Annotated in this window: 34 protein-coding genes and 3 pseudogenes (1 of these 37 only partly in view); 22 read left to right on the plus strand and 15 right to left on the minus strand. The window is 46.6% G+C overall.

Annotation, left to right across the window (positions count from 1 at the left end):
* The 5 genes from truA to fabB form a co-directional block, all read right to left on the minus strand.
* A protein-coding gene (gene truA, locus SOHN41_RS12175) for a tRNA pseudouridine(38-40) synthase TruA (protein WP_007649368.1) crosses the window boundary here: on the minus strand, positions 1-668 show its 5' portion. Its footprint begins 118 nt before the window's first position; only the first 668 of its 786 coding nucleotides appear in the window; the start codon lies at positions 666-668; its stop codon lies beyond the left edge, outside the window.
* 100 nt (positions 669-768) lie between these two features.
* Positions 769-3,915 carry a FimV/HubP family polar landmark protein gene (locus SOHN41_RS12180; RefSeq protein ID WP_037458988.1) on the minus strand — a complete coding sequence of 1,049 codons (3,147 nt, stop codon included), beginning with the start codon at positions 3,913-3,915 and terminating at the stop codon, positions 769-771.
* Positions 3,916-4,093: 178 nt separating this feature from the next.
* Positions 4,094-5,110 (minus strand): aspartate-semialdehyde dehydrogenase, encoded by a 1,017-nt coding sequence (locus SOHN41_RS12185; RefSeq protein WP_007649373.1) that lies wholly within the window; start codon positions 5,108-5,110, stop codon positions 4,094-4,096.
* A gap of 2 nt (positions 5,111-5,112) precedes the next feature.
* The gene (locus SOHN41_RS12190; RefSeq protein ID WP_007649375.1) at positions 5,113-6,243 is read right to left on the minus strand and encodes a 4-phosphoerythronate dehydrogenase; all 1,131 of its coding nucleotides are present in this window, start codon (positions 6,241-6,243) and stop codon (positions 5,113-5,115) included.
* Between the two features lie 162 nt (positions 6,244-6,405).
* Positions 6,406-7,617 (minus strand): beta-ketoacyl-ACP synthase I, encoded by a 1,212-nt coding sequence (gene fabB / locus SOHN41_RS12195; RefSeq protein ID WP_037458991.1) that lies wholly within the window; start codon positions 7,615-7,617, stop codon positions 6,406-6,408.
* Positions 7,618-7,754: 137 nt separating this feature from the next.
* On the opposite strand from fabB, the gene mnmC reads away from it, so the two are divergent.
* Positions 7,755-9,800 carry an FAD-dependent 5-carboxymethylaminomethyl-2-thiouridine(34) oxidoreductase MnmC gene (gene mnmC, locus SOHN41_RS12200; RefSeq protein ID WP_037458993.1) on the plus strand — a complete coding sequence of 682 codons (2,046 nt, stop codon included), beginning with the start codon at positions 7,755-7,757 and terminating at the stop codon, positions 9,798-9,800.
* On the opposite strand, the gene SOHN41_RS12205 is transcribed toward mnmC, so the two are convergent.
* The 6 genes from SOHN41_RS12205 to prmB form a co-directional block, all read right to left on the minus strand.
* Positions 9,781-10,380 carry an RNA methyltransferase gene (locus tag SOHN41_RS12205; protein WP_037458994.1) on the minus strand — a complete coding sequence of 200 codons (600 nt, stop codon included), beginning with the start codon at positions 10,378-10,380 and terminating at the stop codon, positions 9,781-9,783. The two genes, mnmC and SOHN41_RS12205, sit on opposite strands and share 20 nt — an antisense overlap.
* A gap of 5 nt (positions 10,381-10,385) precedes the next feature.
* Complete coding sequence (locus tag SOHN41_RS12210; RefSeq protein ID WP_007649383.1) at positions 10,386-10,670, minus strand: YfcL family protein; 285 nt, start codon at positions 10,668-10,670, stop codon at positions 10,386-10,388.
* A gap of 107 nt (positions 10,671-10,777) precedes the next feature.
* Positions 10,778-11,911: an ATP-NAD kinase family protein gene (locus SOHN41_RS12215; RefSeq protein ID WP_007649385.1), complete on the minus strand. Its 1,134-nt coding sequence runs from the start codon at positions 11,909-11,911 to the stop codon at positions 10,778-10,780.
* 96 nt (positions 11,912-12,007) lie between these two features.
* Entirely contained in the window at positions 12,008-13,183 is a 1,176-nt protein-coding gene (locus SOHN41_RS12220; RefSeq protein ID WP_007649387.1) for an MFS transporter, read from the minus strand.
* A 39-nt stretch (positions 13,184-13,222) separates the two neighbouring features.
* Positions 13,223-14,317: a chorismate synthase gene (gene aroC / locus SOHN41_RS12225; RefSeq protein ID WP_007649389.1), complete on the minus strand. Its 1,095-nt coding sequence runs from the start codon at positions 14,315-14,317 to the stop codon at positions 13,223-13,225.
* 124 nt (positions 14,318-14,441) lie between these two features.
* Positions 14,442-15,386, minus strand: a complete 945-nt coding sequence (gene prmB, locus SOHN41_RS12230; protein ID WP_007649390.1) for a 50S ribosomal protein L3 N(5)-glutamine methyltransferase — start codon at positions 15,384-15,386, stop codon at positions 14,442-14,444.
* A gap of 82 nt (positions 15,387-15,468) precedes the next feature.
* Here prmB and smrB point away from each other — a divergent pair, with 82 nt between their 5' ends.
* A complete protein-coding gene (gene smrB, locus SOHN41_RS12235; RefSeq protein WP_007649392.1) occupies positions 15,469-15,999 on the plus strand; it encodes an endonuclease SmrB in 531 nt (176 codons plus the stop codon).
* 68 nt (positions 16,000-16,067) lie between these two features.
* Here smrB and sixA read toward each other — a convergent pair whose 3' ends face one another.
* Complete coding sequence (gene sixA / locus SOHN41_RS12240) at positions 16,068-16,538, minus strand: phosphohistidine phosphatase SixA (protein WP_007649393.1); 471 nt, start codon at positions 16,536-16,538, stop codon at positions 16,068-16,070.
* 169 nt (positions 16,539-16,707) lie between these two features.
* On the opposite strand from sixA, the pseudogene SOHN41_RS12245 reads away from it, so the two are divergent.
* The 3 genes and pseudogenes from SOHN41_RS12245 to SOHN41_RS12255 all read left to right on the plus strand — a co-directional run bounded on the left by SOHN41_RS12245 (position 16,708) and on the right by SOHN41_RS12255 (position 24,445).
* A pseudogene (locus SOHN41_RS12245) lies at positions 16,708-19,496 on the plus strand (insulinase family protein).
* Between the two features lie 282 nt (positions 19,497-19,778).
* Positions 19,779-24,010: pseudogene (locus SOHN41_RS12250) on the plus strand (EAL domain-containing protein).
* Between the two features lie 108 nt (positions 24,011-24,118).
* Positions 24,119-24,445 (plus strand): hypothetical protein, encoded by a 327-nt coding sequence (locus tag SOHN41_RS12255; RefSeq protein ID WP_050801839.1) that lies wholly within the window; start codon positions 24,119-24,121, stop codon positions 24,443-24,445.
* 287 nt (positions 24,446-24,732) lie between these two features.
* Here SOHN41_RS12255 and SOHN41_RS20410 read toward each other — a convergent pair whose 3' ends face one another.
* From SOHN41_RS20410 to fadI, 3 genes are all read right to left on the minus strand, one after another.
* Positions 24,733-24,933 carry a hypothetical protein gene (locus tag SOHN41_RS20410; RefSeq protein ID WP_037458996.1) on the minus strand — a complete coding sequence of 67 codons (201 nt, stop codon included), beginning with the start codon at positions 24,931-24,933 and terminating at the stop codon, positions 24,733-24,735.
* A 322-nt stretch (positions 24,934-25,255) separates the two neighbouring features.
* Complete coding sequence (gene fadJ / locus SOHN41_RS12265) at positions 25,256-27,382, minus strand: fatty acid oxidation complex subunit alpha FadJ (RefSeq protein WP_007649402.1); 2,127 nt, start codon at positions 27,380-27,382, stop codon at positions 25,256-25,258.
* Between the two features lie 5 nt (positions 27,383-27,387).
* Entirely contained in the window at positions 27,388-28,698 is a 1,311-nt protein-coding gene (gene fadI, locus SOHN41_RS12270) for an acetyl-CoA C-acyltransferase FadI (RefSeq protein ID WP_007649403.1), read from the minus strand.
* Positions 28,699-28,963: 265 nt separating this feature from the next.
* Between fadI and SOHN41_RS12275 the strand changes: the two genes are divergently transcribed.
* From SOHN41_RS12275 to SOHN41_RS12360, 17 genes and pseudogenes are all read left to right on the plus strand, one after another.
* Positions 28,964-29,920, plus strand: coding sequence for an AAA family ATPase (locus SOHN41_RS12275; protein ID WP_007649404.1), 957 nt, complete (start codon positions 28,964-28,966; stop codon positions 29,918-29,920).
* A gap of 23 nt (positions 29,921-29,943) precedes the next feature.
* Positions 29,944-30,885, plus strand: a complete 942-nt coding sequence (locus SOHN41_RS12280; RefSeq protein ID WP_007649405.1) for a DUF58 domain-containing protein — start codon at positions 29,944-29,946, stop codon at positions 30,883-30,885.
* 2 nt (positions 30,886-30,887) lie between these two features.
* Positions 30,888-31,484, plus strand: coding sequence for a DUF4381 domain-containing protein (locus SOHN41_RS12285; RefSeq protein ID WP_007649406.1), 597 nt, complete (start codon positions 30,888-30,890; stop codon positions 31,482-31,484).
* Complete coding sequence (locus SOHN41_RS12290; protein WP_007649407.1) at positions 31,478-32,491, plus strand: vWA domain-containing protein; 1,014 nt, start codon at positions 31,478-31,480, stop codon at positions 32,489-32,491. The genes SOHN41_RS12285 and SOHN41_RS12290 overlap by 7 nt, the downstream gene beginning before the upstream one ends.
* Positions 32,491-34,550, plus strand: a pseudogene (locus SOHN41_RS12295) (VWA domain-containing protein). The gene SOHN41_RS12290 and the pseudogene SOHN41_RS12295 overlap by 1 nt, the downstream one beginning before the upstream one ends.
* Positions 34,544-36,211, plus strand: coding sequence for a BatD family protein (locus SOHN41_RS12300; RefSeq protein WP_007649411.1), 1,668 nt, complete (start codon positions 34,544-34,546; stop codon positions 36,209-36,211). Before SOHN41_RS12295 ends, SOHN41_RS12300 begins: the two are co-directional and overlap by 7 nt.
* A 72-nt stretch (positions 36,212-36,283) precedes the next feature.
* Positions 36,284-36,847, plus strand: a complete 564-nt coding sequence (locus SOHN41_RS12305) for a sigma-70 family RNA polymerase sigma factor (RefSeq protein ID WP_007649412.1) — start codon at positions 36,284-36,286, stop codon at positions 36,845-36,847.
* Positions 36,840-37,544, plus strand: a complete 705-nt coding sequence (locus tag SOHN41_RS12310; protein WP_007649413.1) for a DUF3379 domain-containing protein — start codon at positions 36,840-36,842, stop codon at positions 37,542-37,544. The genes SOHN41_RS12305 and SOHN41_RS12310 overlap by 8 nt, the downstream gene beginning before the upstream one ends.
* 157 nt (positions 37,545-37,701) lie before the next feature.
* The gene (gene putP / locus SOHN41_RS12315; protein ID WP_037459010.1) at positions 37,702-39,153 is read left to right on the plus strand and encodes a sodium/proline symporter PutP; all 1,452 of its coding nucleotides are present in this window, start codon (positions 37,702-37,704) and stop codon (positions 39,151-39,153) included.
* Positions 39,154-39,501: 348 nt separating this feature from the next.
* Positions 39,502-40,818 carry an OmpP1/FadL family transporter gene (locus SOHN41_RS12320; RefSeq protein ID WP_007649415.1) on the plus strand — a complete coding sequence of 439 codons (1,317 nt, stop codon included), beginning with the start codon at positions 39,502-39,504 and terminating at the stop codon, positions 40,816-40,818.
* Between the two features lie 101 nt (positions 40,819-40,919).
* Positions 40,920-41,306: a VOC family protein gene (locus SOHN41_RS12325; protein WP_007649419.1), complete on the plus strand. Its 387-nt coding sequence runs from the start codon at positions 40,920-40,922 to the stop codon at positions 41,304-41,306.
* 111 nt (positions 41,307-41,417) lie between these two features.
* Positions 41,418-42,134: an SIMPL domain-containing protein gene (locus SOHN41_RS12330; protein WP_007649420.1), complete on the plus strand. Its 717-nt coding sequence runs from the start codon at positions 41,418-41,420 to the stop codon at positions 42,132-42,134.
* 164 nt (positions 42,135-42,298) lie between these two features.
* Positions 42,299-43,312 carry an efflux RND transporter periplasmic adaptor subunit gene (locus tag SOHN41_RS12335; protein ID WP_007649421.1) on the plus strand — a complete coding sequence of 338 codons (1,014 nt, stop codon included), beginning with the start codon at positions 42,299-42,301 and terminating at the stop codon, positions 43,310-43,312.
* Between the two features lie 36 nt (positions 43,313-43,348).
* Entirely contained in the window at positions 43,349-46,582 is a 3,234-nt protein-coding gene (locus tag SOHN41_RS12340; RefSeq protein ID WP_007649423.1) for an efflux RND transporter permease subunit, read from the plus strand.
* A 42-nt stretch (positions 46,583-46,624) separates the two neighbouring features.
* Positions 46,625-46,837, plus strand: coding sequence for a YgaP family membrane protein (locus SOHN41_RS12345; protein ID WP_007649432.1), 213 nt, complete (start codon positions 46,625-46,627; stop codon positions 46,835-46,837).
* A gap of 94 nt (positions 46,838-46,931) precedes the next feature.
* Positions 46,932-47,258: a rhodanese-like domain-containing protein gene (locus SOHN41_RS12350; protein WP_420705323.1), complete on the plus strand. Its 327-nt coding sequence runs from the start codon at positions 46,932-46,934 to the stop codon at positions 47,256-47,258.
* Positions 47,259-47,973: 715 nt separating this feature from the next.
* Positions 47,974-50,418, plus strand: coding sequence for a S8 family serine peptidase (locus SOHN41_RS12360; protein ID WP_007649434.1), 2,445 nt, complete (start codon positions 47,974-47,976; stop codon positions 50,416-50,418).
* Positions 50,419-50,620 lie beyond the last annotated feature (202 nt).

The raw sequence follows: 50,620 nt of genomic DNA on the forward strand, positions 1-50,620 counted from the left end.
TCCTTCAACGCCAATAACTCACCCATCCAAGTTAAGGGCTGATTACCGAGTCCAATCTCGAGTAATGACCCGACAATATTGCGCACCATATGGTGTAAGAAAGCATTGGCGGCAATATCGACAATGATATACATGCCTTGGCGCGTGACATTGACGCTATGGACATTGCGAAACGGTGTTTTTGACTGGCACTGCACTGCGCGAAAACTGGTGAAGTCCTGCTCCCCTAAAAGTGCCTGTGCCGCTTGGTGCATCCTTTGGGCGTCAATATCACCGTGGTAATGGCTGACACCGTGGCGCAGAATGCCTGGACGGAAATTATGATTGTAGATCACGTAACGATAACGTCTGGCCGTCGCGGAAAAGCGCGCATGAAAACTGTCATCGACCTCCTTCACCCAGCGCACTGCAATATTATCCGGAAGATTTGCATTCACCCCTAGTGTCCATGCGCCTTCATTTCTAATTGCATTAGTTTCAAAATGCACCACCTGTCCGGTTGCATGCACTCCCGCATCGGTACGCCCCGCGCAAAATAAACTGATAGGTTCATTGGCGACCACAGATAACGCCCGTTCTAATTGCCCTTGTACTGAATCGACCTCAGCTTGACGTTGCCACCCAAAATAACCACTGCCGTCATATTCAATACCCAATGCAATCCGCATCACACACCCTCTTTGTTAATTAAGCGGCGCATTTTATCACAGCAGACCATAAAAAAAACGGCGCTTAGAGCGCCGTTGGGGTTAATTCGAATAAATAGGATTAACCTATCTCTTTAAGCAATTTGGCAGCTTCATCCTGCTGACGCGCATTACCATCGATTTGGACTTCTTTCAGCAGTGCTTTAGCACTGTCGCTGTCATCAATTTCGATATAAGCACGGGCCAGATCCAATTTTGCGTTGACCGAGTTTTCTTCATCATCGACATCGATCATCGCAGCATCACCAATCAAGGAGCCGACATCACTCATCTCCACATCGACGTCAGGGTATAAATCAACCTCTTGGCTATCCTGCTCTGCATCGTTGAGCAATTTATCGATATCGATAAAGCCATGTTCATTTTGGAAACTCGTCAGATCATGATCCGCTACAAATGGCTTTGACTTGCGAGACTCCTGGGCATCCAGAGCCGCTAATGCCTCATCCACTGTCAGAGTATGATCATCATCGAGGCTGAAGCTGTCTTCTGTCGCTAACACATCATCGTCATCAAGGTCAGCATTGGCACTAAAGGCCGCCAAGACACTGTCGTCACTCAAATCGACATCGGCGCTTAAATCGAGATCTGCACCTAAATCAAAGTCATCACTTAGGCTATCTTCTGCACTCGATAACTCCACTTTGGTCTCAGTCGCTTTTAGGTCCCGCTTTTCGGTACCTGCGAGTGAACCCGGCTTGGTTGCTACGGCATCGGTATTCGCTGGGGCCGATACGTCGACAGAGGGAGTCAACTCAACCTTAGGTGCAGGTGCAAAATCAAGCTCTGTGTCCCAATCGAGTACATGGGGATCTTTGCTCTTATTCGCTTTTAAATCATTGAAGAAAGAAGATTCTCTCTCCTTAGCCGCAGCAGCCACTTTTGCCGCAGCGGCGGACACTGCTAAATCGTCGACATCTTCATCGGCATCAAAACCACTAAATACAACCTCATCTAACGCAGCATTCTCTTTATTTATCGTTTGTGCCAGTGCAGTGGTATCTTCGCTGCCATCGATGGCAGTGGCCACGCCAATACCTTTAAGTAGTTCATCCTCATCCGCTGGTTTTGCAGTGTCCGATAATGCCGTTTCCATGTCGAAATTAAAATCATCGGCATCCGCTTCAACCTGCTCAGGCACATCAAACTCGGCTAAAAGCGCATCGAGATCATTCTCAGTGGTCGATAAATCTTCAGGCAGTGATGCTTCTCGCTCTGCCACAAGCAGGTGGTCAAGCTCCTCATCCGCTTCAGGTAGTAGAGGATCAAGCTCTGCTTCGGGTGCTACCACTATCGTCCCTACAACATCCTCTGCCACATCGGAGGGTTTCGCCGCCGAAGTATCAAAACCCGCAAGTAAAGCATCGATATCATCGGTTTCAGCAATGCCAATAGCATCGAGTTCAGGATCGAGCTCTGCGGCAATGGCATCCCCTAAATCGGGTTCTGGTGCGGCAGGCTTATCAAAATCGGCAAGCAAAGCATCGATATCATCGGTATCTTCAACACCTAAAGCCGTTAACTCGTCGTCAAGCTCGGCTGCAATTTCATCACCGAGATCGGGCTCTGTTTGTACCTCCGCGGGCTTATCAAAGTCGGCAAGTAAAGCGTCAATATCCAGATTATCTTGAACATTGAGCCCATCAAGCTCGGTATCGGCCTCAAGTTCGGCAGCAATCGCTGTGCTCAAATCATCATCGGAAGAAGGTTGAGTGACGTTGGTATCCGAGGGCATTTCAATATCAGCTAAATCATCGACATCAACCCACTCTTCGGCCAAGTTATCCGCCAAGGCATTGGTCTCGTCTTGGGACTGTTCAGCGCCATCATCCGAGCCAAGGTTTGCAAGCAAGGCATCAAGATCTTCTTCCTCAAGAATATTGTCCGATTTGTTTTTTTCTTCAGCAAAGGCCTCTTCCTGATCGCCCATAGCCTCAGCCCACAAATCGTCGAGGGATTGACCTTCTTCCTCTTCAAACTGAGGCTCCGGTGCAACGCCCCCTTGATCGATAAACATGTCCGCAGCCATATCCATTTGCTCATGGATATCGACCATGTCCTGCTCGGGTTGAAGACTCACACTCCCTGAATCTAATAGACTATCGATAGAATCCGCATGATCTGTATCTAAATGCACGGCCATATCATCGAGATCATCATCCATCGCCAGCACAGAGGTTCCCGTCGCCATACCCGCGCCCCCGGCCGCCATCGCCGCTTGCTGCGTTTCTAATTCGAGCCGTTCTTTATTGCGTTTGCGACGTAGTGCCCAAAATACTAAGAACAAGATCAATAAGGCTGGGATCACCGCTGCAGCGACTAAGAGTAAGGGACTCTCCATCAAAGTACGCCATAAATCATCTGGTTCTTTGGGCGTTTCAGGCTCAGCAGTAACGGGGGATTGTGCCGCCTCGACATCGGCTTTCAAGGCTTGATTCTGCTGTTTTGTGACCTGAAGCGTTTCTTCCAACATGGCAATTTGTTGATTTAATTCTTCAACTTTTGCTTTTAGTGCTTCGACATCCGTATTTCTAACCGATAGCTGATCTTGGGTTCGAGCCAATTCATCCGTTAACGATAAATTTTTGCTCTCAGCGGCCTCAAGGCGCGCATTAGCATCCGAACTCAACATCTTGGGTTCTGTTGTAGTGGCGGTTTGTGTTGATGCAGGCTCGGTTTTCACGGCTTGCATTTTCACTTCGGCCTTAGGTGTAACTTCGGCGACGGGAGCGACAACTACAGGCGTTGGCGCTTTAACCGTGGGCTTTACTGCTGGTTTTGTGGTGGCTTTTGCCGCGCTACGCGCCTGCTTATCATCGCGCTCGGCCCTCGCTATGGCGAGACTATTGGGGATCGCTAACATCACTTCTTTCGAAGGAATGAGTAAAATCATCCCACGCTCAAGACTATTGTAATTGTCAGAGTTAAAGGCATGGGGATTGGCATCAAACACGGCTGCCATGACTTGGTAGACACTCACACTCGGATCGGGGCGCACTTTTTGCGCTATGCTCCAAAAAGTATCTTTTGAGGTCGTTGGGCCATATTGATGGTTCAACTGACGGATCTGTCCATCTGGCCCCATGATTTTCAAGGGTTTAACTTTGGGTGTATCGGCGGCAACGGCGGGATCGATAAAATAAGTCGTGGAGGAAACGGCTAAAACGGTGGCCATCAGGCCCACAAGATACGAAGTGCGAAATTTCATCAATCCTTCCCTTTGAAGCGCTATAAAGTTATCTCGCTGATAACAGGCTTTAGGCAATTGTATTTATTGAGATTACTATAAACTAGAAATCTCCGCCCTGCTACTGTTCACAAGTGTAAAACAAAAAAAGCCTGCTGGCAGCAGGCTTTTTCAATGGGCAAGGAATGCACCTTAAGACTTAGTAGTAATCTCTCACTAAAATCTCGGCAATTTGCACACTGTTTAATGCTGCGCCTTTACGAATGTTGTCCGACACAACCCACAGATTAATTCCATGGGAATGGGAAATATCCTTACGCACTCGACCAACATAAACAGGATCGGTTCCTGCGGCGTGGGTCACTGCGGTTGGGTAGTCCTCATCGGATTCAAACAATACCACTCCTTCGGCTTGACGCAGTAAAGCTTTAATCTCTTCTGCATCGACGGGTTGACGCGTTTCAATATGCACGGCTTCCGAATGCCCATAGAACACAGGCACACGCACAGCCGTCGCATTGACGAGGATATCATCATCACCGAAAATCTTCTGGGTTTCCCACACCATTTTCATTTCTTCTTTGGTGTAACCGTTATCCATAAATTTATCAATTTGTGGCAACACGTTAAAAGCGATTTGCTTAGGGTAGACTTCGGCTTCGGCCGGTAAACCTTGCAGCAGTTTAGTGCACTGGTTCACTAGCTCTTCGATGGCTTTCTTACCCGTACCAGAGACGGACTGATAGGTCGCGACATTAATACGGCTAATGCCGTAGGCATCATAAATAGGCTTCAGTGCCACCAGCATCTGGATGGTTGAGCAATTAGGGTTAGCAATGATATTACGGTTGCGAAAATCCGCGATGGCATGGGGATTGACTTCGGGTACAACCAACGGAATATCAATGTCATACCTAAAATGTGAGGTGTTATCTATCACCACACAGCCTGCTTCAGCGGCAATCGGCGCCCACTTAGCAGACACATCGCCACCAGCGGAGAAGAAACCAATTTGGGCTTGGGTCCAATCGAAGGTCTCTACGTCCAGAATGGTGATTTGTTTGCCATGGAAGCTGACCGTTTCACCGGCGCTACGGCTACTGGCTAAAGGGTACAAATTGGCAACCGGGAAATTACGTTCTTCGAGGATCTCAATCATAGTTTGACCCACTGCACCCGATGCACCTAAAACGACAACATTAAATTCCTGTGACATAGCTACTGACCGACTCCTGAAAAACCTAAATTGGACAACCAATCTACCTCAAGTTGGCCGTCATAAGCCAGCGCCAATGCACTAAATTCGCGTCTATGACGGTGATTTTTTCTCATAGTGTCGAAACCATTGGCATTTAAAAAGGTATTACGGAACACTCTATCATCGTCACGCAAATCATAAACAAAGCGCGCAAGCTGCAATAACGCTTTTTCATTCGGCATGACAGCCAGTTCAACAGCCTTAATATTAAAAGCTGGCAATAGGTCAGTGAGGCTTTTCGTGGCCGGAATATGCAGTTGTTGGCAAAGTGCTTGGTAGAGCATAAAGGTGCCGCGCGCCTTGCCTTCTAAGCTATAGCCTGCAATATGTGGCGTGGCAAATTCGGCCAATGATACCAGTTCAGGTATCGGATGTGGCTCTCCCTCCCAGACATCGAGCACAAGTTTGAGATCATCACGCTGACGTTTAACGTTGATAAGTGCTTTGTTATCAATTACATCACCTCGACAACAATTGAGTAGCCAAGTATTCGGTTTGAGGGATGTTAACCGAGACTCGTCGAATAAGTGCAGCGTCTTATGTTCGCCCGAACGCGTGATTGGCACATGTAAGCTAATGATATCAGCCTGCGCCATAATAGTTTCTAAGCTCACAAAACTGCGCGGATCGCCCTCAGCCGCTTTGATGGGATCGTTAAGTAACACTTTAACACCATAGGCTTCGAGGCATTTTGCGGTGGCAGATCCCGTATTGCCCGCACCGACGATCCCAACGACTTTGCCCCTAAGTGGGGAATCAAAACGCTCAGCTAGCTCGAGCATAGCGATAAAGGCAAATTCCCCCACGGCAATGGCATTACAACCCGGCGCGTTGGAAAAGGGAATATGACGCCCAGTCAGATAGGCTAAATCCACATGGTCTGTGCCAATTGTGGCACTGCCGACAAACTTCAGTTGATGATTAGTACAGAGCAGCTCAGCATTTACTTGGGTGACCGAGCGCACTAATAGCACATCGGCATCACGCACTTGTTCTGCGGTTAATGTGCGACCATTAACAGGAATAATCTCCCCAAGATCGCCAAATAGCGGCTCAACATAGGGCATATTTTCATCGACTAGAATTTTCATAGGCACCTTAACGGGTAAGAAAGTGGCGAAAGAAGGCATCAAGATGTGCGCTATTCTAACAAGACCGAATGGATAAATCCTTGTCTATGCAACAGGTTCACAAAAAACACCCATAAAAAAGGGAAGCCTAAGCTCCCCTTCTATCGCGTTTGGTTGGCAAACTTATTTGTACTTACGCATCACTAAGGTAGCGTTAGTGCCGCCAAACCCGAAGCTGTTGCTCATCACAGTGTTCAGCTCTGCATCGCGGTATTCACGCACGATTGGCATATCCTTAGCAGCTTCATCGACATTATCGATATTGATACTTGGGGCAATAAAGCTGTTTTCCATCATGATTAAGCTGTAAATCGCTTCATGTACACCAGCGGCGCCTAATGCATGACCCGTCATAGACTTAGTCGACGCAATCGGTGGACACTTGTCTTTAAAGACTTCACGTAGCGCTTCTAATTCACGCACGTCGCCCACTGGCGTTGAAGTACCGTGAGTGTTGATGTAATCGATGGGGGTATCCACATCGGCCATCGCCATTTGCATACAGCGCACAGCGCCTTCACCCGATGGTGCTACCATGTCATAACCGTCTGAAGACGCGCCATAACCAATCACTTCAGCGTAAATTTTTGCGCCGCGGGCCAGAGCATGCTCTAACTCTTCAACCACTAAAATACCGCCGCCGCCAGAGATCACAAAACCATCACGGTCCGCATCATAGGTACGAGAGGCCTTTTCTGGTGTGGCATTGTATTTAGTTGACAGTGCGCCCATAGCATCGAAGCCCATGGTCAGCGTCCAATCCACTTCTTCAGCACCACCGGCAAACACCATATCTTGCTTACCCATTTGGATAAGTTCAACGGCGTGACCGATACAGTGGGCGCTAGTTGCACAGGCTGAACTGATAGAGTAGTTCATGCCTTTAATTTTAAATGGTGTGGCTAAACAAGCACTGGCCGTGCTCGACATGATGCGAGGCACAATATACGGACCAACACGTTTAACGCCTTTTTCACGCAGCGTGTCGGCAGATTGTACTTGGTTAGACGATGATGCACCGCCAGTGCCGACAATCAAACCAACACGCGGATCTGAATACTGCTCTTCAGTCAATTGAGCGTCGCTAATAGCTTCCTGCATTGCAATGTAAGCATAGGCAGCAGCATCACCCATAAAACGCAGAGCCTTACGATCGATATGCTCAGCTGGGTTTAACTTGATATTGCCCCATACGTGGCTGCGAAGTTGCATTTCTTCAAATTGAGCGGAATGCGTAATACCACTGCGGCCCGCTTTAAGTGACTCGGTCACTTCTTGCTTGTTATTACCGATACTTGAAACAACACCCATTCCGGTGATCACGACTCTTTTCATTTTATTGCTATCCATTGTGTACATGTCAGTACCTACTTTTGCTGCGCCAATAGTATCTGTTTTGGCTCAATTAAGTGGTCAGCTTTCCATAAAGGCGAGTAAAATAATGCCCATTATGAGACCGAGAGTATATTTCTTTGACCGTGCAGCCCGATAAATTTAGCCAAATTAAGCGCGATTACCAGCAATTAATCAACCTTTATCCCGCAGCAGCTCCCGCCAATGAGCACTATCTAAGCAAGTTGAACCATCAACTGCAGGATTGGTGTATCACCCAATCCCAACAAACATTGCTCGTGTTAGGACAAATTGGCCTTGGCAATGGACTAGAACTGCTTTCTTTTATCCATGGGTGGCAAGAAAAACATCACAGCCGCCTGCTTATCAAAGTGTTTGAACCTCATCCCATCAATGCGTACGAACTTAAATCACTTTGGGATCAATCGCAAAGCTTAATTACACGGCCGCATTTAATCCCTATTGCCGAAGCGATCATCCATGCCCTGCCCGCACGCATTGTAGGCTGCCAGAGATTAATCTTTGATGACGCTCAAATAACCTTAGATCTGCATTTTGGTGATATGGCAGACCAACTCAGTAACCTGCCACACTGCTTATCACATCCTATTGAGCACTGGCTGGTCTTGCCCCATCTACAACAACAGTTAGTCAAGACTCACCTTTGGCAAATGGCGCGCTTAAGCGCCGACGATGCCAGTATTTTAGGTATTGAGTTAAATGAGCAAACTCAAAATGCCATCACAGCCTGCGGTTTTGGGCTACAAAATTTAACGCAAACGCCATCGGCTTGTGTGGCGGAGCCATTTATCCCGCCAACCTCTAGGGATGAAGTTCTACTGCACGAACGTCACGTTCTGCGCCATAAGATGGATAAGGCCTATGCTTTTAATCCCTTACCTAAGTCTATTGCAAATCCAGTATCTCCCATCGCCATTATTGGTGGTGGACTCGCATCGGCTCACTTAGCCCTCTCATTAGCCGAGCGAGGACAAACCAGCGAACTGTTTTGCAAAGACAGCGAGCTAGGGCAAGGCGCCTCGGGCAACCGTCAAGGGGCGATTTATCCGCTACTCACCCCTGAAAATGATGAGTTAAGCCGCTTCTTCCAACAGGCTTTTTTATTTAGTCGCCGTCGTGTGCAATCGCTAACAAACTCTCCCTGCGAAAATCAGACGCCTATTTCCCATGATTTTTGCGGTGTGCTACAGACAGGACATGATGAGCGCAGCCAACAAAGGCTCGATAAAATAATCCACAGCCAACCATGGCCGAGGGAAATTGCCCATAGTGTAGATACCAATGAAGCCAATCGAATCGCCAATATTGGCATTGATAAATCGGGTTTTTTCTACCCCCTCGGCGGCTGGGTTTGTCCCTTCGAATATGCCAAAGCCGCACTACAAAAAGCACAACAGCTTACCGAGGGAAAACTCCATTTGGATACGGAGATCCTTGAAATTGAGCATCAACGTGAGGGGTGGTATTTAATCGCCACCGAACATCGATTTGGCCCATTTAGTCAGCTAGTGCTCGCCAATGGCGCAGATCTCACCCAATTCGATGCCAGCCATAGATTGCAGATCAGCCCCTTTCGCGGTCAAGTGAGCCATGTACCAGCCCAGTTCCAACTGAGTCAATTGGCAACTGTACTATGCGCAAATGGTTATCTAACGCCCCGTCATATGGATAGTCATTGCCTTGGCGCCAGTTACGTTAAATCCCCCCAGCATCTTGAGTTTTGTCCACAGGAGCAGCAGGAAAATCTCGCTAAAATGCACCAAAGCTACCCCAACCAGCCCTGGCTTGAGGATATTGATATCAGTGACAACAGTGCCCGGATTGGCGTGCGGATGGTGACGCGGGATCATTTCCCCATGCTGGGTTGTGCACCAGATGTGTCTAAAATTCTTAAGGATTATGAACAACATCAACTCACAAAGGAAAGCAGCCGTTATTGGCAAACCACTCCAGCACCTGTACTGCCTGGGCTCTTTATACTCGGCGGATTAGGATCTCGAGGCTTAAGCTCAGGGCCGCTTGCCGCCGAATGCCTTGCCGCTCAACTGTGTGGGGAACCCTTGCCATTGGATTGGCAAACCCTGTGCAAACTCAATCCTAATCGCATGTGGTTACGTAAGTTACTCAAAGGGAAGGCGCTTTAACTCGAGTACGATTATTGTTATCGCGGCTTTGACGTATTAACGCATCACCACTCTCGCGGGGTAGCAGATCTGGTGCCCCGCGGTGGGATTTCGCCAGCCTATCGTATAACAGCACATTGACAGAGGCGGCCAGATTCATACAGCCCACAGTGGGTACATACACTACGGCATCGGCTTTATCGATAATCTCTTGGCCAATAGTGCCATCCTCGGGACCAAACACATAAAAGGCTTTAGGGGGATGGACAAAATCTGGCAGCGGCGTTGCGCCAACCACTAAATCCACACAGATAAGCTGGGTATCGGCTGGGATAGCTGCTAACAATGAGGCTACGCCCGTGAGTGGGATACGTTCACCGGCATTCTTGGTATCGGCATTATATTGCAAGGGACCCGAACGGGCCGCTAATTCATAACGTCTGCCGGTGTAAAACACCCCATCGACACCATAGCAACCCGATGCGCGCATAATACCGCCCACATTGATGGGGGTTTTTGGATTCACTAAACCAATATAAACCGCGTTGCTACTGCGCGCCGTATCGTCCATTGCCTGCGATGCAAATACTGAAGTTGGCATTGGACTTAAGCAGTCGCCAACGGGCTGACAATGTTGGCATGCAACTGTGACCATGCCTGTTCAACCAAGGCGTAATCGGCGTCGTTTAACTCTTGGCGCGCGAGGGCTAAGCAATCGGCCATTTTTAGCATCAGCGCATCGAGTGAGGTTTCACCCAGCGCTTCGAGTTGTGATAACACTACCGCCACATGGCCCTGCAAATAGCCACAGGCAAATAAAGCGTCGTCATCACCATGGCTGACAACCGTTGCAATCCACTGCTCTAATGCGTCTTCGTAATGCTCTAACATGGGGTCAAACTCTCCACTAAATACTCAATAGGACCGCTCATACTCAATCGGGCCGTTAACACTCAAAATCATTGGCACTCAATAAACCACGGGTACTTTTTGCGTGTCTATAAATCAGGGTTCGCTACCTGATACATCACATAATCATGGTAACCTGTGGTCACTTTGTAATAGCCACACAGCTCGCTATCCAATTTAGGGTCGCCACTATCCACAATTAATGGGCGTCCTTCAAGTGCTTTTAGCTTAGTTTTAGTGGCAAGGATAATAATATTGTCTTTTCCTATGCGCCGAATAAGCTCAGGCGACAGTTGTTGATTGCCACGCCCAAGGATATGCCCCTGACCGCCAATCAAGGTAATCACCAATTTGGTCGGCTTATCTTGAGTGAGCTCGAGTAACAGTTTTGCGCTTAAGTCAGAGGCGACAAGACTTTTATTTTGAATAAGATCAACACCGAGCAGCGTATTATCCAGCCCCAACTCCTCCATCACAAAAGCCACTGTACTGCCGGAGCCCATGATGTACAGCTCATCTTCCATTTGATGGATCACATCGGCGGCGATATCGGCCAGCACGAGTTCATCGACTTCCTTGCCGCCCATCTTCACCGCTTGCACATAACGCGGCTCGGCGGGCACTAAAAGTTCACCGAAACGTTTAGCGCGCACTGTGCCTTGACGAAAGGCTATTTCATCGATATCCATCACATCGGCAGACATCAAACTGACAAGTTCGCCATCGAGTAACATTTTAACCACCATGCCAGAGGCATGGGGCGTAATACCATAAACACCGGAATGAATTTTCACCCCAGCAGGCACCCCGAGTACGGGCAATTTGTCGTCGATAGTGGCTTGTTCAAACACCGAATAAACATCGCGGGCAGTACCATCACCGCCGGCAAAGAGTAATAGATCCAACCGCTCATCCAGCAGCGCCCGCACAACAGCCTGAGTATCCAGCGCCTGTGTTCTATCGGGGGTTTGATACACCACGCGCGTCGTAAAACCGAGCGTTTTAGCGACATCCTCGCCCATCACACCCGAGGCGGTGATCACTTCAATCTCATCGGCATAATCTTTAATGACCTCAAGGGCCTGCCTCATGCGCAAAGGGGCTTTGGGTTCAGCGCCTAATGCGAGTGCTTGCTCTGCAACACCGTCACTGCCCTTAAGACCGACACTACCGCCTAAGCCAGCCAATGGATTAATCACTAACCCTAAACGAAACCGAACCACCTTTACCTCTCTAAGCTCAATCGGATTGTTGTTATATATTGTGTTCTACACTGTTGTTTTACGCAGTTATGTTACGCTGCTGCATTATAGACATGGCTAGGCCGTTTGAAGATTGGCATCTGGTTTATCCCTAGGAATAAACAATACCGCCAACATTGCCGTAAAAGCACACACGGCGGCGAATACCCAAGACCAAACAGCCCCGCTACCATCGCCCCAAATATAGCCGCAAATCCAAGTACCAAGCGCGCCGCCGACACCAAAACTTAAGCTGGCATACAGGGCTTGGCCTTGGCTCCTATGGCTCGCATCGAAATGTCTATGGACAAATTGAATCGATGCCGCGTGGGTCAGACCAAAGGTAAAGGCATGTAATACCTGACTTAAGCCCAATAACAACAAACTCTCGACCCCAAAGGCCACCAATAACCAACGCACCGCCGTTATGGCAATACTGACAATAAGTAAAGTATTAACGCCATATCGTCCAAGCAAACGCGGCGCAAACATAAACATCACGATTTCGGCCATAGCCCCTAGGGCGACAAATATGCCAGCCGAAGCCTCCGAATAACCCGCCTGTTTAAGATACAACACGAAAAAACCGTAGAAAGGCCCGGCGCTCATTTGTAGCAACATGGCGGAAATCATGAACCACACAATGGGTTTAGTCCATTTCAGCGGCTGTCGCTCTTGTCCTGCGGGGCGCACCACCCGATTGGCGGGCAGTGGCAAAGCGCTAAACAGCATTCCGATAAATAATGCCAAGCCGATAAAAGGTAAAACTTCGGTACCCCATTGGCCAATCGCAAAGCCAGCACCGACAACAAGGCAGATATAACCTATGCTGCCAAAGCTGCGAATTTGGCCATAACGACTGGCATTTTCGCCTAAGGTTTCTAAGGTTATCACCTCAAGCTGGGCGAGGATCGCGTTCCAGAAGAACGTATATAAGGCCAGACTCAGGGCCATATACACAAAACCGCCATGGTAAAAGAAGCTTAAATAGGCCAGTGCCGCGGCGAATGCCCCCATCTTAACCAGTTCGGCACGCATGCCGGTGCGATCAGCCACCTTGGCCCACACATTCGGTGCAACGATGCGCGTCGCCATCAGAATGGCGAGTAAAAAACCAATCTCCTGGGGATTAAAACCGCGATTCTCGAAGAAGACCCCAAGATAGGGGATCATAGTGCCGAGAATCGAAAAGAAGAAAAAATAGCAGGCACAAAGCCAGCGCAATTGCCGGCCTGTGCTAGAAGGAGTTGACATTAACGCATTCCACTTATCGCATTCATTATCGCATACCGCCTATCTCATACCGAGAATGGGGGTTTGGCTACAAACACCTTGATTTTGCGCTCTGTGCCTTAATAGGTGATCCATCAACACAATAGCAAGCATAGCTTCGGCGATCGGTACCGCACGGATCCCCACACAGGGATCGTGGCGCCCCTTAGTGACGACTTCGGCCATTTCACCCTGCGCCGTCATACTTTGGCCCGGCACGCTGATGCTTGATGTGGGCTTTAACGCTATATGGGCAATAATCGGTTGACCCGAGGAAATCCCGCCGAGCACACCACCCGCGTGATTGGATTCAAACCCTAGGGGTGACATTAAGTCACGGCCTTCGGAGCCCTTTTGTGTCACCACACCAAAACCATCACCAATTTCAACGCCTTTGACGGCATTAATGCCCATCAAAGCGTGGGCGATATCGGCATCGAGTCTGTCAAATACCGGTTCACCTAAGCCGACTGGCACACCAGTGGCCACTACCGAAATCTTAGCGCCAATCGAATCACCGGATTTTTTCAGTTCGCGCATATATTCATCGAGGGCCTCGAGCTTGCTGGCATCGGGGAAAAAGAAAGCGTTGTGTTCTATCTGGCTAAGATCGATTGTTTCGGCGCAAATGGGGCCCAGTTGGGACATATACCCATAAATTTCAATGCCATGGACTTGCTTTAAATACTTTTTAGCCACAGCACCCGCAGCAACCCGCATCGCAGTTTCACGGGCTGACGAGCGGCCACCACCACGGTAATCGCGCATACCATACTTTTGTTGGTAGGTGTAATCGGCGTGCCCAGGGCGGAATAAATCTTTGATATTGGAGTAATCTTGGCTACGTTGATCGGTATTTTCGATCAAAAGCCCAATGGAGGTGCCTGTGGTTTTACCTTCGAAAACGCCGGATAAAATCCGTACTTCGTCTGGTTCGCGGCGGGCCGTGGTATAGCGGGATGTCCCAGGGCGACGGCGGTCTAAATCATGCTGCATATCGGCTTCGGTCAATTCAAGCCCTGGCGGGCAACCATCAATAATACAACCCAGTGCAACACCGTGACTCTCACCAAACGTCGTCACTACAAAATTTTGACCAATACTGTTTCCAGACATCCGCTTTATACACCTTAGGTTATTAGTTCATCGCTCCGTGTCCAGCGAGTACTGGACAATTTATTTTCCCGCTGCAAGCCTAACTGGCAGCGGGAAAAGACTCAACCTAATTTGTTATCTTAGGCTATTGCGCATCGCGATAAATAGCGAAGAGCGACTGATGTTCGAGCAGTTGGTCACGGGTCAATACAAACACCCCATCACCACCATGTTCGAAGTTAACCCAAGTAAATGGCACTTCGGAGAATTGCTCGACCAAATGCACCATAGAGTTCCCCACCTCAACCACTAGAATGCCTGTCGGTGTTAAGTACTGCGCAGCATTGGCGAGAATACGTTTAGTCAAATCTAAGCCATCAGGCCCAGAGGCTAAGCCAATGGCGGGTTCATGGTGATATTCATCCGGCATGTCGCCAATGTCTTCGGCATCCACATAGGGCGGGTTTGAGACAATCAAATCGTACTGTGGGCCTTCAGGGATGGCCGAGAATAGATCCGATTGCATAGGGAATACTCGATCCATTACCCCTAAGGTTTCAATGTTGATTTGCGCCACATCTAAGGCATCTTCGCTGATATCCAGCGCATCGACTTCGGCGTCTTCAAATTCATAGGCGCAGGCAATAGCGATACAACCGCTGCCCGTGCATAAGTCTAAAATACGCGTCACGGGTTTGTTATATAACCAAGGGCTAAAACGAGTGGCGATCATTTCAGCAATGGGCGAACGTGGCACTAACACGCGTTCATCGACGTAAAACTCAAGCCCTGCAAAACGGGCTTTGTTGGTCAGGTAAGGCACGGGTAAGCGCTCCCTGACACGGCGAATGATCAACTCAACGATTTTATGTTTTTCGCTACTGGTTAAATTGCTTAGGATCACCTGCTGGCCGATTTCTTCGGGTAAGTGTAAGGCATGGAAAACTAAGGCAATGGCTTCATCCCATGCATTGTCAGTCCCATGACCATAGTACAGATTAGCGTCGTTAAAACGGCTTACAGCCCAACGTAACATATCGCCAATAGTGCGTAATTCTGTCACAGCTTCATCTACAAAGATCTTATCCAAAACGTGCTCCCGCTAGTTTGTTCGGCAAACATTGTAACTGAACTCTATTCAGAAACCATAGGATTCAATAGAATACCCGCCCATGAATAAAGACGATGACCAAGAAGGCCTAGCGATGTTCTCAGCGCTTATCGATGGTATAAAACCCATCACTCAGGATAAGCGGCACTTTCGCACGCCCTTAAAAACCAAACAGGAAATAGCACTGAAAGAGCAGCAACTGCATGCTAACAGTTATTTCTCAGATACTTATCAGCCATTATTGCCAGTACAAGGCCCGATGCGTTGGTTAGATGATGGTGTGGATAGCCTAGAGTTAAAACGCCTCAGACGTGGCGATTACCAACCAGATTTACTGCTGGATTTGCATGGCTATCGACAGTCGGAAGCCAAGCTTGAGTTAGCGGCGCTGATCCAAGCCTGTGTTAAACAACAGAGTCAGTGTTGCTGTATTATGCACGGTTACGGCAGCGGTATTTTGAAGCAACAAGTCCCCATGTGGTTAGTGCAGCATCCTATGGTGAAAGCCTTCCATCAGGCCCCTAAAGAATGGGGCGGCGATGCCGCTCTTTTAGTCTTGATTGATATTGGTGAACAACCCCATAGACGCTAAATCAACTTACCCTGTAGATAGCACAAACGGCCCATATGAAGTGGGCCGTTGTTTTTATAATGGCGAGACTAACTAATACTATGGGGAGCATGCTGCCACACAATTGAGGCTTGCTCGGCATGCTTATCGATAAGGGTAATGCCCGAAGTGGCAAATAACGGCGGCTCGACCCCTGCGACTAACTCGCTCACTAAATAGCCGAGCAGTGGCATATGGGAAATAATCAACACTGTATCTGCTTTATACAATTCAGCGTAGGCAACCACTAATGCGGCGACATTGGCGGGATCCCCAGAGGGCACAAGATCGTCCAACACTAACCACTTACGCGGTTCAGGAAAATGCTGGCTTAATTCCTGCCATGTTTGCTGCGCACGTAAGTAAGGGCTCACCAAGACAAGGTCAAAATCACTGATGCTGCGAGCCAACCAATTGCTCATCAACACAGTATGGTGTCTTCCTAAATCGGTGAGTGTTCTGTCCCTATCGGACTGAGCATTAAATCCAGCGTCACCGTGTCGCATCAAAAATAGCTGCATACTTCTCTCGCTACTCACACTTGTTTTTGTTTTATCCCAATTGTAGCCCTAAAATTCATTTCAACAAACCTTACGGGGTTTAATCTTTAGTCGATAAACACAAGAGATATTTGCTAAAAACCATTAAGACTATCAATATATAACAAGCTATCGTTATCGGAGTGTCTCATTGCAAGCCTCTCAGTCCATTTATAAAAGCCCAAACGATCACCGCCAGTACCGTTATCTTGTATTAGATAACGAACTAAGAGTGTTATTGGTTGAAGATCAAGATGCTAGTCAAGCGGCTGCATCTATGGCGGTCGGAGTGGGTCATTTCGATGATCCCACGGATAGGCCTGGTATGGCACATTTTTTAGAGCATATGCTCTTCCTTGGCACCGAGAAATTCCCCGATTCTGGCGAGTATCACGCTTTTATTAATCAACATGGCGGCAGTAATAACGCTTGGACGGGCACTGAGCACACCAACTTCTTTTTTACGATCAATTCAGACGTGTTTGCCGATTCCTTAGATAGGTTTAGTCAATTTTTTATCGCGCCTAAGTTTGACTTAGAACTAGTCGATAGGGAGCGTCAAGCCATTGAATCGGAATTTAGTTTAAAACTGAAAGATGATATACGTCGCACCTATCAAGTGCTGAAAGAGACGGTCAATCCACTGCACCCTTTCTCGAAATTTTCCGTAGGTAACTTAGCCACTTTAGGTGGAGAACAAGCACAGGTACGTAGCGAATTACTCGACTTTTACCAGAGCCATTACAGCGCCAACTTAATGACCCTATGCTTAGTCGCGCCACTTTCCCTAAATAAATTACAGGACTTGGCAAGCCACTATTTTAGCGGGATCCGTAACTTAAACTTAGTGAAAAACTATCCTCAAGTACCACTTTTTTCTGAAAAAGAACTACTAAAACAAGTCGATATAATTCCTCTTAAAGAACAAAAGCGTTTAAGCATCAGTTTTAATTTCCCTGGGATTGACCACTACTACAAACGTAAGCCGTTGACTTATATCAGCCATATTTTAGGTAATGAAAGCAAAGGCAGTTTACTCTCCTATCTTAAAGAGCTGGGATTGGTCAATAACTTGTCCGCGGGGGGGGTGTTAACGGTTACAATTTCAAGGATTACAGTATTGGTTTACAGTTAACCGACAAGGGACTCGCCAATCTTGATGAGATTATTTGCTGTTGTTTCGAATATATTGAACTCATCAAAACCCAAGGTTTAGATGAATGGCGTTATTTAGAGCGCGCGAACCTGCTCAAAATGGCATTTCGTTATCAAGAGCAAGTTAAATCCCTCGATTTAGCCAGCCATCTCAGCATCAATATGCATCACTATGAAGTCGAAGACTTAGTCTTCGGTGATTATCGTATGGATGGGTTAGATACCCCTGAAACTATCGAGCTACTTGAATTGATGACGCCCCAAAATATGCGTCTGCAGCTTATTGCCCAATCAGTCACAACGGATCATAACGCCAACTGGTATCACACTCCTTACAAAATCCGTCCGATTACACCAGAATCCCTTGAACGATGGCAAGTTAAGCATATTCGCTCCGAGTTACAATTGCCCGCACCAAACCCTTTTATCGTCGCAGACTCGATTGCCCGTCCCGATAGAAGTGATGTGGATGTTCCAGTAATTGTTGCAGAGTCAACAGGATACAGAATCTGGCATAAAAAAGATGATGAGTTTAATGTGCCTAAAGGCCATATGTATTTATCACTCGATTCAGAACAAGCGAGTAAAACCCCACGGCATGCCGCCCTGACCCGCCTATATGTTGAAATGCTGCTCGACTATCTGACAGAACCCACTTATCAAGCCGAGGTTGCGGGTTTAAGCTACAATATTTATCCACACCAAGGCGGAATAACCCTGCATTTATCAGGCTTTACGGGTAATCAAGAAACCCTATTAGCCTTGTTAATCCAAAAGGCAAGGGAGCGTAACTTTACCGAAGAACGCTTTGCCCTGATAAAATCCCAACTGCTTCGCAGTTGGCAGAACCTAGCGCAAGCAAAACCCATTTCACAATTATTTACCAGCCTGACGGTCACACTGCAAAAGCGCAGCTATGAACCTGTGCGCATGGCACAAGTGTTAGAAAACATCACCCTAGAAGATTTGCATAACCATGTGCGTGCTTTTTACGAGAAGATCTATCTTGAAGGGTTAGTTTATGGAGATTGGTTAGTCTCCGAAGCCCAAGCACTCGGTAAACGCTTAGAGCATATTTTATCCTTAGTCTCGACACCGAGTGCCGAATCCGCAAGGGAGTTGGTCAACCTAAGGGGCCAAGGAACGTTGCTTAGAGAACTTGCTATAGATCACCAAGACAGCGCAATTATAGTGTATTACCAATCGGCCACGGCAACGCCTGAAAAAATGGCGCTGTTCAGCTTACTTAATCACACTATGTCTTCTACCTTCTTCCATGAACTGCGTACAGAAAAGCAATTAGGCTACATGGTAGGCACAGGCTACCTGCCACTCAACCGCCACCCTGGGTTAATATTCTATATTCAATCACCAACGACAGGGGCATTGCATTTATTGGAAGCTATAGATGAGTTTATCGCCGACTTTAACTACGCAGTAATGCAAATTACCAATGAGGAATGGGAAAGTACAAAGCTCGGCCTGATAAACCAAGTAATGGAGCACGATGCCAATTTAAAGACTCGTAGCCAACGATATTGGGTAAGTGTGGGTAATCGGGATTATCAATTTAACCAAAGAGAATTAGTCGTAGCAGAAATCACTAAACTCACTCGCCCAGATCTAATCAAATTTATGATGCGTAAAATGCGTACAAAACACAGCGACCGCTTAGTACTATTTAGCACTGGCGAGCAACACCGAGCACAGGCGGCTCTAGCCTCAGATAAAATGATCACAGATCTCAAATCGTTCAAACAGAATGCCGATAAATTTAATTTTTAAACGCTAAACATAATTAAATGCGTTAAAACACAAATTACATGGAACAACCGAAATTCCTACAATAAGGCAATTATACAGCAGTATCTTTCACTCTGAGTCGTAAACGCGGTGCAAAACACGCTTAGATACACTATTTTTGTATTGGAACAGCACAACTTTGCACCATCTACATGCTATTAAAAGGATTTTTTACAATCTCAGTTTTGACAAACCCATCAGTTTCTGGAAAAGTGATGTAACACAATTGTTTCATGGCATCATCGGATAATAAGAACAAACACTATGCCTAAAGCACTCTTGAAAATCGTCTTACTTGTTGCAACCATCTTTCTTTCAGCAGCACAAGCGCAGCAGTTACCAATTGCTTTAAAAGCAGAATCATATGGAGTTCCCGAAGGTTTATCCCAAAGTACTGTAACATCTGTGGTTGAAGATGATGATGGATATATTTGGATTGGAACACTAAATGGACTGAATCGATTTGATGGAAGAGAATTTAAACATTTTTTTGCAAATGACCGTTCAGGCTTATCCAGCTCTTTCATCCAGAGCTTATTATTTGACAAAAAAGCACTTTTAGTAGGCACAGATAGTGGTTTAAACATCTATAATTCAGAATTAGAAACATTTGAAAGAGTTGAGCAGATAAATGAAGCAATATGGTCAATAAATGACAATGGAGATGTCTACACTATTGGCACTAAAGACAAAATAATTGAACTTAGAAAAGATAATTTAGAAATAATAAAAATTCATCAAAATGATAATTTCAACTTTATAAAAAAAGCAATAAAAACTAATAAAGAGTATACAATAAGAAACTACGATGGAAAAATCATTCGTTATGGAGAAGATTCAACTCTAACCACTTTGTCATTGAATTCTGTGGATTTGATAAAAAGCAATCATGGAATTTACACATTATCATCAGATGGTATATATAAAAAAATATCGAATGATATGCCAAACTATTATGATGAAGATGATATTCCACTAACTGTAATAAATGGGCAGGTTATTCAAACAAATCTTGAATCCTTAGAGACAACATCAAAAGGATATGTTTTAGACAATAAAGAAATCATTAATCAAACACAGGTTTATAGAACTAATAACTATACAATTATCCCTTCGTTGAACATGGGATTTATTCTAATTAGAGATAGTAGCAACATTGTAAGATCATTAATAAACCCCACAGGAAATATTTGGTCAATAAACATATTAGACAGTAATGAAATTGTAACCGCTGATGACAGTAATGAAATAGAAATATATAACTCAAATTTTATCTTAAAAGAAAAATAAACACTAACACATACGGACCTAAATATATCACAAAGTATGAAAACTCTTTAATCATTGGCAGTAGCAATGGTTTATATGAGTATAGAGAAAAAAATAATAAAAAAATATTAAGTGACAACATTGTTACAATGTTTAAACGTCATGATAGAACTGATGTAATTGTTGGAACTAATAACTCTGATATTTATGTAGTTGATTTATTAGATGATAATAGCACAAAAAAAATATCATTAAAAAATAAACATCCAATCTTCCAAATTCTACAAGCTTTAGATGACACTCTTCTGTTAGCCACTCAAGGTGGGTTGATAAGTATAGATATCAATGGGAACGAAAAAAATATTTTCAATAATGATTTTGTTTACTGCATAAATGAAACATCAAGTGAATATCTTTTAGGAACCAGAACTTCAATATACTCTATCAACAAGAAAACCTTAGAAACCAGCAAACTGTATGATGCAAATAAGCCAATATACTCAATAGCAATTGATGACAACAATGATTTTATTGCATCGTCTATTAACGAATTAATTTTAAGCAAAAACAATAAAATTCTAACTCTCTCAACTGACTATGGAAGCCAAGAAGAATATAATAATCAGAGTGGTGTTTTCTGGCATGGCAATTTCTATTTTGGCGGTATAACAGGTGTTAGCGTTATAAATAAAGATATCGCAACATCTTACATTAGCAACATAATTAACACTAACGTTAGTGAACTTTTAGTTTTCAACAAGCCAGTTAGCATAGGTGATAAACCTTTAGAAAAAAGCATATCAAAGTCAAAAGAAATTGAATTAAAATATTCAGACTATCCATTTACACTAAAGTTTAACTCTCCAAAGTCAAGTCAGAAAAATGTTGAATACTTTTACAATCTAATCGGCTTATCCGACATATGGATTACGGCCAAAGGGACTAATTCAGCAACTTATACAAACCTATCGCCTGGTCATTACGTATTTAATGTATATGGTGAGCATCCTGTGACCAAAGCCAAGGGACCGACAAGCTCACTAAATATTTATATATCACCTCCTTGGTGGTTATCACATTACGCCAAATCAATTTATATTGTCATTATAATATTTATTGCATTTTTTACTATAAAAGCAATATTACAAAAACGAGAAGTCCAGCGACAAATAGCACTTAGTGAAGAGCGATTAAAACTTTCCCTATGGGGAAGTGGTGATGAAATGTGGGACTGGGATATAGAAACGGGCAATATTTTCCGTTCCAATATCTGGGGGGCGTTAGAATTTCCCCGTGATGGACATCGTTCGGGCAAATCGGATGAAGAGAGTAATATCCATCCGATGGATCAAGAGCGAGTCAGAGAGGCTCTCAATAAACATTTCTATGGTCAAACAGATCATTTTGAGGCGGCATATAGGGTAAAGGGTAAAGATGATAATTGGGTTTGGATCTTAGACCGCGCTAAAATTGTGGAGCGTGATGATAAAGATAATGCCCTACGAATGACAGGAACCATTAAAAATATTAGCCAGTTTAAGCAAAAAGAAGAACAGCTAAGACTATTTGAAAAAGCGATTGAAAATATTTCAGAAGGCATGTTTATTCTCGATAGTGAATATCGTTTTGTCGAAGTCAATGAAGCCTGTTGTAAAATTTCATTACGAAATCGATCTGAGTTCATTGGCAATTTATTGACATTCGATTTATACCCGGAGTCATTTTCGGTTCAAATTCGAACCATGCTTAAACAACAAGGTCGCTGGGCAAACGAAGTCGAAGCCGCCAGAGGGGACAAGAGTCATTTCCATATGGAACTCACCATAGATGCTATTTATGATGAACTCGGTGAACTTTCACACTATGTAGGTGTTTTCTCTGATATATCACGACGTAAGCAGCAGGAAGAAGAACTGCGAAAATTAACGAACAATGACCTTCTCACTGGACTGCCAAATCGCTCAAACTTACAAGTCACCCTGAGTAACTTGGTGAATAAAGAAATATCCCACACTTTAATGGTATTAGACTTAGACAATTTCAAACGCATTAATGACTCCTTAGGACATCAAATTGGTGATCAACTGCTCAAATTAGTGTCGGTAAGAATTAAATCATCACTTCCAAGAAACACCAGTATTTACCGCCTTGGAGGGGATGAATTTGCCATAGTCCTAGATAAAGACTCAGATATTAGCGCTAGCGCGGTAATGGCAGGTCGCGTCATAGAAGCTTTTAAGACCGCTTTTGATATTAATCACGAACAATTAGTTTTAGGACTCAGTATTGGTATCGTGCTTTACCCTGAGGATGAGCAAAATGAGCAAGCGTTACTCAGAAAGGCGGATATTGCCATGTACCATGCAAAATCAGCTGGCGGTAATTGCTATCAATTCTATTCTGAGTCATTAAATCAGCATGCACTTCGACAACTAGAGATTGAAAATCTGATACGAGAAGGGCTAAAAGAAGATCTCTTTGAAGTTTATTATCAACCTAAGGTTGATCTGAAGCGCGGCCGTGTCGCAGGTATGGAAGCGCTTGTTAGATTAAATCATCCAACGCGTGGCTTAATTCCACCTAATGATTTTATTCCTCTTGCGGAAGAAAATGGATTAATTATTGAAATTGGTGAGATTGTCTTACGCAAAGCTTGTTTCGCCGCACAGAAATGGCGGGAGCAAGGCTTGTTCAATGGTAGAGTCGCCGTCAATTTATCGTCACGTCAGTTTGCCCTACCCGATATTCAGCAACGAATAGAGTCAATTTTAAGGCTCACCCAGTTACCAGCATGTCACCTCGAATTAGAAATAACCGAGGGTACCGTAATCAAACAACCAGAAACAGCCATTATTGTTATGCAACAACTCGCCAAAATGGGAGTGAGCCTAGCTTTGGATGATTTTGGAACGGGTTACTCATCACTTTCCTATTTAAAACGCTTCCCTATTCACACCCTTAAAATAGACAAAGCCTTTGTTGATGATATAGATAAGTCTGATCGCGATTTAAAGATGGTCGACTCTATCATTACCATTGCCCACAATATGGGGCTGTCCGTGGTGGGAGAAGGCGTCGAACAAACCGCACAGTTAAATATTTTACGCGCACTTAACTGTGAAGAAATTCAAGGCTACATTTTCAGTAAAGCCATAACAGAGACAGAGTTTACTGTGTTGCTTCAACAGGACATGACAAAGTCAAACACGAAGATCAACATAATTTAATCACTTAAATCTCAATTAGGTTGCATTTTGAAACATTGGCACAACAGATGCATTAGCTATCTCAGTGTCAATAATAAATCAATATCAACTACCTGAGAGAGAATGAACATGATTAAAGGAATAATATCTGTTGCCGCATTGACAGCATCAATTGCGACTGTATGTACGATCGCTACAGCAGCCCCAACACAAACAACGGCTGTTCCCAATGTTCGCTTCAAACACACTGAAGTTGCTGCCGTGCCCAATGTTCGCTTCAAACAGACTGAAGTTGCTGCCGTGCCCAATGTTCGCTTCAAACACACTGAAGTTGCTGCCGTGCCCAATGTTCGCTTCAAACAGACTGAAGTTGCTGCTGTGCCCAATGTTCGCTTCAAATCAGTAGAAATTGCCACGGTGTCTAATGTTCGTTTTACTGAAACAACTTTTGCTTAATTGAACTTATTTATTAAGGAAAGGAGTTAACATGCTAAATTCAATCAAAAAAGCACTCGGTTTATCTAAGCCTGCACGTAAAAAGTTAAATTACCTGAAGGTCTAAATCACCTTGAAGTGATTTCTGCAAAGGGTTGGTGGAACTAAATTTCCCCCAGTGATAATCAGTTAACTGATACTGCAGACTAAAATTAAGCTAGCGCAGCTTAGTAAAACAATAAAGGGAGCTATGCTCCCTTTAGTTTTTGAACGTTAGATGAAGTTATAGACCTATAAATACTTATGAATCAAGCCCCTACTATCCATTCCTTGCTGCAACGGATCTTCCTCAAAGCCAAATGACTATGGGTAGTAAAGAGTGGAAAAGCCAGTGGCCCAAGTATAAAGCCCACTATCGCCCAATACTTAACCGAAAGACCAGAGGTAAATGCAGCCAAGCCAAAGCACCAAGCCGAAATGAGTGCAAGAAAAACGATTAGCAAAACCACAAACAGCCCCTTTAGAATTAAATAAAATCATATCGTTAGGAAATATCATCGCTTATTAAAGTGCTAACACACTCACTGTCCTTAACGCTTTTTACAATTCAACTCAGCTCAAATGGTAGAATTAAGTTGTATTTGCACTACCTCACTAACCTTTCTCACTAAGAGCGATACAGCTAGCGTCAGTTTATTCCGTTCACGGGCCGGGATCATACAAGATCACAGCCGCCATTGTGAACACTTTTTAGGCAGAAAAATGCCCTATGGCAATAAAAAAGCGGCAATAGAGTGCCGCTTTTTCGCTCAATCATAATAGTTTAATACCTTAGAAAAACCGACGATTCTCTTGCGCCATCGCTTTTAAACGCTCACAGGGCTCGAATCTATCACCTAACTGACTTTGATACCCCTCAAGAATTCGCACTAAGTTTGCGGCGCCCAGAGTGTCAATATAGTGGAATGGGCCACCGAGGAATGGCGGGAAGCCAATACCGAAAATAGCACCTATATCACCATCTCTTGGTGATGCGATAATACCCTCATCTAAACAACGCACCGCTTCATTGAGCATTTGTACGACGCAACGCTCGGCAACCGCTTTTGCGTCTTTATTGGTGCCAGGCTTAATGCCTAACACGCCATAAACACTCTCATCGACAACTTTCGCTTTCTTGCTAGAGTCTTTTTGACCGTATTGATAGAAGCCTTTACCATTTTTACGACCTTTACGATCGTCACCCAAAAGCTTGTCAAAAGCCGCTGGCGCTTTAAAACGTTCACCCAATTCTTTTTCGAGGATGGGTGAAATCTTAGCGCCCACGTCGATACCCACTTCGTCAAGTAAAGTAATGGGGCCCACAGGGAAACCAAACTTAACCAGCGCTTTATCCAAATGCTCAACACTTTGGCCTTCGAGTAGTAATTGCGCGGCCTCATTCATATACAGAGCCAGAATACGGTTCACGTAGAAACCCGCACCATCCTGCACCACTATCGGTGTTTTACCTTGCTTACGGGCAAATGCGACCGTGGTCGCAATGGTTTCTGGTGACGTTTTCGCATGGGCAATCACTTCCACCAGCGGCATTTTTTCAACTGGCGAGAAATAATGTAAGCCAATCACATTTTCAGGACGGGTTGCCGCCTCGGCAATTTGGCTAATTGGCAAAGATGAGGTGTTTGACGCAAAAATAGTGTGCTCACCACATTCACGCTCTATGTCTTTAACCATTTGATGCTTAAGCGCTAAGTCTTCAAATACCGCTTCCACAACGATGTCGGCATCTTTAACGCCTTTATACTCAGTCGTCGTGGTCATCAGTGCCATTAAGTTATCACGGGCAGCAGGCGTCATATGACGGCGCTTCACCCCTTTATCCAGCAACTTATAGGCATAGGCTAATGCATTGCTTAAGCCCTTCTCGTTGATGTCTTTAACGCGTGCAGGGATTTTGGCCTTAGTGGTAGTAACTGAGGCGATGCCGCCACCCATTAAACCACCACCTAAGATCACCGCTTTCTTCACTTTGCGCGGCGTAGCCCCCTCTGCGCCAGTTTCTTTCTTCATTTCTGTGGTGGCGAAGAAAATACTGCGCAGCGCTTCAGATTCTTTCGATATCACTAATTCGGCAAAGTGACTCGCTTCGACTTCTAGCCCTTTTTGCATCCCCTTAGCAATTCCTTGACGCACGCAGTCAATGATCTTGGCTGGTGCGGGATAATTGCCTTGGGTTTTCTTTTCGACCTGTTTAGTCGCTTGATCGAAAATAATGTTACGGCCAAAGCTCGTGCCTTCAAGCACTTGATTAACGAGCGACTTTTTAATCGGTTTCGATGCACGTTTACCCGCAAGTGCCATCTCAACTGCGGTTTGCAGCAAAATGGTCTGCGGTACAACATCATTGACTAAGCCCATTTTCAAGGCTTGTTTAGGACGGATTTGTTTACCGGTGAGCATCATATCTAAGGCGGTGGTAATGCCGACTAAACGCGGCAAACGCTGAGTCCCGCCGCCACCAGGCAATAAGCCAAGTTGGACTTCGGGTACGCCGAGCATAGTCTTACCATCGTCGCTACATACCCTTTGATGACAGGCCAAGGCTAACTCTAGACCTCCGCCTAAACAGGCACCATGGATTGCGGCAACCACAGGAATCGTTAAGGCTTCTAACTCATTAAAGACCACATGACCTTGTTGGGATAAGGCTTTGGCATCACTCGCCGTTTTACAGGCATCGAGCATAGAAATATCCGCGCCCGCGACGAAAGAATCTTTTTTGCCTGAGATCAGCACTAAGCCGCGAATGCTCGAATCCCTCTTGATCTCGGCTAAGATCTCACTGATTTCAGGGCCAAACTGCGCTTTTAGGGTGTTCATGGTTTCGCCAGGAACATCCATAGTCAAAATGGCAATGCCGTCGTCGCGGCGGGTTAAATTAAATGTCTTTTCCATGCCGATTACTCCACTTCCACTATCATTGCCACGCCCAAACCACCGGCCGCACAGGCCGTTGCTAGGCCAGTTCCACCACCACGGCGCTTAAGCTCACGACACACTTGCGTGATCAAACGGGTTCCCGTTGCAGCAAAAGGATGACCGTAGGCGAGCGAGCCACCGAGCACATTAAACTTGCTCATGTCGATTTCGCCAATTGCGCGGTTACGACCGAGTTTTTCTTCGGCAAATTTTTTCGAAGCAAACATCTGCATATTCGCTAATGTCTGCGCGGCAAAGGCTTCGTGCATTTCAATCAGGGTGAGGTCTTCTAATTCCATTCCAGCGCGTTTCAGCGCCAGAGGCGTCGCGTAAGAGGGCCCCATCAGCATGTCTTGCCACACATCAATGGCGCTAAAGGCGTAACTCTTAATATAGCCAATAGGTTGATAACCTAAGGCTTTAGCTCGACCTTCACTCATCAGGATAATCGCCGACGCACCGTCAGTCAGTGGCGTACTGTTAGCCGCCGTCACAGTACCATGCTGTTTGTCAAATGCAGGACGCAACTTAGCGTATGACTCCAGTACCGAGTTTTCGCGGATATTATTATCGCGATCGATAAACTGTTTATACGGCGGTATATGCGCAACCATAACCTCGTCACGAAGATGGCCCGAAGCCCAAGTTTCACTCGCTAAGGTGTGCGAGCGGTGCGCTAAAGCATCTTGATCGGCGCGGCTAATATTGTAGGTTTTTGCCATCTGCTCGGCGGTTTGTCCCATAGACAAGCCCGTCGAGTACTCGGCTACCGCAGGCGGCACAGGTAATAAATCTTTAATGCCTAAACGACGGAAAATTTGTAATTTTTGCCCAAAGCTACGGGCTTTATTCAGATCGACTAACGCATGGGCTAATTTTTTCGACACACCGATAGGCAATACAGAAGAAGAGTCGGCGCCGCCCGCAATACCGATTTCGATATTGCCCGTCATGATAGATTCGGCCACGTTTACGGTAGATTGAAAGCTAGTCGCACAGGCGCGAGTGACACTATAGGCATCGGTCGACACATTCATACCAGTGCCAAGTACGATTTCACGGGCGATGTTAGGAGCCGCCGGCATTTGCACGACTTGCCCATAGACCAACTGTTCAATCAGCTTAGGATCGAGTTCAGAGCGCGCCAACAACTCATTGACTACCATCTTGCCCATATCGAGCGCCGATACCCCGTGGAACGCGGTGGCCTGTTTCGCAAATGGGGTTCTTAAACCCGCCACAATCGCAATACGCTCGCCTTTGGCATTGGTTACCTGCTGTCTATCACTCATTTGTCACCCTCTTTATGTGCGCTATCGCTGAGAGATTTCAGTCGGCGCTATCGATTTCCATGTTTGACCCATTGTTTTTTTATCTCTAAAAAAGCTCAACAACAGGTCTGACCATTAAAGTGTGATCTGATTCTAACTTCTTGTCAGCAAGTTTTAAACACCTGTTTGTTTTTTTAACACTAGCCAAACCCTAATGGAATTCTTTACCATATCCGTTGTCTATAGCCCACACACGTATTTTCAACAGAAGAAAACGAGTAGCATCATGCCTTTGAGTCGCTTCCACGCACTACGCACTTACCTAAATAAGGTTGTTTTAGGGCAGCCAGTATTGACCGAAAATCTGCTCATTGCATTAATTGCCAATGGCCACTTATTAGTTGAAGGCCCACCAGGGCTTGCCAAGACCCGAGCAGTGAAAGCCTTATGTGACGGGGTTGAGGGCGATTTCCACCGCATTCAATTTACGCCGGATCTTTTGCCTGCCGACTTAACCGGCACAGATATTTATCGCTCGCAAACTGGCACCTTCGAATTTGAAGCCGGACCGATTTTCCACAATTTGATCTTGGCGGACGAAATTAACCGCGCCCCCGCCAAAGTACAATCGGCATTATTAGAGGCAATGGCCGAAGGTCAAGTCACAGTCGGTAAGCATAGCTATAAATTGCCACCACTGTTTTTAGTGATGGCAACCCAAAACCCATTAGAAAACGAAGGCACTTATCCCCTGCCCGAAGCGCAGCTCGATCGCTTTTTAATGCATTTGAATCTGGATTACCCGAGCGGCGAAACTGAAATCGAAATTCTGCGCCAATCCCGTAAAGAAGCACTGACCCACGAATTGCCGACCACAGAGCCGATTGCACAGGTAGATATTTTTGCCGCCCGCGATGAAGCCATGGAAATCTACCTCGCCGAGCCACTTGAAAAATACATAGTCGAAATCGTAATGGCGACCCGCAAGCCTGCACGCTACAGTGATGAGCTCGCAAAATGGCTCGAGTACGGCGTCAGTCCGCGCGCCACCATTTCGTTAGAGCGCTGTGCCCGTGCCCGTGCTTGGCTGCACGAGCGAGACTTTGTTTCACCGGAAGACATTCAAGCCGTCGCACCGAACGTGTTAAGACACAGATTGCTACTCAGCTACCAAGCACAGGCCGAGGGCGTCAGCCGCGATCAGGTCATAGACCATATTTTGAGCCAAGTTGCAGTACCTTAACGCTGGACTAAAGGTGAAATGACATGATTGACACCGTGCGCCAAGCGCCTATGCCGCTCTTTGCCGATGGCTTACATTTAACGGAAAAAGAACTGCTGGCTTGCCAGAATATTGCTAAGGCGATGCCCGAGCGCAATAGCCGTGCCCGAGCAAATCTTGCTGGCCATCGTAGCAGCTTAATCAAAGGTCGCGGCATGGAGTTTGCCGAAGTACGCCATTATCAACAGGGCGACGATGTACGTACTATTGATTGGCGTGTTACCGCTCGCACGGGCCAACCCCATACCAAACTCTTTGTGGAAGAACGTGAGCGGCCTATTTTACTGCTACTCGATCTAAGCCAAAGCCTGTATTTTGGTTCGAGTCTGCTGCTGCAATCCGTCCAAGCGGGGCACCTTGCCACCACTCTAGGCTGGAATGCTATCCACCACGGCGATAGGTTAGGTGCATTAATCGCCTGTGAATCCGAACATTTAGAGTTAAAGCCCCGCAGCCGTCGTCAGGGTATTTTGCAGTTTATCTCGGGTTTGCGCCGCGTTCACGAAAATCAGCTCAATCATCTCGGCAGCGACCGGCGCGATCCTGATCATATACTGCGTGCCTGCCAGCGTTTGCAACGTATCGCTAAACCCGGCTCCTTAATTTGGATCATTACCGATGGCAGTCATTTCAGCCCCCAATGTATCGCACCACTCACTGAGCTTAAGCGTCACTGTGATATGGGCGCCTATCTTGTTACCGATCCCCTGCGCCAGGGCACACTGCCGTTACCGCACAACTTTAGTTTACCGGTACGGGATGGGGATGAGGACTTAGTGCTCACCCGCCACAGTTACCAGGCTTGGCTCGAAGTTCAGCAACGTCAGCAAAGGGACTTTATCGCCATGATGCAGCAACTGCGCGTGCGCACCCAACTGATAGATGCGGGTGTTCCCCTAGCCCATCAATTGGAATTATTGCGTTAACTATGGATCCAGAAATAGTGAATTCAGAAATAGCTAATCCACAGGCAACAGTCCCTATGCCTTCTACGGCACCCAACCCAGCCCTTGCGGAATTGCAGGATATTATCCATCCAGATCCCATTGGCGCTTGGCCTTGGGCAATCGGTTATTGGTTGGTCCTCGCGCTCGTGATTACCCTCATCACACTCTTGGTTATTTGGCTAAGAAAACGTGCCCGTGACTTAGCGCCGAAAAAAGCCGCGAAACAGTTACTCAGTCAACTTGATAGACAAGCGCCTTCCTACGTATCAGAAGTCAATAGCGTATTAAAGCGTACCGCCATGAGTTACCTCAGCAGAGAAGCAATAGCATCCTTAGATGGCAAGGCGTGGGCGACTTGGTTAGACAACTATTTACCCGAGCATAAACGTCAACGTATCGGCCCCTTGTTGGCCAAACGCCATCAGCCAACACCGTTAACCTTAGCTGAAGCCAATGAGCTACATGAACTGGCTCAGGCTTGGCTGGCATCGAAAGCAAAACTGAGCGCTCCAGAGCCAACTCAACATCATGCTCAAATCCTGCCAACTGACACGCAACAAGCGGAGGCACAATGTTAACCATTGCCTGGCCTTGGCTATTGATATTATTACCTTTACCTTTTATTTTTTGGCGCCAACAAACGGCACCAGTCGATGGTGGCCGGCTGCGATTACCCGGGATCAGCCAAACGGGCAAACAAAACTTAGCGGCCAACACACGCCAGAGTCGTAAACGCTACTGGCTAATGTGGAGCCTGTTAGTGCTCGCTATCAGCCGCCCACAATGGCTTGGCGATCCCATCGAACTGCCAAGCCAAGGCCGCGATCTTATGGTGGCGGTGGACCTCTCCGGCAGTATGCAAATTGAAGATATGGCCATAAATGGCAAAACCGTCGACCGCTTCACCTTAATCCAGCATGTGGTCAGCGACTTTATTGAGCGCCGTAAGGGTGACCGTATCGGTCTAATTCTCTTTGCCGATCATGCTTATTTACAGGCGCCACTGACCCAAGATAGGCGTTCGGTCGCACAATTTTTAAAGGAAGCACAAATCGGCTTAGTCGGTAAACAAACCGCCATAGGTGAAGCCATAGCGCTGGCGGTAAAGCGTTTCGATAAAATGGATAAGAGCAATAGAGTATTAATTTTATTGACCGACGGCTCCAACAACGCGGGCAATATCGACCCAGAGCAAGCGGCCGAGATTGCCGCAAATCGTAAGGTCACCATTTATACCGTCGGCGTGGGCGCAGATGTGATGGAACGCCGCACACTCTTTGGCCGCGAGCGGGTTAATCCCTCAATGGATCTGGATGAAAACCAACTAAAACATATCGCCGATGCCACCCACGGCCGTTATTTCCGCGCCCGCAATAGTCAGGAGCTTGATCAGATTTACCAAGAAATCGATAAACTCGAGCCCGTGAGTCGCGATCAGTTAAGCTATCGTCCGCAGGTGGATCTGTTCTACTGGCCGCTGGCACTGGCATTATTAACGAGCCTTTGGATTGCACTAGGCCAATTACCCTTCTTTACATCTCGGGGTAAGCGACCTGATTTAACGAGATCACGGAGGGGAAATTAATGCATTTTATCCGTCCAGAATGGCTATTAGCGCTAGTGCCCCTTGCCTTAGTTCTGTGGCTACTCGCTCGTCAGCACCAAAGCCATAGCGCGTGGAATCGTTATATAGCGCCGCATTTAGCTAAGGTTTTAGTGACCCAAGGTGGTAAGAAATCTCGCCGTCCTTTGCATTTACTGACACTCAGCTGGCTCATTGCCACTTTAGCCCTAGCAGGCCCTGCGATAAATAAGCAGTCTTTGCCTGTATTTGCCGCCGAGCAAGGCCGCGTATTAGTGATGGATATGTCGGTGTCTATGTTTGCCACCGACGTCCCCCCAATCGCTTGACCCAAGCCAAATTTAGGGCGACGGATCTGCTGCGAAATCTCAAAGAAGGTGAAACAGGCCTTATCGCCTTTGCGGGGGATGCCTTTACTATCAGCCCGTTAACGCGCGATACCGGCACGCTACTCAATTTATTGCCGACCTTAAGCCCTGAGATCATGCCCGTTCGTGGCTCCAACTTAGCTGCAGCGCTCATCCAAGCGAAAAGTCTGCTTGTCCAAGGTGGCCATATTCGCGGTGATATTATTCTGATGACAGATGGGATCTCGTCGGCACAATTTGATGAAGCCAACTCAGTGCTCAATGGGACAGAATATCGCCTCGCGGTTATTGGCTTTGGCACCCGCCAAGGCGCTCCAATTCGTTTGCCCGATGGCCAATTGCAACGGGATAACAGTAACGAGGTCGTGGTTGCTAAAACGGACTTTGGACTCTTGAATAAACTGGCTGAAAACAATAAAGGAGTATTAATTCAATATAGTACCTATGGAGAGGATATCAGCCAACTCCAGCAGTGGCTTAGTGATACGGCAGATGCCAAAGCCACAGATCTTGACGGTGAAACCTGGCAGGATCTTGGCCCTTACCTCGCCCTATTATTACTGCTCCCCGCCCTCTTTAGCTTTAGGCAGGGCATAGTTGCTGGCATTGCCATAATCGCTAGCAGCATATTGCTGCCCCCCCATGATGCCCATGCCAATGTGTGGGAGGATTTGTGGAAAACGACAGATCAGCAAGCGATGCAGGCCTATCAATCCCAAGATTATGCCAACGCCGCTAAGCAGTTTGAGTCACCCCAATGGCGTGGCAGCGCCCAATATAAGACCGGTGATTATGAGCAAGCGCTGAAAACCTTCGAGCAAGATAGCTCAGCCCAAGGCCTCTATAATCAGGGCAATGCCTTGATGCAACTTGGTAAACCCGATAAGGCAAAGGAGCGCTACCAAGCCGCACTTGAGAAACAAGCCGATTTTCCTGCGGCGAAGGCCAATCTTGAACTTGCTGAAAAGCTATTGAAAGAACAACAAAAGCAGCAAGGTAAGAGCGATCAACAGGATAAAAACCAAGAGCAACAAGGCGATCAACAGTCCAGTGATCCCCATTCTGGCGACCAACAATCAAGCGACCAAACGTCGCAGGATAAACAGCAATCTGACCAAGATAGCGCTCAGAAAGATAAGCAAGATCAAGCGGGACAAGCGTCTCAGGATCAACAGGACAATACCAACGCAGATCAAAGCCCTGAGCAGCAGAAAGAGGATGAGCAACAAGCCGATCAAGAGAGGCAAGATGGCAATGCTCAGAGTCAACAGGATGGAGCTCAGCAAGACCCTGCCCAAGACAAAGCGCAACAGGATCAACAAACCCAGCAGCAAAATGGCGAGCAAGATGCGCAGGAAAATGAGTCTGGAGACAATCCACCTGTAGACAATGAGGCTAAGATGCAAGCGCAGGCTAAAGCCGATGCTGAAGAGTCAAAATCAGCAGAGCAAAAAAAGCACAGCGCTGGCACCAAGGAAGCCCAAGAGCAGAATGCGCAAGATAAACAAGAGGCGGCTATAGGGGAATCCATCGAAGCACCGCCGCCAGAAAGCTCACCGCTTCCCGCCCAAATGCAGCGGGCACTGCGGGGCGTGAGTGAAGATCCCCAAGTGTTACTGCGCAATAAAATGCAACTCGAATATCAAAAACGCCGTCAAAATGGCCAAATATCAAGGGATAACGAACAGTGGTGAAAAAACATTTTTTTATCCTCCTACTCCTCTCTATCGGAGCTTTGAGTCCTGCTTATGCTCTCACTAAATTGGAGGCATCGGTCGATCGCAATCCTGTGATGGAGGGCGAATACTTTGTGCTGAATATCAGTGCAGACGATGAGCTCGATACGGGAAAACTTGATACTTCTATCCTACTCAAAGATTTTATCGTTGGGCGCACCAGTGTTAGTCGCAGCACCCAGATCATGAATTTTGATGCGGTTAAAGAAACCCGCTGGCAAGTGTTACTCGCCCCAAAACAGAAAGGACAACTGACGATACCCTCCTTCAGTATCGATGGGATCCGTTCCGCCGAAATTCCACTAAAAGTGGTTGAGAGTGGCAGCCAACCCGAGCAAGCCAATAACTTGTTTATCGATGCCAAGGTTTCGACCGATGAGGCCTATGTTGGTCAACTGATTACCTACAAAGTAAAACTCTATTTAGCGGTCGAATTACAACGGGGGGTGTTAAACGCTCCCGTGATTGAAGGTGCACAAATTAAGCAAATTGGCGAGGATAAGGATGGTTCAGAGATTGTCGATGGTCGCCGTTACCGTGTAATTGAACGTACCTACGGCATCATTCCCGACTTACCCGGCCAAGTGAATATCAAAGGCGCTACCTTTTCCGGTGATGTTCTAGTCGAATCCCAACGCCGCGGCGGTATGTTTGGTTTTAACGAGAGTCGCCCCATGCAAGCGGGTGCGCCATCCTTAACGATACAGGTTAATCCACCACCGGAAAGCTTCCAAGGCCAGTGGCTGGTTGCCGACTTAGTCGTCTTAAAAGAGAGTTTTCCTGAAGATATTAATGAGTTTACCGTGGGTAGCCCGATCACTCGCACTATTACTCTTTTAGCCTCTAATGCCGATGAAAACAGTTTACCTGATATCGCCCCAGCGCTACCCAGTGAGCTTAAATCATACCCAGAAAAGCCCCAGCGACAAACCTTTGTACGCGATGCGCAAATTGTTTCCCAGTACAGCATTACATCGGCGATAGTCGCCAGCAAGGCAGGCACCTTCACCTTGCCCGAAGTTAAAGTTCCATGGTGGAATCCGCGCCTCAAGCGTCAAGAAACGGCAACCTTGCCTGCACGCACTATCATAGTAAAAGGGGGGACAACCCCAGAGGCGCCAACACAGCCAGCATGGCAAGCCAATTCAACGGTCGATAACGGCGGGTCTTGGTTAACCACAGTTTTTGCAGCCCTGTGGTTGGTGACTTTGGTTCTGTGGATGATTACATTTATTGCCTGGCGCCGTGCGCGTAAACAGCAGCCGCTTATCCCCCATGGGCAACCAGAGGTTGCTACCGTCTCTGGACTATGGGGACTTGAGCAGGCCTGTGCTCAAGGTGACGCCAGCGATATTTTGCAGCATTTACAGCAATACTTTAGTCAAATGACAGGCAGTGCCATGACCTTAAACAAAATTGCGGCGCTTTCACCCGCACTATCACAGGCTATAAGCCAACTGCAGCAATCAGCCTATGGGGCTAAAACAGAAGCTGGCCACTCTACAGGGGCAAGTCATTTAAAAGTGGCGATCAGTGCGTTACTTGCCGCCGTCAAAGCCTATGACAACATGCCATCAAGCAATACATATTTGCCCTTGAGCCCACTCAACCCAAGATAATTGGCCGATTGAATGAACAATAAGCGAGCTAAAAGATGTTGAATATCAAGCTAAAATGCCAAACTCATAAAAATGTTTGCTAACTGGCGTAAGAAATCCGTTAAGCCTGCGGTCTCTTCTGACATGCTGAGCAAACAACGACGATACAACAGCCTAGTCAAGGCTCTGCATGCCGATATTTTTCGCTACGCCTACTGGCTTTGTGGTGATAAATCGGTGGCAGAAGACATCACCCAAGAAACCTTCTTGCGGGCGTGGCGCTCTTTGGATTCCCTCAAGGATGATAAAGCGGCGAAGGCTTGGCTTATCACCATTCTTAGGCGTGAAAATGCCCGGCGTTTTGAACGTAAACAGTTCGATTATTCCGACGTTGAGCAGGATACCTTAGAGGATAATATCTCCAGTAGCAGTGAAGAGCAGACCGAGCAATATCTGATCCGCAGGCAAATTGCCAAGCTCGATATCGAGTACCGCGAACCGCTCTTGCTTCAGCTCATTGGTGGCTTTAGTGGCGATGAAATAGCAGAACTGATGGAACTCAATCGCAATACCGTAATGACGCGTTTATTTCGGGCGAGGAGCCAGTTGAAAGAATTACTTGAGAAAAATGAAGTGAGAGGTCAATCCAATGGATGAGCTTAAATTTAGACGTCAAGCTTATGAAGATCCTCATAATCAAGATCTCGAGTTTCTCCAGCAAATGCAGGAGAAGGATGAGTATCAGGCATTGGTGAGTGAACTCAAAAACCTAGATGCTAAACTGATGAGTGCACTTAAAGTCGATGTACCAGAGGATCTCGCCGATAAGCTGATTTTGCGTCAGCAGTTACAGCAACATCACAAACAGCGACGCCAAACGGGCTTTTTAGTCGCTATGGCCGCCTCTATTGCGTTTGTGATCGGCGTGAGTTTTAGCCTGCTGCGTTTAGGCCCTGTCGATTTAGCCGAACATGCGCTGGCCCATGTCTACCATGAAGATATGGCCTTACACCTTGACCAAAACGTCAACTTTAATCAGGTTAATGCCCAACTCGCATCACTGAAAGATCTCGGCCATGCCAAGTTTATCGAGCAACCGGGCAAAGTGTATTACACCTCCTACTGTGATTTTCAAGGGGTTAAAAGCCTACATATAGTGCTACAAGGTGAGCAAGGCAAAGTGACGCTTTTTATTGTGCCTCTCGAGAAACGTATGGTGCTAAATCAAACCTTTGCCGATGCTAAATATCAAGGTATGGGGTTTGAAACCGCAGATGCCTTTATTTTGCTGGTGGCGGAGGATCAAGCCGATCTTCGTTTTGTAAAGGAAGAAATCAAGAATACCTTTATCTAACTCCATATTATCTTGGCTATTTTTAAATTAATCTCCGATATTTTTACGCTATCGGAGGTTAGATTTTGATCACATTCTTATCCGCTAATGGGCTCTTGCTCAAACATCTGGTAGCATGCTTGCCACTTTTAATAATAAAAAGATGGGAAAAGGCAAGATGACGATTGAAACTCCGATTTTAATCACATTTGTTGGTTATTTAGTACTGATGATGGCCATAGGTTTTTGGGCTTACCGCGCCACAGATACTGTAGATGATTATATTTTAGGAGGCCGTAAGATGGGTCCGGCCGTCACCGCACTGAGTGTGGGGGCATCCGATATGTCGGGCTGGTTATTACTGGGTTTACCCGGCGCAGTCTATTTAGGCGGTTTAGGGGAAGCTTGGATCGGCATAGGATTAATTTTTGGTGCTTGGCTTAACTGGCTATTCGTTGCCAAACGCCTGCGTATTTATACCCAATTAGCAGACAACGCCCTCACCCTACCCGATTTTTTCGAGAAGCGATTCCACGATAACCAAGGTTACTTAAAGTTAGTTTCCGCCGTGACTATTTTAGTTTTCTTCACTTTCTATGCGTCCTCCGGCATGGTGGGTGGCGCAATACTGTTTGAGAAAGTCTTTGGACTCGATTACAACGTCGCCTTAGTCATAGGTTCAGCCATCATTGTCGGTTATACCTTTATCGGTGGTTTTTTTGCGGTAAGTTGGACCGATTTCTTTCAAGGCTGTTTAATGTTAATCGCCTTGCTCATTATTCCCTTCGCCATTTTCTCCCACCCAGAAAGCCATGCGGGCATAGAATCACTCGATCCCGCCATGTTGGCGCTCGTGAGCGATAAAACGACTGTCATTGGTATGCTATCCCTTGTCGCATGGGGGCTTGGCTATTTTGGCCAGCCACATATTTTATCGCGCTTTATGGCCATAGGCAGTGCCGATGCCCTCCCCTTATCACGTCGTATCGCCATGAGCTGGATGATACTGTCATTGCTCGGCGCTCTCGCAACCGGACTCGCTGGCTCTCTGTATTTTGCCAAAGAGCCGCTATCTAACCCTGAAACTGTGTTTATCCATTTAGCACAAGCCGCATTCAACCCTTGGATAGGTGGACTGCTCATCGCCGCCATTTTATCGGCGATTATGAGTACTATCGACTCACAGCTATTAGTTTGCTCGAGCGTGATTACTGAAGATTTTTACCGTAAATGGTTACGCCCACAGGCAGACGATCGTGAGTTGATGATGGTTGGCCGTTTGGGCGTGCTGGCCATTGCCGTAATTGCAGGGGTGATCGCCCTCAACCCCGAGAGCAGCGTGCTCAGCCTAGTGAGCTATGCTTGGGCAGGTTTTGGGGCGGCCTTTGGTCCAGTGGTCCTGTTATCTCTCTTTTGGAAGCAATACAGTCGTAATGGCGCCATCGCCACTATTATTGTCGGCGCATTAACAGTGGTGATTTGGAAGCAATTAACGGGGGGGATTTTCGACTTATACGAAATACTTCCTGGCTTTATTTTTGCTATCCTCGCTGGGGTAGTCGTCAGTAAATTGTCCGCACCCAATGCCAGAATCACCGCAGAATTTGAGCAATTCAAATCCGCGTTATAAGCCAATCCCTTCAATGATGGCAGTAAAAAGCGTACACATGTACGCTTTTTACATTTTGTATCTTTTTATCCACAAGACAGTTGTCACAAACTGTTAACCAAAATTAAAACTCCTCCGACCACTAAAAACCTTTGGTATCGGGCATCTGGCCAGACCATTCAATCACACCGATAGATAACGCTTGTTTAATGTGACTTTAATTAACTGAAATTTAACATTTTTCACATCTGGTCGGACTTGTTGGTGTTACGCCCAATCCCTAAGATTGCCGAGACTATAAAAGGGTTTTAGCACTTCTAGGCACTGGGGCCAGACAAAATCCGATACTTATAAATAGAGAGAATAATAATGAAAACATTCAACAAGACACTTATTGCCGTTTCCGTGGCACTGGCGAGTTCACAAACTTTCGCTTCGGGTTTCCAATTAAACAGCCAATCAGCCACAGGTATGGGTCGTGCTTTTGCCGGTGACGCTGTGATTGCCGATAACGCCTCCGTATTATCTCGTAACCCTGCGGCTATGGCGTTATTTGATAAGGATGCTATATCTTTAGGCTTAACCTATGCCGATATTACTGTTGATGTTAAAGACGTTAACTTTGCGGGCGGTGCCGTAGACTTAGGCAGCATCGACGATGCGGGTAGCTCTAAAGTTATCCCTAACATTTTCTACATCCACCCAATCGACGATAAATTCGCCGTGGGTTTTGCCGCATTCTCTAACTTCGGTACGGGTACGGACGCCAGCTCGCTTTCTAAGAATTTACCCGCAGGATCTCCAGCACCCTATGATCTACTCGGCGAAACTGAAGTGACTACAGTCAACTTTAACGCCAGCGTGTCATACCGCATTAACGATATGTTCAGCATAGGTGCGGGTGTGGATGCCATTTACGGTGAAGGCCGCCTAACCCGTAATATGGGCACTACGCCTCTGGTTGACGTAGATGCTGACGGCTGGGCATTTGGTGGTATCGTGGGTGCCACTGTTGAATTAGATAAAGATAACCGCTTCGGTATCAGCTACCGTTTCAGCCCAACTGTGAATGTTAAAGGCGATATCAACACGATCAGCACTAAAGATTTATCTGCCGTTGGTTTAGGTTCAAAAACAGCCCTAGCGACAAGCTTTGATAGCTTAGACGTCCCCCTTGCGGATATTTTCCAAGTAGCTGGTTTCCATCAGCTTACCCCTAAGTTTGCAGTGCACTACACTGCGCAGTACACCCAGTGGGGCAGCTTTGATCAAATCACTGCTAAAGATGGCGTAGCCACTATTATTCCTGGTCAAGCGGGTGCAGGTACTCAACTGCAAGCTGGCGACATTGCTCTGAAAGAATACCAATGGAAAGATTCATGGTTATTCAGCTTAGGTGGTACTTACACTATCAATGAGCAATTTACTGTGCGCGCAGGTTACATGCATGACCAAGGTGTTGTGGACGAAATCAGCTCGATTTCATTCCCAGACTCTGACCGTAACTGGTACACAGCGGGTATGAGCTATCATATCAACCCACAAAACACCGTTGACTTTGGTATCGCTTATATTAAAGGTGAAGAAGTTCACCTGATTGAAAACAGTGCGCTCACAGGTCCTGTGAACGCGGTGACAGAATCAAGTGGTATGTACTATTCAGTGCAATACAGCTACCAGTTCTAAGCCGTTGAAACACCAAAACAGCCGCATTTTTGCGGCTTTTTTGTATCTTAAGCATTTATTGCCTAAAGTTAATCCATGCTCCTCTTCATGCGGCAACGGCTATGGCTAAAGTCATTGGACTCGGTGGAATTTTTTTTAAAAGTACAGATCCCATTGCCTTGGCAACTTGGTATAAGACCCACCTTCAAGTGCCGATTGAGGACTGGGGCGGCGCGGCATTTTACCACAATGACAAATCGACCCCCGGCTACCATGTCTGGACCCCTTTCGCCCACAGCACAGACTATTTCTCACCGACCGATAAAAGTTTTATGTTCAACTTCGTTGTTGATGATCTAGCACAAGCACTCGCACAAGTGAGCCAAGGTGGAGGCCAGCTCATCGGCACCATCGAAAACTCTGAATTTGGCCGCTTTGGCTGGTTTATCGACCCTGATGGCAATAAAGTTGAACTATGGCAACCCAGCCCTATCCCACCTGCAAGCTAAACTTACCTTTACAGAGTACTTCCCGCTTAAGCGGTACCTATTCAAAACCCAGTGCATATCCAATGCTTATTAGGTATGGTTAGCTGAGTTATCTAACCAAGGGATTGTATTATGGAAAAAAATAACTTATTTCCCGCCTTATTATTGGGCGGTTTTTTGTGTGCTGGACTCGTTTATCTGGGTCAAAGTGCGAGTTCCGCCTTACTGCAAATGAAATCAATGGAACGCACTGTCACGGTAAAAGGCTTAGCCGAGAAAGAAGTGAAAGCCAATGTGGCCATTTGGCCGATTAATTTTACTGAGGTCGATAATAATCTGCCAAAGCTCTATGAAACCGTACAGCAAAAAACCGATAGAGTTGTTACTTTTCTAAAAGAACAAGGCTTTAGCGACAGTGAAATTACTGTCTCCCTTCCCTCCATAGAAGACCGCCAGGCACAGGGGTATGTCGACCCGAATGTCAGATACCGCTATTCGGCCAAAGTCAATTTATCTGTCTATACAGCGCAGATCGACCTTATGCTAGTTTCACGAAAGCAAATGATTAATCTTGTGAAAGAAGGTATCGCCATTGCAAGCCAAGACTATGATAATCGCACAGAGTTTTTGTTCACAGACCTTAACAGTGTAAAACCTGTGATGGTACAAGAAGCCACCCAGAATGCCCGGGAGGTTGCTGAAAAATTTGCCAAGGATTCAGACTCACGCCTAGGTAAAATCAAAAGTGCCAGTCAAGGCCAATTTACGATTTCCGACCGTGATAGCAGCACACCCTACATTAAACAAATTCGCATAGTCTCCACACTCACCTATTATTTAAACGACTAAAGGCGAAATCGGAACCCACTGAAACCATAAGAATAAGGTATTTCTCTGCCTTATTCCTATATTAGTGAATCCGATTACATTAATTTTTTCTAATAAATATTAATTGCCTATTGAAAACAACTCCATTAGAATTTACTCATAAATTGTATTTGGGATGGTTTAGTATGGCTACAATATCTCGTGTTCTTTTAGGTTTACTCGCGTTTTCTGGTATGCAAGTACATGCAACTTCACTGGAAACGATTGAAGTAATAAGCAAACCCTATGCAAACTGGGTAACGTTAGATGCCACTATCGAGGCGGTAAAAGCGGCGACTGTGTCGGCGCAAACCTCTGGTCGCATTGTCAAACTCAACTACGATGTTAACGATATCGCCCCAGAGGGAGCCGCACTACTGGAGATCACCAGCAAGGAGCAAGGCGCCGAGTTGGCCAGTTTTGAGGCCGAACTGGCCAAAGCCAAAGCTCTGAATGTTGAATCTCAGGCCCAGTACAAGCGCTATAAAGAGCTTTTCCCCCAAGGCGCGATTTCTAAGGGGGCTATGGATGAAGCGACCGCTAATGCTAAGGCGACAGAGCAAGCCGTCAGCGCAGCACAGGCCCGCGTTATCAAGGCGACGGAATCCTTGAAATACACTGTGGTATCGGCCCCCTTTAGCGGCATAGTCACAGAGCGATTTGTGGAGTTAGGTGAAACCGTTAGCCCAGGACAACCTTTGCTCTCGGGGTTTTCGGCCAATCAAATGCGGGCAATCACCCAAGTGCCGCAACGTTATATCAACCAACTCAAGAATGCCCCCGAATTTATTGTCCGTTTAAATGACGGCCGTGAGCTAACTTCAAGGGATCTCACCATTTTTAGCTTTGCTGATCCCGTCAGCCACAGTTATCAGGTTCGCATTAATCTGCCTGAGAATGAAGCCAACCTACAACCCGGCACATGGGCGAAAGCCATATTTAAAAACGGCGAAAGGGAAAAAATTCAACTTCCCGTATCGGCGCTGATCACTATGAATGAACTTAGCAGTGTTTACCTTAAACAGGGTGAACTCTTTGTGCTGACTCAAGTGCGCGTCGGTGAGCCCTTAAATGGGGAAGTAGAAGTGCTTGCGGGACTGAAGTCCGGTGACACAGTAGCCATGGATGCTTATCAAGTGTTGCTCAATAAAAAGCAATAAATACCTAAGCGACGCAAGCTTTGTCGAGGTTGTTTTATGAAACATGATCCTGTACCACAGAACACACTTGGGATTTCGGGCCGAATTGCCGCGGCTTTCCAAAATAGCGCCATCACCCCACTGCTAGCCCTACTGGGGTTGCTACTGGGTTTATTTGCCATTCTCGTGACGCCAAAGGAGGAAGAACCGCAGATTGACGTCACCTTCGCCGACGTGTTTATTCCATTTCCCGGCGCTACCCCCACAGAGGTGGAAAATCTAGTCACCCTACCCGCTGAGCAAGTAATATCTGAAATCAAAGGGATAGATACACTCTATTCATTTTCCCAACCCGATGGTGCGTTGATTATTGTCATCTTCGAGGTGGGTGTCGCGCGAAACGATGCCATTGTCAGTCTGTATAATCAGATTTATTCCAATATGGATAAACTGCCCCTAGGCGCAGGTGTTGGCGAGCCCTTGATTAAGCCCCGCGGCATAGATGATGTGCCTATTGTCAGCTTAACCTTATGGTCAAAGGACCAGCAGGTTTCGGCCGAACAGCTTACCCACGTTGCACTAGGTTTAGAGACAGAACTGAAACGAATCCCCGGCTCCCGCGAGATCTACACCCTTGGCCAACATGAAATGGTGGCAAACGTGCGGATCGATCCCGCCAAAATGAACAGTTTCAATCTGACCTATGACAAGCTGAGGCAAAGTCTCAACGACAATAATCATATTTCAATGCCCGCTTCTCTGGTGCAGGGCAATCAAGAGATTAAAGTCCAAGCGGGGCAATTTCTGCAGTCTATCGATGATATCAAGCAGTTGGTTGTCAGTATTTCACAGGATAAAAGCGGTAACACGATTCCCGTTTATTTAGCGGATATTGCCGAGATCAGTTTAAAGAGTGATATTCCCAAGAAGAGTGTCTGGCACGCCGATAAAACGGCTATTTACCCCGCAGTCACTATCGCCATAGGTAAACAACCAGGGCAAAACGCCGTCGATATAGCCGATGCCGTGCGTGAACGTATGGCAAAAGTCGACAATGTGCTCATTCCTGACAATGTGGAAGTCACTGTATCGCGTAATTACGGTGAAACAGCGGCGGACAAGTCAAACACGCTGATTTTAAAACTCATTTTTGCAACGAGCGCGGTAGTCGTACTGGTTTTCCTCACCATGGGAGCCCGCGAATCCTTAGTCGTTGGCGTGGCGATTATCATCACGCTGGCCATTACCCTCTTTGCCTCTTGGGCCTGGGGATTCACCTTAAACCGCGTGTCACTTTTTGCCCTGATTTTCTCCATCGGCATCTTGGTCGACGATGCCATTGTCGTGGTGGAAAACATCCACAGACATATGGCGCTTGGCAAGAAATCCTTCAGCGAGCTTATCCCTGTGGCCGTGGATGAAGTAGGCGGCCCCACCATTTTAGCAACCTTTACCGTTATCGCGGCTTTATTACCCATGGCTTTCGTATCCGGTTTAATGGGGCCCTATATGAGCCCCATTCCGATTAACGCGAGTATGGGTATGCTCATTTCCCTCGCGGTTGCCTTTATAGTCACACCGTGGCTGAGTCGCAAACTGTTAAAACATCGACCCCACGATGACACTCATACGGTACAAACGGATGAAGCTGAGAGCAGGATGGTGCGCCTCTTTAGCCAATTAATTGGCCCGTTTTTACTGGGTAAAAATGCCCGTAAGGCCAGAATAGGTTTGGCCGCTGGGGTGTTTGTGCTAATAGGCATTGCAGTTGCCCTGCCCGTAGGTCAGCTTGTGGTGCTTAAAATGCTCCCCTTCGATAACAAATCTGAGTTTCAAGTGATGGTGGATATGCCAGAAGGTACCCCCGTCGAACAAACACAAAGAGTGCTACAGGATTTAAGCCGTTACCTGACGACAGTGCCCGAGGTCGAACACCTACAGCTCTACGCGGGTACAAATGCGCCGATGAACTTTAACGGTTTAGTGCGCCATTACTTCCTGCGTAACAGCCAGGAACTGGGTGATATTCAGGTCAATCTGGTGAATAAAAAACATAGAGACCGTGACAGCCACAGCATTGCCGTGTCGGTAAGGGAAGATCTGCAGCATATTGGTGCCCAGTATCGAGCCAATATTAAAGTCGTTGAAGTGCCCCCTGGCCCACCTGTTTGGTCACCCATAGTCGCCGAAGTCTATGGTCCAAGCCCGGCTATCCGTGAGCAAGCGGCCTACGAAATGCAGACGCTATTTCACGAGACGAAAGACGTGGTCGATATCGATATTTTCTTGCCCGCAGCACAACAAAAATGGCAAGTGATGATAGACCGCAGTAAAGCCAGCCTCATGGCCGTTCCCTACAGCAATATTGTCGATCTGATCGCGACCTCCGTTGGTGGCAAAGATGTGAGCTATTTACATCAAGCTCAGCAGAAACAACCAGTGCCCATTCGCTTACAACTGAAGGAAGGCGCTAAGGTCGATTTAGAGCAAGTACTAAACCTGAAGTTGCAAAGCCAAACGGGGCAATCCGTGCCTGTCTCTGAACTAGTGACGATTAAGCGCGGCAAGATAGATGCACCTATTATCCATAAAAATATGATCCCTATGGTCATGGTGATAGCAGATATGTCGGGGCCTCTGGACAGCCCGCTCTACGGCATGTTTGATATGGCCGGAAAAATCGATGACACCGATGGTTTAGGTTTTGATCAGCATTATATTCATCAACCCACAGGGCTAGACTCAGTCGCCGTGCTCTGGGATGGCGAATGGAAGATCACCTATGAAACCTTTAGGGATATGGGGATCGCCTATGCCGTTGGAATGATAGCAATTTATTTGTTGGTGGTAGCACAGTTTAGATCCTATCTTGTGCCACTTATCATCATGGCACCTATCCCATTAACTGTGATTGGTGTAATGCCAGGGCATGCCCTGCTCGGGGCCCAGTTCACCGCAACCTCTATGATAGGCATGATAGCGTTGGCGGGGATAATTGTGCGTAACTCAATATTATTAGTGGATTTTATCAATCAAGAAACCGCATCCGGCGTACCCTTTGAGCGAGCAGTGATCCACTCGGGCGCAGTACGGGCCAAGCCTATTATGCTGACCGCGTTAGCAGCCATGATAGGCGCCCTGTTTATTCTGGATGACCCTATTTTTAATGGACTGGCGATAAGTCTGATTTTCGGGATTTTCATCTCGACGCTGCTGACCTTAATCGTGATCCCAGTGTTGTATTACGCGGCCATGAAAAACCGTATGAGCTTAACTCAACCATCTAATTAATCACTACATTGGCAGCCATAGCGCTGCCTCAAGGAGCAAGGTATGTCTTTAGAACGCAGTATTATGGCTTTTGCAGGATTTATGGTGTTACTGTCTTTGGTGCTAACCGCCTTAGTACATCATAACTTTGTCTGGTTAACTGCCTTTGTTGGCGCTAACCTATTCCAGAGCGCATTCACAGGCTTCTGTCCTGCTGCCATGGTTTTACGCAAATTGGGGATAAAATCAGAAGCTGAGATTGCAAAACAAAGTTAGTTCTTCAAGGAGAGATAAAGTGATCCACAATGTACTGTTACGCGGTCAACGTCTGCTGCGCCTAGCCCTGTTTTGTCTGCTATCGCTGGTATTAATGCCAACGATGGCAAACGCCGCCGATCAAGATCCTGCAATCGCATGGGATAAAATTGCCGCCGGTGCTATGGTCGTCGATGTAAGAACGCCCGAAGAATTTGCCGAAGGGCATTTAGCCAATGCGATGAATATTCCCTTCGAGCAAGTAACGGAGGAATTTGCCAAGCGTGGCATCGCCAAAGATGCGCCAGTCGTCTTGTATTGCCGCAGTGGTCGCCGAAGCAGCATAGCAATAGAAGCCTTAGTCGCCGCTGGATATACCCAAACCTATAATGCTGGCGGCTATCAAACCTTAGTCGAGGCGCAAAAAACGCCTGCTAAGTAAGAAGAGGCCGCAGAATGAACTCTGGTGTGGGGTGTGATGAGTCGCAGTAAATCACTTCCGCGCTTTCACCCCGCTAGATTAATTCAAGCTTTACCCGCCAAAAGCGCCCTACGGCGCTTTTTTATTGCCTAAGTTAAGCAAAGTGCCTGATAACCGCTGCACGATATTGATAGCAATGTGTTCCTCTTCAATTCTCTCTTCAAAAAAATACCCCAGCAATTTTCGTGGGAGGCTATATCTGCGGCTAAATATCGTCAACGAATTGGCAACTGCCACCCTATTGACAATGTTTTGCAACAACTTCGCATAATCAATCACTTGAAAAAATTCACTGTGGTACTTAGGAATAAATATTGAAAATAATTATTTTTAATTCCAAAAAATTATATGCAACAATTTCAACAATATAAATATAGCGCATTTAGACTTTAGTATTAAAAAACTCGGTAAATTCGCTTTACCTTATTCATTTTTTCCACATAAAAAAACATCAATTCAGCCCAGAATTCGTTACAGTTTGTTACAACTTGAATTTTTATTCAATTAATACGCTTAAAAACAACAAGCCGATACCAACCACTATACCGTTAACAATTAATTTACAACACCGCCGACCGAAGATAAATTCACTAACCGAGTAACATCTAAGTCGTAGTTATTCTTTAAAAATACAAAATAATAATGATTAACACTAAATTGACCATGGAAGAAATACATGACAATCAACAGAACCACAAAAATAGCATTGAGCCTATCAAGCTTAGCTATTGCAATCTCAGCCGGAGTACAAGCAGCGCCGCAGGCGCCCGGTTTTGCTGCAGCGATGCAAGCACAAACCTCCCCCCTGCCCAAACGCTATATTGTTAAATTTAAAAACGCCAATGCGGCAATGATGTCTGCCGGCAATCTGCAAGCGAGCGATGACGCTCAAGCAAATGCACTCTCCACCTCGATGAACTATCAACCACAGGTGGCAGAAATCAGTGCACAACATAGTGTACTCAATAAAGTTCAAGCAAAAGAAATGAAGCGTATTGGCCGCAGTAACAGCTACTCGGTTAAACTCGATGCCAAGGGCATTAAAGCGTTAAAGTCCCGAGCAGATGTGGAATATGTTGAAGAAGACATGCCACGTCGTTTGCTCAGTGAAAGCACTCCTTGGGGTCAAACCTTTGTCGGTGCAACTCAGTTAAGCGATAGCCAAGCGGGTAACCGTACTATCTGTATTATCGATTCGGGCTACGATCGTGGTCACAGCGAGTTGGGTGGCAACAATGTCACAGGGACCAATAACTCAGGCACAGGTAACTGGTTTGAGCCTGGCAATAACAACGCCCACGGTACCCACGTTGCGGGCACGATTGCGGCGATTGCCAATAATGATGGCGTGATTGGTGTCATGCCAAATCAAAATGCCAATATTCATGTCGTTAAAGTATTTAACGAATCGGGTTGGGGCTACTCTTCATCATTAGTCGCCGCGGTAGATACTTGCGTTGCGAACGGCGCCAATGTTGTCACTATGAGTTTAGGTGGTTCGGGTTCTAGCACGACGGAGCGCAACGCTCTGGCTGCCCACTATAATAATGGCGTACTCTTGATTGCCGCTGCGGGTAACGATGGCAATAGCACTCACAGCTACCCAGCATCCTACGATGGCGTGATGTCAGTCGCCTCAGTAGATAACCATAAAGACCACTCAGCTTTCTCCCAATACACCAACCAAGTGGAAATATCGGGCCCAGGTGAAGCGATTCTGTCGACGGTTACCCGTGGCGAAGGTCGTTTAGCCGATATCACTATTGGTGGGCAATCTTACTTTGACTCAGGTGTTGTACCCCATAATCGACTGATCTCATCAGGCGGCAATTATGTACCCGCACCATACAATGGCACAGCGACGGCCACACTTGCCGAATGTAGCGTCAGCGGTTCTACCTTCAACTGCGGCAACATGACCAATAAGATCTGTTTAGTTGAACGTGTTGGCAACCAAGGCACAAGTTACCCTGAAATCAATGCGGCTAAAGCCTGTAAGAATGCGGGTGCCAGTGCAGCGATCGTCTACAGTAACACGGCATTACCTGGCTTACAGAACCCCTTCCTTGTCGATGCAAACAGTGAAATTAATATGGTTTCCGTGTCTGTGGATCGCGCCACAGGTTTAGCACTGCGTAATCAATTAGGTGCTACAGCAACGGTCAGCAACCAAGGCAATAAAGATTACGAGTACTACAACGGCACTTCAATGGCTACGCCACACGTATCGGGTGTTGCCACCTTAGTGTGGAGCTATCACCCAGAGTGTAGTGCGGCGCAAGTCCGTAACGCATTGAAAATGACCGCAGAAGATCTCGGTACTGCGGGTCGTGACAATTACTATGGCTATGGTTTAATCAATGCTGTTGCCGCAAAAACCTTCTTAGATGCGTCTTGTAATGGTCCAACCGATCCTGTCGATCCAACACCAACCGACGGTGTACTGGTTAACGGAGTCGCTAAAACGGGCTTAACTGGCGCGGCAAGTGAAGAATTGCACTTCTCCTTTGACGTGCCGCAGGGTGCGACAAACCTAGGTTTTGTGATGAACGGTGGTACAGGTGATGCGGACCTATATGTTCAATATGGTGCAGCGCCAACAACGTCGAACTACGATTGCCGTCCCTATAAGAGTGGCAATAGCGAGTCTTGCCCAATCACCAACGTACAATCAGGTACTTACTACGCCATGCTGAAAGGCTATTCAGCCTTTAGTGGTGTGTCATTAACGGCGAGTTACACGGCATCAACGGGCGGTGGCACTCCTCCAACAACACCAACCGACTATATCAACTCTGACAACTACAACATCCCTGACAACAAAACTGCGGGGATCACGAGTCCTATTACCGTCACTCGTACCGGTGATTCAGGCACTGTGACTGCGGTAGTGAACATAGTTCACCCTTACATAGGTGACTTAAAAGTGCAGTTAGTCAGCCCAACGGGTCAAATCGCAACTCTCCACAGCAATAGTGGTGGCAGTGCTGACAATATTAACAAGAGCTATACCGTTGATATGACAGGTGTTGAGTCGAGCGGTGTGTGGATGTTAAAAGCCATCGACAGTGCAAGCAGCGACGTAGGCTATATCGATAGCTGGGAACTGAAATTCCAATAATTTTTAACTAAAAAAACAAGAGCCTGCAATTGCAGGCTCTTTTTTACAACATTGACCCGTCCTAAATAGCGTTGACACTTTTCAATCTTTATTTGGAGAGTGTAATGAAATCAACAACCAAACGAACTCAACGGGATTATTCCCTCGCTTTTAAATTGGCCGTGGTCGACCAAGTCGAAAAAGGCGAGTTCAGTTACAAACA

The sequence above is a fragment of the Shewanella sp. HN-41 genome, from assembly GCF_000217915.1.
In the GTDB taxonomy this organism is placed as follows: Bacteria; Pseudomonadota; Gammaproteobacteria; order Enterobacterales; family Shewanellaceae; genus Shewanella.

Coding starts and splice junctions, on each gene's coding strand:
- SOHN41_RS12180 (WP_037458988.1), bottom strand. CDS start 3,915: ATGAAATTTCGCACTTCGTATCTTGTGGGCCTGATGGCCACCGTTTTA.
- SOHN41_RS12185 (WP_007649373.1), bottom strand. CDS start 5,110: ATGTCACAGGAATTTAATGTTGTCGTTTTAGGTGCATCGGGTGCAGTG.
- SOHN41_RS12190 (WP_007649375.1), bottom strand. CDS start 6,243: ATGAAAATTCTAGTCGATGAAAATATGCCCTATGTTGAGCCGCTATTT.
- fabB (WP_037458991.1), bottom strand. CDS start 7,617: ATGAAAAGAGTCGTGATCACCGGAATGGGTGTTGTTTCAAGTATCGGT.
- SOHN41_RS12205 (WP_037458994.1), bottom strand. CDS start 10,380: ATGCCAACTTCAGTATTTGCATCGCAGGCAATGGACGATACGGCGCGC.
- SOHN41_RS12210 (WP_007649383.1), bottom strand. CDS start 10,670: ATGTTAGAGCATTACGAAGACGCATTAGAGCAGTGGATTGCAACGGTT.
- SOHN41_RS12220 (WP_007649387.1), bottom strand. CDS start 13,183: ATGTCAACTCCTTCTAGCACAGGCCGGCAATTGCGCTGGCTTTGTGCC.
- aroC (WP_007649389.1), bottom strand. CDS start 14,317: ATGTCTGGAAACAGTATTGGTCAAAATTTTGTAGTGACGACGTTTGGT.
- smrB (WP_007649392.1), top strand. CDS start 15,469: ATGAATAAAGACGATGACCAAGAAGGCCTAGCGATGTTCTCAGCGCTT.
- sixA (WP_007649393.1), bottom strand. CDS start 16,538: ATGCAGCTATTTTTGATGCGACACGGTGACGCTGGATTTAATGCTCAG.
- SOHN41_RS12255 (WP_050801839.1), top strand. CDS start 24,119: ATGATTAAAGGAATAATATCTGTTGCCGCATTGACAGCATCAATTGCG.
- fadJ (WP_007649402.1), bottom strand. CDS start 27,382: ATGGAAAAGACATTTAATTTAACCCGCCGCGACGACGGCATTGCCATT.
- fadI (WP_007649403.1), bottom strand. CDS start 28,698: ATGAGTGATAGACAGCAGGTAACCAATGCCAAAGGCGAGCGTATTGCG.
- SOHN41_RS12275 (WP_007649404.1), top strand. CDS start 28,964: ATGCCTTTGAGTCGCTTCCACGCACTACGCACTTACCTAAATAAGGTT.
- SOHN41_RS12280 (WP_007649405.1), top strand. CDS start 29,944: ATGATTGACACCGTGCGCCAAGCGCCTATGCCGCTCTTTGCCGATGGC.
- SOHN41_RS12285 (WP_007649406.1), top strand. CDS start 30,888: ATGGATCCAGAAATAGTGAATTCAGAAATAGCTAATCCACAGGCAACA.
- SOHN41_RS12290 (WP_007649407.1), top strand. CDS start 31,478: ATGTTAACCATTGCCTGGCCTTGGCTATTGATATTATTACCTTTACCT.
- SOHN41_RS12305 (WP_007649412.1), top strand. CDS start 36,284: ATGTTTGCTAACTGGCGTAAGAAATCCGTTAAGCCTGCGGTCTCTTCT.
- SOHN41_RS12310 (WP_007649413.1), top strand. CDS start 36,840: ATGGATGAGCTTAAATTTAGACGTCAAGCTTATGAAGATCCTCATAAT.
- putP (WP_037459010.1), top strand. CDS start 37,702: ATGACGATTGAAACTCCGATTTTAATCACATTTGTTGGTTATTTAGTA.
- SOHN41_RS12320 (WP_007649415.1), top strand. CDS start 39,502: ATGAAAACATTCAACAAGACACTTATTGCCGTTTCCGTGGCACTGGCG.
- SOHN41_RS12325 (WP_007649419.1), top strand. CDS start 40,920: ATGGCTAAAGTCATTGGACTCGGTGGAATTTTTTTTAAAAGTACAGAT.
- SOHN41_RS12330 (WP_007649420.1), top strand. CDS start 41,418: ATGGAAAAAAATAACTTATTTCCCGCCTTATTATTGGGCGGTTTTTTG.
- SOHN41_RS12335 (WP_007649421.1), top strand. CDS start 42,299: ATGGCTACAATATCTCGTGTTCTTTTAGGTTTACTCGCGTTTTCTGGT.
- SOHN41_RS12340 (WP_007649423.1), top strand. CDS start 43,349: ATGAAACATGATCCTGTACCACAGAACACACTTGGGATTTCGGGCCGA.
- SOHN41_RS12345 (WP_007649432.1), top strand. CDS start 46,625: ATGTCTTTAGAACGCAGTATTATGGCTTTTGCAGGATTTATGGTGTTA.
- SOHN41_RS12350 (WP_420705323.1), top strand. CDS start 46,932: ATGCCAACGATGGCAAACGCCGCCGATCAAGATCCTGCAATCGCATGG.
- SOHN41_RS12360 (WP_007649434.1), top strand. CDS start 47,974: ATGACAATCAACAGAACCACAAAAATAGCATTGAGCCTATCAAGCTTA.